This window comes from Agarivorans sp. QJM3NY_33 (assembly GCF_050870865.2).
Lineage (GTDB): Bacteria > Pseudomonadota > Gammaproteobacteria > Enterobacterales > Celerinatantimonadaceae > Agarivorans.
Genome location: NZ_CP194039.2, coordinates 4,814,360 through 4,872,030 on the forward strand (window position 1 = coordinate 4,814,360; position 57,671 = coordinate 4,872,030).

At 46.9% G+C, this 57,671-nt stretch carries 56 protein-coding genes (2 of these 56 running past the window's edge); 21 read left to right on the forward strand and 35 right to left on the reverse strand.

Features of this window, described 5'->3' with window-relative positions:
* The 3 genes from yihI to ACRRSY_RS21795 all read right to left on the reverse strand — a co-directional run.
* On the reverse strand, positions 1-435 hold the 5' portion of the coding sequence (yihI, locus tag ACRRSY_RS21785) for a Der GTPase-activating protein YihI (protein ID WP_432455472.1). Its footprint begins 93 nt before the window's first position; only the first 435 of its 528 coding nucleotides appear in the window; it begins with the start codon at positions 433-435; the stop codon falls past the left edge of the window.
* 12 nt (positions 436-447) lie between these two features.
* Complete coding sequence (locus ACRRSY_RS21790) at positions 448-1,080, reverse strand: class I SAM-dependent methyltransferase (RefSeq protein ID WP_432455471.1); 633 nt, start codon at positions 1,078-1,080, stop codon at positions 448-450.
* A gap of 108 nt (positions 1,081-1,188) precedes the next feature.
* Complete coding sequence (locus tag ACRRSY_RS21795; RefSeq protein ID WP_432464021.1) at positions 1,189-1,800, reverse strand: c-type cytochrome; 612 nt, start codon at positions 1,798-1,800, stop codon at positions 1,189-1,191.
* Positions 1,801-1,944: 144 nt separating this feature from the next.
* On the opposite strand from ACRRSY_RS21795, the gene yihA reads away from it, so the two are divergent.
* Positions 1,945-2,565, forward strand: coding sequence for a ribosome biogenesis GTP-binding protein YihA/YsxC (gene yihA / locus ACRRSY_RS21800; protein ID WP_432455469.1), 621 nt, complete (start codon positions 1,945-1,947; stop codon positions 2,563-2,565).
* Between the two features lie 788 nt (positions 2,566-3,353).
* On the opposite strand, the gene polA is transcribed toward yihA, so the two are convergent.
* From polA to recQ, 4 genes are all read right to left on the reverse strand, one after another.
* Positions 3,354-6,113 (reverse strand): DNA polymerase I, encoded by a 2,760-nt coding sequence (gene polA / locus ACRRSY_RS21805; RefSeq protein WP_432464022.1) that lies wholly within the window; start codon positions 6,111-6,113, stop codon positions 3,354-3,356.
* Positions 6,114-6,498: 385 nt separating this feature from the next.
* The gene (locus tag ACRRSY_RS21810) at positions 6,499-6,807 is read right to left on the reverse strand and encodes a DUF3630 family protein (protein ID WP_432460440.1); all 309 of its coding nucleotides are present in this window, start codon (positions 6,805-6,807) and stop codon (positions 6,499-6,501) included.
* A complete protein-coding gene (locus tag ACRRSY_RS21815) occupies positions 6,795-8,216 on the reverse strand; it encodes a protein adenylyltransferase SelO (protein WP_432464023.1) in 1,422 nt (473 codons plus the stop codon). Before ACRRSY_RS21815 ends, ACRRSY_RS21810 begins: the two co-directional genes overlap by 13 nt.
* Before the next feature lie 30 nt (positions 8,217-8,246).
* Positions 8,247-10,034: a DNA helicase RecQ gene (gene recQ, locus ACRRSY_RS21820; protein ID WP_432455465.1), complete on the reverse strand. Its 1,788-nt coding sequence runs from the start codon at positions 10,032-10,034 to the stop codon at positions 8,247-8,249.
* 142 nt (positions 10,035-10,176) lie between these two features.
* On the opposite strand from recQ, the gene ACRRSY_RS21825 reads away from it, so the two are divergent.
* The 3 genes from ACRRSY_RS21825 (at position 10,177) to rarD (ending at position 12,479) form a co-directional block, all read left to right on the forward strand.
* Entirely contained in the window at positions 10,177-10,641 is a 465-nt protein-coding gene (locus tag ACRRSY_RS21825; protein WP_432455464.1) for a thioesterase family protein, read from the forward strand.
* Between the two features lie 237 nt (positions 10,642-10,878).
* Positions 10,879-11,490 carry an AbiTii domain-containing protein gene (locus ACRRSY_RS21830; RefSeq protein ID WP_432455463.1) on the forward strand — a complete coding sequence of 204 codons (612 nt, stop codon included), beginning with the start codon at positions 10,879-10,881 and terminating at the stop codon, positions 11,488-11,490.
* Positions 11,491-11,612: 122 nt separating this feature from the next.
* The gene (gene rarD, locus ACRRSY_RS21835; RefSeq protein ID WP_432460443.1) at positions 11,613-12,479 is read left to right on the forward strand and encodes an EamA family transporter RarD; all 867 of its coding nucleotides are present in this window, start codon (positions 11,613-11,615) and stop codon (positions 12,477-12,479) included.
* A 19-nt stretch (positions 12,480-12,498) separates the two neighbouring features.
* On the opposite strand, the gene uvrD is transcribed toward rarD, so the two are convergent.
* From uvrD to lptM, 7 genes are read right to left on the reverse strand one after another with little or no spacing between them, the layout of a single operon-like run.
* Entirely contained in the window at positions 12,499-14,673 is a 2,175-nt protein-coding gene (gene uvrD / locus ACRRSY_RS21840) for a DNA helicase II (RefSeq protein WP_432460444.1), read from the reverse strand.
* A gap of 33 nt (positions 14,674-14,706) precedes the next feature.
* Entirely contained in the window at positions 14,707-15,414 is a 708-nt protein-coding gene (locus tag ACRRSY_RS21845) for an HAD-IA family hydrolase (RefSeq protein ID WP_432464024.1), read from the reverse strand.
* A 14-nt stretch (positions 15,415-15,428) separates the two neighbouring features.
* On the reverse strand, positions 15,429-16,322 hold the full coding sequence (gene xerC, locus ACRRSY_RS21850) for a tyrosine recombinase XerC (RefSeq protein WP_432464025.1): 894 nt from the start codon (positions 16,320-16,322) through the stop codon (positions 15,429-15,431).
* A gap of 8 nt (positions 16,323-16,330) precedes the next feature.
* The gene (locus tag ACRRSY_RS21855) at positions 16,331-17,035 is read right to left on the reverse strand and encodes a DUF484 family protein (protein ID WP_432455458.1); all 705 of its coding nucleotides are present in this window, start codon (positions 17,033-17,035) and stop codon (positions 16,331-16,333) included.
* Complete coding sequence (gene dapF / locus ACRRSY_RS21860) at positions 17,032-17,862, reverse strand: diaminopimelate epimerase (protein ID WP_432455457.1); 831 nt, start codon at positions 17,860-17,862, stop codon at positions 17,032-17,034. Before dapF ends, ACRRSY_RS21855 begins: the two co-directional genes overlap by 4 nt.
* A gap of 4 nt (positions 17,863-17,866) precedes the next feature.
* The gene (gene lysA, locus ACRRSY_RS21865; RefSeq protein ID WP_432455456.1) at positions 17,867-19,120 is read right to left on the reverse strand and encodes a diaminopimelate decarboxylase; all 1,254 of its coding nucleotides are present in this window, start codon (positions 19,118-19,120) and stop codon (positions 17,867-17,869) included.
* Positions 19,121-19,147: 27 nt separating this feature from the next.
* Entirely contained in the window at positions 19,148-19,285 is a 138-nt protein-coding gene (lptM, locus tag ACRRSY_RS21870; protein WP_432455455.1) for an LPS translocon maturation chaperone LptM, read from the reverse strand.
* Between the two features lie 79 nt (positions 19,286-19,364).
* Between lptM and cyaY the strand changes: the two genes are divergently transcribed.
* Positions 19,365-19,682, forward strand: a complete 318-nt coding sequence (gene cyaY / locus ACRRSY_RS21875; RefSeq protein WP_432456128.1) for an iron donor protein CyaY — start codon at positions 19,365-19,367, stop codon at positions 19,680-19,682.
* A 49-nt stretch (positions 19,683-19,731) separates the two neighbouring features.
* Here the strand turns inward: cyaY and ACRRSY_RS21880 are convergent, their stop codons facing one another.
* Positions 19,732-22,206, reverse strand: a complete 2,475-nt coding sequence (locus ACRRSY_RS21880; RefSeq protein ID WP_432455454.1) for a class I adenylate cyclase — start codon at positions 22,204-22,206, stop codon at positions 19,732-19,734.
* A 298-nt stretch (positions 22,207-22,504) separates the two neighbouring features.
* Here ACRRSY_RS21880 and hemC point away from each other — a divergent pair, with 298 nt between their 5' ends.
* From hemC to ACRRSY_RS21900, 4 genes are read left to right on the forward strand one after another with little or no spacing between them, the layout of a single operon-like run.
* The gene (gene hemC / locus ACRRSY_RS21885) at positions 22,505-23,386 is read left to right on the forward strand and encodes a hydroxymethylbilane synthase (RefSeq protein ID WP_439033361.1); all 882 of its coding nucleotides are present in this window, start codon (positions 22,505-22,507) and stop codon (positions 23,384-23,386) included.
* A 6-nt stretch (positions 23,387-23,392) separates the two neighbouring features.
* Positions 23,393-24,163: a uroporphyrinogen-III synthase gene (locus ACRRSY_RS21890; RefSeq protein WP_432455453.1), complete on the forward strand. Its 771-nt coding sequence runs from the start codon at positions 23,393-23,395 to the stop codon at positions 24,161-24,163.
* On the forward strand, positions 24,150-25,313 hold the full coding sequence (locus ACRRSY_RS21895) for a uroporphyrinogen-III C-methyltransferase (protein WP_432464027.1): 1,164 nt from the start codon (positions 24,150-24,152) through the stop codon (positions 25,311-25,313). Before ACRRSY_RS21890 ends, ACRRSY_RS21895 begins: the two co-directional genes overlap by 14 nt.
* The gene (locus tag ACRRSY_RS21900) at positions 25,313-26,482 is read left to right on the forward strand and encodes a heme biosynthesis HemY N-terminal domain-containing protein (protein WP_432464028.1); all 1,170 of its coding nucleotides are present in this window, start codon (positions 25,313-25,315) and stop codon (positions 26,480-26,482) included. Before ACRRSY_RS21895 ends, ACRRSY_RS21900 begins: the two co-directional genes overlap by 1 nt.
* 54 nt (positions 26,483-26,536) lie before the next feature.
* Here ACRRSY_RS21900 and fre read toward each other — a convergent pair whose 3' ends face one another.
* The 5 genes from fre to trxA all read right to left on the reverse strand — a co-directional run bounded on the left by fre (position 26,537) and on the right by trxA (position 31,709).
* On the reverse strand, positions 26,537-27,232 hold the full coding sequence (gene fre, locus ACRRSY_RS21905; protein ID WP_432455450.1) for an NAD(P)H-flavin reductase: 696 nt from the start codon (positions 27,230-27,232) through the stop codon (positions 26,537-26,539).
* A gap of 240 nt (positions 27,233-27,472) precedes the next feature.
* Positions 27,473-28,939, reverse strand: coding sequence for a 4-hydroxy-3-polyprenylbenzoate decarboxylase (ubiD, locus tag ACRRSY_RS21910; protein WP_432455449.1), 1,467 nt, complete (start codon positions 28,937-28,939; stop codon positions 27,473-27,475).
* A 36-nt stretch (positions 28,940-28,975) separates the two neighbouring features.
* Positions 28,976-29,878: a hypothetical protein gene (locus tag ACRRSY_RS21915; RefSeq protein WP_432464029.1), complete on the reverse strand. Its 903-nt coding sequence runs from the start codon at positions 29,876-29,878 to the stop codon at positions 28,976-28,978.
* A gap of 38 nt (positions 29,879-29,916) precedes the next feature.
* Positions 29,917-31,182, reverse strand: coding sequence for a transcription termination factor Rho (rho, locus tag ACRRSY_RS21920; RefSeq protein WP_432455447.1), 1,266 nt, complete (start codon positions 31,180-31,182; stop codon positions 29,917-29,919).
* 200 nt (positions 31,183-31,382) lie between these two features.
* A complete protein-coding gene (trxA, locus tag ACRRSY_RS21925; protein ID WP_432455446.1) occupies positions 31,383-31,709 on the reverse strand; it encodes a thioredoxin TrxA in 327 nt (108 codons plus the stop codon).
* Positions 31,710-31,903: 194 nt separating this feature from the next.
* Between trxA and rhlB the strand changes: the two genes are divergently transcribed.
* The 5 genes from rhlB (at position 31,904) to ACRRSY_RS21950 (ending at position 37,674) form a co-directional block, all read left to right on the forward strand.
* Positions 31,904-33,199 (forward strand): ATP-dependent RNA helicase RhlB, encoded by a 1,296-nt coding sequence (gene rhlB, locus ACRRSY_RS21930; RefSeq protein WP_432455445.1) that lies wholly within the window; start codon positions 31,904-31,906, stop codon positions 33,197-33,199.
* A 14-nt stretch (positions 33,200-33,213) separates the two neighbouring features.
* Complete coding sequence (gppA, locus tag ACRRSY_RS21935) at positions 33,214-34,707, forward strand: guanosine-5'-triphosphate,3'-diphosphate diphosphatase (protein WP_432455444.1); 1,494 nt, start codon at positions 33,214-33,216, stop codon at positions 34,705-34,707.
* A 391-nt stretch (positions 34,708-35,098) separates the two neighbouring features.
* The gene (purE, locus tag ACRRSY_RS21940) at positions 35,099-35,596 is read left to right on the forward strand and encodes a 5-(carboxyamino)imidazole ribonucleotide mutase (protein ID WP_432460454.1); all 498 of its coding nucleotides are present in this window, start codon (positions 35,099-35,101) and stop codon (positions 35,594-35,596) included.
* A 13-nt stretch (positions 35,597-35,609) separates the two neighbouring features.
* Positions 35,610-36,686 carry a 5-(carboxyamino)imidazole ribonucleotide synthase gene (gene purK / locus ACRRSY_RS21945; protein WP_432460455.1) on the forward strand — a complete coding sequence of 359 codons (1,077 nt, stop codon included), beginning with the start codon at positions 35,610-35,612 and terminating at the stop codon, positions 36,684-36,686.
* An 88-nt stretch (positions 36,687-36,774) separates the two neighbouring features.
* A complete protein-coding gene (locus tag ACRRSY_RS21950; protein ID WP_432455441.1) occupies positions 36,775-37,674 on the forward strand; it encodes an EamA family transporter in 900 nt (299 codons plus the stop codon).
* Here the strand turns inward: ACRRSY_RS21950 and ACRRSY_RS21955 are convergent.
* Entirely contained in the window at positions 37,671-38,981 is a 1,311-nt protein-coding gene (locus ACRRSY_RS21955; protein ID WP_432464030.1) for a hypothetical protein, read from the reverse strand. The two genes, ACRRSY_RS21950 and ACRRSY_RS21955, sit on opposite strands and share 4 nt — an antisense overlap.
* 46 nt (positions 38,982-39,027) lie before the next feature.
* Positions 39,028-39,996, reverse strand: coding sequence for a porphobilinogen synthase (hemB, locus tag ACRRSY_RS21960; RefSeq protein ID WP_439033362.1), 969 nt, complete (start codon positions 39,994-39,996; stop codon positions 39,028-39,030).
* Between the two features lie 451 nt (positions 39,997-40,447).
* Between hemB and ACRRSY_RS21965 the strand changes: the two genes are divergently transcribed.
* Positions 40,448-41,458 carry a substrate-binding domain-containing protein gene (locus ACRRSY_RS21965; RefSeq protein WP_432464032.1) on the forward strand — a complete coding sequence of 337 codons (1,011 nt, stop codon included), beginning with the start codon at positions 40,448-40,450 and terminating at the stop codon, positions 41,456-41,458.
* Positions 41,459-41,601: 143 nt separating this feature from the next.
* On the opposite strand, the gene ACRRSY_RS21970 is transcribed toward ACRRSY_RS21965, so the two are convergent.
* From ACRRSY_RS21970 to ACRRSY_RS21980, 3 genes are all read right to left on the reverse strand, one after another.
* On the reverse strand, positions 41,602-42,879 hold the full coding sequence (locus tag ACRRSY_RS21970) for an NAD(P)/FAD-dependent oxidoreductase (RefSeq protein WP_432464033.1): 1,278 nt from the start codon (positions 42,877-42,879) through the stop codon (positions 41,602-41,604).
* A 14-nt stretch (positions 42,880-42,893) separates the two neighbouring features.
* Entirely contained in the window at positions 42,894-43,640 is a 747-nt protein-coding gene (locus ACRRSY_RS21975; protein ID WP_432464034.1) for a gamma-glutamyl-gamma-aminobutyrate hydrolase family protein, read from the reverse strand.
* A 371-nt stretch (positions 43,641-44,011) separates the two neighbouring features.
* A complete protein-coding gene (locus ACRRSY_RS21980; protein WP_432455435.1) occupies positions 44,012-44,272 on the reverse strand; it encodes a hypothetical protein in 261 nt (86 codons plus the stop codon).
* Positions 44,273-44,638: 366 nt separating this feature from the next.
* Here ACRRSY_RS21980 and ACRRSY_RS21985 point away from each other — a divergent pair, with 366 nt between their 5' ends.
* Together ACRRSY_RS21985 and ACRRSY_RS21990 are read left to right on the forward strand one after the other, a co-directional pair.
* Positions 44,639-45,697 (forward strand): DUF2914 domain-containing protein, encoded by a 1,059-nt coding sequence (locus tag ACRRSY_RS21985; RefSeq protein ID WP_432464035.1) that lies wholly within the window; start codon positions 44,639-44,641, stop codon positions 45,695-45,697.
* A gap of 243 nt (positions 45,698-45,940) precedes the next feature.
* Positions 45,941-46,186, forward strand: coding sequence for a DUF6868 family protein (locus ACRRSY_RS21990; protein WP_432455433.1), 246 nt, complete (start codon positions 45,941-45,943; stop codon positions 46,184-46,186).
* Here the strand turns inward: ACRRSY_RS21990 and ACRRSY_RS21995 are convergent.
* From ACRRSY_RS21995 to ACRRSY_RS22035, 9 genes are all read right to left on the reverse strand, one after another.
* A complete protein-coding gene (locus ACRRSY_RS21995; RefSeq protein ID WP_432460464.1) occupies positions 46,183-46,662 on the reverse strand; it encodes a DUF3299 domain-containing protein in 480 nt (159 codons plus the stop codon). The two genes, ACRRSY_RS21990 and ACRRSY_RS21995, sit on opposite strands and share 4 nt — an antisense overlap.
* A gap of 14 nt (positions 46,663-46,676) precedes the next feature.
* A complete protein-coding gene (locus ACRRSY_RS22000) occupies positions 46,677-47,903 on the reverse strand; it encodes an ABC transporter permease (protein ID WP_432455431.1) in 1,227 nt (408 codons plus the stop codon).
* The gene (locus ACRRSY_RS22005; protein WP_432455430.1) at positions 47,890-48,606 is read right to left on the reverse strand and encodes an ABC transporter ATP-binding protein; all 717 of its coding nucleotides are present in this window, start codon (positions 48,604-48,606) and stop codon (positions 47,890-47,892) included. The genes ACRRSY_RS22000 and ACRRSY_RS22005 overlap by 14 nt, the downstream gene beginning before the upstream one ends.
* Position 48,607: 1 nt before the next feature.
* Positions 48,608-49,351, reverse strand: coding sequence for a ZrgA family zinc uptake protein (locus tag ACRRSY_RS22010; protein ID WP_432464036.1), 744 nt, complete (start codon positions 49,349-49,351; stop codon positions 48,608-48,610).
* 40 nt (positions 49,352-49,391) lie between these two features.
* Entirely contained in the window at positions 49,392-49,682 is a 291-nt protein-coding gene (locus ACRRSY_RS22015) for a hypothetical protein (protein WP_432455428.1), read from the reverse strand.
* Between the two features lie 35 nt (positions 49,683-49,717).
* Positions 49,718-50,539, reverse strand: a complete 822-nt coding sequence (locus ACRRSY_RS22020) for a DUF2797 domain-containing protein (RefSeq protein ID WP_432464037.1) — start codon at positions 50,537-50,539, stop codon at positions 49,718-49,720.
* A gap of 69 nt (positions 50,540-50,608) precedes the next feature.
* Positions 50,609-51,325, reverse strand: coding sequence for a substrate-binding periplasmic protein (locus ACRRSY_RS22025; RefSeq protein WP_432464038.1), 717 nt, complete (start codon positions 51,323-51,325; stop codon positions 50,609-50,611).
* 103 nt (positions 51,326-51,428) lie between these two features.
* Positions 51,429-52,376: a chemotaxis protein gene (locus ACRRSY_RS22030; RefSeq protein ID WP_432455425.1), complete on the reverse strand. Its 948-nt coding sequence runs from the start codon at positions 52,374-52,376 to the stop codon at positions 51,429-51,431.
* 59 nt (positions 52,377-52,435) lie between these two features.
* The gene (locus tag ACRRSY_RS22035) at positions 52,436-53,284 is read right to left on the reverse strand and encodes a LysR substrate-binding domain-containing protein (RefSeq protein WP_432460469.1); all 849 of its coding nucleotides are present in this window, start codon (positions 53,282-53,284) and stop codon (positions 52,436-52,438) included.
* A 104-nt stretch (positions 53,285-53,388) separates the two neighbouring features.
* Here ACRRSY_RS22035 and ACRRSY_RS22040 point away from each other — a divergent pair, with 104 nt between their 5' ends.
* The gene (locus tag ACRRSY_RS22040) at positions 53,389-54,009 is read left to right on the forward strand and encodes a glutathione S-transferase family protein (protein WP_432464039.1); all 621 of its coding nucleotides are present in this window, start codon (positions 53,389-53,391) and stop codon (positions 54,007-54,009) included.
* A gap of 39 nt (positions 54,010-54,048) precedes the next feature.
* Here the strand turns inward: ACRRSY_RS22040 and ACRRSY_RS22045 are convergent, their stop codons facing one another.
* Positions 54,049-55,044: an NADP-dependent oxidoreductase gene (locus tag ACRRSY_RS22045; RefSeq protein ID WP_432460471.1), complete on the reverse strand. Its 996-nt coding sequence runs from the start codon at positions 55,042-55,044 to the stop codon at positions 54,049-54,051.
* A 129-nt stretch (positions 55,045-55,173) separates the two neighbouring features.
* On the opposite strand from ACRRSY_RS22045, the gene ACRRSY_RS22050 reads away from it, so the two are divergent.
* From ACRRSY_RS22050 to ACRRSY_RS22060, 3 genes are all read left to right on the forward strand, one after another.
* Positions 55,174-56,073, forward strand: a complete 900-nt coding sequence (locus tag ACRRSY_RS22050) for a LysR family transcriptional regulator (RefSeq protein ID WP_432455421.1) — start codon at positions 55,174-55,176, stop codon at positions 56,071-56,073.
* Between the two features lie 446 nt (positions 56,074-56,519).
* The gene (locus ACRRSY_RS22055) at positions 56,520-57,629 is read left to right on the forward strand and encodes an ABC transporter ATP-binding protein (RefSeq protein WP_432455420.1); all 1,110 of its coding nucleotides are present in this window, start codon (positions 56,520-56,522) and stop codon (positions 57,627-57,629) included.
* 23 nt (positions 57,630-57,652) lie between these two features.
* Positions 57,653-57,671: the 5' end (the start) of an ABC transporter substrate-binding protein gene (locus tag ACRRSY_RS22060; RefSeq protein WP_432455419.1), read on the forward strand. It continues 1,028 nt past the right edge of the window; the window shows 19 of its 1,047 coding nt (coding positions 1-19); the start codon lies at positions 57,653-57,655; the stop codon falls past the right edge of the window.

Consider the following 57,671-nt stretch of genomic DNA (forward strand, 5'->3'; position numbering starts at 1 on the left):
CAGACCCAATTCGGCCAATAATTCAGCATGGCGAGCCAGCTGTAAATCAAGCCACTGCTGATCTTGTTTACTAATACTCCCCCCCTCATCCAAGATATCGATGAGGCTTTCTAAGCGGGGATCCGCTTCTAAGTTTGCCAATTCTTTTTCTGGGCTTAAAACCACTTTTTTCTTGGTAGGTTTCGCGGCCGGCTTACGCGCCTGAGGAGCCTCAACACCTAAGGCGACTGGCGTCTTACTGCCAAGCCGTGCGTCTTGCTTTTCGACCGCTTGACTTTGATGACTGCTCGCCTCAGCGATCTGCTGACGACTCCCAGAAGCCTTACCCTTACCAATGGTGACCCGATCGGGAACAGCCACACGCTTAGCTTTAAAGTCAGGATCTTTACGCATCCCAATTAAGCCGCCTTTACGATTTTTTTTACCTCTAGCCATCTTCTTTACCTTTTAAACGGTCTGAAATAGGGCCACATCTGGGCCGACTATTTGCAATTGAAACTGATAGTGTTCCGCCAACCAGCACAACGTATTATCACTATAAAACGCAAGGTGCGTGGGATCATTCTTGTAATGCCACTGCGGGAACACCTCGGTTCCCCAATGACGTTTTGTCATTACCGCTAACAATCCCGGTTTATCCACTAACGACAGCAGTTGTTTCCAAGCACTTGCTGGAAAATTGAAATGTTCAACAACTTCGGTACAGGTCACAAAGCGATAACGTTGCTGTAAATACTGTGCCTCTGGATAGTATATAGGATCATAGTTGAGTAAGTGATGACCCGCCTGCGCCAACAATAACGATAGAGCCGGACCCGGCCCACAGCCAAAATCTAGCCCGACGGCCGAGTCATCTAAGGCCGCAATGACTGGCTCACTCACTCGCCGCAAAAAAGATAAATATCCAGCATCCTGAGGATCGTTATGATGCAAGTCATACTGAGCTTTTTCCGCCAAAGGACTTAAGTGATCATTAGGATCGACAAAAATGAGATCACAACGTGAGCAATGCCAATATTGGCGGCGTTTATCACGATAAAAATCGTTCGCAGAAACAGCACTGCAGAGTGGACATTTCACCGCTTAACACCTCGCCTATTTTTTAGGGGCGCAAGTGTAACACTTAGAATTAAGATGGCGAATAATAAATCAGGAAGAACGGAGTAGCGCCAGCTACTCCTTGTGGGATTAGTGCAAACCACCCAGATATTGCGACAAAATTTCGATATCTTTATCCGTCAGTTTGGTTGCGATATCACGCATCATACCATTCGGGTCGTTATTACGCGTACCACTTCGGAAACTTTCTAACTGGGTCTTCAAGTAAGTCGCATATTGTGATGAGATACGCGGAAACTTAGCTAAGTCATGACCAACACCACGAGGACCGTGACAGGCCGTACAGGCTGTAATACCACGCTCCAAATCACCTCCCATATATAGCTTTTTACCAGCATCCACATATTCTGGAGCTGTGGTATTGGGGCTCATCGGCTGGCTCGAGAAATAAGCGGCCAAATCTTGCATATCTTGCTCGGAAAGCGGCATCGCCATACCACCCATCACCGGGTTACTACGCCCTTCTCCACCAGTTGCCGCAGCCTTAAAGTTTTCTAACTGCTTCACAATGTATCCAGCGTGCTGGCCTTCTAATTTGGGGTAGCCTAAGGCCTCGCCCTGATCATTATGACAAGCTTTACAGGTCGCAGCCTTTTGCTCCCCAGCCGTAGCATCTCCCTTTGCCCATACCGGACTGGCTACACCCGCCACTAACATTAACACTAAGGTAAGTTTTTTCATGACATTCCATTTATTAGTATTATTCCAAACCACACACACTGGCGCCCGTGATACACTTAGCTAGCCCAGTAACGGCATATTTTACACAATTTTACCAAAAACGTAATGTATTACCCCAAATTCCTGTGAGAGCTTAACTTAACCATGGCGCAATATCATTTTCAAAACACCCACTTCATTACCAGCGCTCCTAACATTCAGGCAATGCCTGAGGACAGCGGAATTGAAATCGCCTTTGCTGGCCGCTCCAATGCGGGAAAATCCAGTGCGCTGAATGCCCTCTCCCGACAAAAAAGCTTAGCCCGAACCAGTAAAACCCCAGGGCGAACCCAACTCATCAATGTATTTGAACTGAGTGAAGGCGTTCGTTTAATCGATTTACCTGGCTATGGATTTGCCCAAGTGCCCGAAGAAGTGAAGAGACAATGGCAAAAATCTTTGTCTGAGTATTTGCAAGAACGGCAAAGCCTGAAAGGGATCGTGGTATTAATGGATATTCGCCATCCCTTCAAAGATACCGACCGCAGCTTAATACAATGGGCAGTTGAGTCTAACATTCCGGTACTCGCACTCTTAACCAAATCGGACAAACTCAAACAAGGTGCACGCAAAACAGCGGTATTACAAGGCCGAGCACTCGCAGCAGAGTTTGGTGGAGAGGTGCGTGTGGAAGCTTTTTCTTCTCTGAAAAAACAGGGTCTAGATTTACTGCAAAACAGCCTAGTGACTTGGTTCGACCAACATAGCCAAGAACAAGCCGAATAAAAATACTCAGGCACCTTTATTGACGCTTCAGTAGGGTTCGTCTTATACCCAACAATCAGATACGAGATAGGCCAATAGCTCTAAGACTGGCGGCCTATCTTCATTTATTCGCGACGAACAAGCAGCCAGCAAAAATCTACAGCATCAAATTTCGCTCAAAAAAAAGCCCCATCATCTGATGAGGCATACTAAGAAAAGAATTCTTAAAAACTGAAAGCACTATTCCAATTGCATAAATTAAGACTGCGCCAAAAATAATAAGTTCACACTAATTCATAAAAACTTTCCATTTCTTTCTTTTTAACCCTCTGAGTAGCCAGAGATAAACATCCATTTGTCGCCAATACATCACAACGACCACTTAATTTTATAAATCAGCAGTTTCATGCCATCAGCAAAAACTCAAGCAAATATGTAATTTAGCAACGAATAATAAGGAATTTATAAACAAACAATGGGAATAAAAGAATAAATGGTAAAAATCTGAGGTCGGTTCACGTTTTAGATAAAAAAACGCCTCGACATAAACTGTCGAGGCGGCAAAATAGCCTTTTTCAACTACGTGAAATAAAGGTCTGAAAGATAGAACATCTTACCTCTGTACCCTACGACTCTTACTCTAGAGCAATACCGCCGAAAAATAAAGCACTTTTTGTAATGAAATTTCACATTTACACAAATAGAAGTGATTTAATTACCTGAAAACGTTTTCTGAATTACAAAAATCAATGCCGCCAAATTTCAAAAAAAAGGAGGCCTAGGCCTCCTTGATCAAATATTTCTATAATTTAGTGTGCTTCATCCCAATTATCCCCCACCCCCGCTTCGGCAATCAAAGGTAAGTCGAGGGTCACCGCCTGCTCCATTAACTGGGTTAACTTCGGAACGACCCGCTCCAATTCACTTTCTAGAACCTCGAATACCAATTCATCATGAACCTGCATCAACATTTTGCAATGTTCGCTCGCTTGAGTTGTTAACCACTGGGCGACCGCTATCATTGCCTTTTTAATAATGTCAGCGGCGGTGCCTTGCATCGGTGCATTCACAGCGGCTCGCTCAGCAGCCTTCTTACGCATACCGTTACGCGAGTTAATTTCAGGCAGGTATAAACGTCGACCAAATAGGGTTTCGACATAACCATGCGCTTGGCAGAAATCACGGGTGGTATCCATATAGACCAGTACTCCAGGATAACGCTCGAAATAGCGGTCCATATAGGCTTGCGCATCACCGCGAGCAATCCCGAGTTGCTTGGCGAGACCAAAAGCACTCATGCCATAAATCAACCCAAAATTAATTGCTTTAGCACTGCGTCGTTCATCGGCACTGACCGATTCCAAAGCCTTACCGAAAACTTCGGCCGCAGTCGCCCGGTGAATATCTTCGCCGGCAGCAAAGGCCTTGAGTAAACCTTTATCTTGAGAAAGATGGGCCATAATTCGCAGCTCAATTTGCGAATAATCGATAGCCACCAGCTTATAACCCTCGGCTGGGACAAAGGCCTGACGAACTTTACGCCCCTCTTCATGACGGATCGGAATATTCTGTAAATTAGGGTCGGTGGATGAGAAACGTCCAGTGGCCGTTACAGCTTGATGATAAGAAGTGTGCACACGACCGGTACTTGGTTCCACCATTTTTGGTAGTTTGTCGGTGTAAGTGGACTTCAATTTGGACAAGCTACGATATTCCAAAATAACCTTGGGTAGTGCATAGTCCAGCGCCAGTTCCTGCAATACCTCTTCGGCGGTTGAGGGCGCACCTTTGGGGGTTTTCTTCACCACCGGTAACTGCATCTTGTCGAATAAGATGGTTTGTAATTGCTTCGGAGACCCTAGATTAAACGCTTCCCCAGCCAAGTCATGAGCCTGCTTTTCGAGACTATCAATGCGCGCAGCCAGTGATAAACTGTGCTTGGCCAAAAGCGCGCTATCAATCCGCACCCCTTGCCGCTCGGTTTGTGAAAGAATCGACACCAGGGGAACTTCCACTTCCTCAAACAACTGCTTCAACTTTGGTAACTGCTCTAACTGGGGCCATAAAGCCTGATGCAGACGCAAGGTAATATCGGCATCTTCTGCGGCATAGGGAGCAGCCACATCTAATTCAATCTGGTTAAAGGTTAGTTGTTTGGCACCTTTACCAGCAATATCTTCAAACTTAATGGTTTTATGCTGCAAGTATTGCAACGATAAGGAGTCCATATCGTGGCGAGTAATGGTGCTGTTGAGCACATAGGATTCCAACATCGTGTCGAACCGGATCCCCTGTAAATTGATGTCGTAGCGGGCCAAAACACTGGCATCATATTTTAAATTTTGCCCAACTTTAGATTTATTGGGATCTTCCAATAAAGGTTTTAACTGGGCCAATACCCAGCCACGATCCAATTGCGCCGGTGCATCTAAGTAGTCGTGGGCCAAAGGTAAATATGCAGCACAGCCTGCTTCCACCGCAAACGATAAACCAACCAGTTCTGCCTGCATATAATTGAGTGAGGTAGTCTCGGTATCAAGCGAAATCAGCTCGGCCTGTTCCAGCTTGCTCAGCCAATCACTAAACTGCTGTTCACTGAGAATGGTTTGATAATCCCCAATAAGAGGCTTTACCACCGCTTGGTTTGCCACATCACTCGCTTGAGCCACCCCAGAGCCAGCACTGTCTTTATCTAAAACTTCACTAAGCCAACGTTTAAATTCTAGCTGGCCAAATAGAGCAATCAGCGCATCTTTATCTTCCGGGCTGCGACTCATATCATCCATGCTGAAGCCAACCTCAACATCGCACTTAATGGTTGCCAATAAATAAGATAAACGCGCCTCTTCAGCATGCTCGCGCAGTTTTTTGGGCATGCTTTTAGAGCCCCTAAAACCTAAGGGGGCCACCGCGTCTGGGTCAGCTAGCAAAGCTTCGACACCGCCAATGCCTTGTAACATGGCCAGCGCGGTTTTCTCGCCAACCCCAGGTAAACCGGGAATGTTATCGACTTTATCGCCCATCAGCGCCAAATAGTCGATAATGAGCTCTGGCGCGACCCCAAATTTTTCAATCACTCCCTCTCGATCCATCACAGTATCGGTCATGGTATTAATCAGAGTGATATTTTGATCGACCAGCTGAGCCATATCTTTATCACCGGTACTAATCAATACGGCTTTGTTTTCAGCGGAGGCCTGTTTGGCTAAGGTTCCAATGACATCGTCTGCTTCCACCCCAGAAATCGCCAAAAGAGGCAAACCCATAGCTTTAATCACCGCATGTAAAGGCTCAATTTGGCTACGTAAATCGTCAGGCATTGATGGGCGATTTGCTTTATAGTCGCTATAGATCTCATCGCGAAAAGTCTTACCCTTAGCGTCAAAAACCACCACGATGTGTTCAGGCTGAAACTGCCTCAGCAAGCTACGCAGCATATTAATCACACCATAGACCGCGCCGGTTGCTTCACCTTTAGAGTTCGTCAGATGAGGGGGTGAATAATATGCACGGTACAAATAAGAAGAGCCATCTACTAATACCAGAGGCTGCTCAGGGAGGGTCGCCATAAGCTTGATCCATAGTTCAATTTTTAATTGCGCACGATGATGCCACAGCCACCTAAAATGCACCAGAGCTAAGCCCTTAGCCAGAGAATAAATTGTGGATAAGTCTGTTGACAAACAGCAATAATTCTCTCGCAAAAATAGAAGCAAGATAAAGGTTATAAAAATAAACCACTATTAACAACAGGTTATGTAAAAACAAACAGGAAGATCTGGAGCGGTGAATACTTTTCCTAATGTGGAAAACATCATTCCATGACGCTGTTTTTGCAAACTAACTGAGCAATAATTAAACAAGCTAAGCTAGGCAGGTGGGTAAATATAGAAGATTACTCTCGGGCAAACCTTGGATTAGATCACAATTTGACCAGCTAAAAATATTATTTTTTTAAGTTAAGTTGGCATGCTCTAAGGCGACCAATAATGGTGCGCAACTTGCGGAAAATTGCGATAAATTGGCGCATTCAAACCAACAACTGTCACTCAAAAGATCATAGCGCCACCACCACAATTGCTGTTCAAGATAAAACCCTAGTACTTGCCAATCGGCACCCTGTTCGTTAAACGACTCAGCCCATCCCTGCTGTTCAATAAATTGACGAGCAAAAGCCATGAAGTTCTGCTCAGTTAGCTGATGTTGCAGATTAATCGCACCATGTTCACTCAGTATCTGGTATGCCTTGATCAACTGCTGCATGAGATTTCCAGACACTTCCCCCAATGTGGTGGCGGGGCTGCAAAACGCTCGGCGTTTTTCTGAGGATTAAAGGGTTGGCTTAAGATTTGATGCAGCGTTTGCAACTCCGAATAATCTCCAGCTTCGGCAGCTGTGATCGCTTGTTGCGCGAGATAATTACGCAATACATATAAAGGCACATGTTGTTGGATAGCCTCACAGCGCTGTGTTTCGTCTCGCTCCGCCTCGGCGCAGCGCGCCCGATAAGTCGCTAACCAAGCTTGCCAAGGTTCGCCCAGTAAAGCTGGCAACTCAGCCATCGGTTGGGCTAAACTGCGTAAACTGGAATGATAATCCAAACCTTGCTGCGCCATTAAACTGAGCACACCGGAAAGCAAAGATTCGTCTTGATCTTGCCACTGTGACAAACCCAACTTATTGAGCATAAACATCTGATAATGTTGATTAATCACTCGCTGATAACGTAACCACAGAGCCTCACTTTGGTGACTGGGAACATAATCCGACAAGGCTTGAGCTAAACGCTGCAAGTTCCACAAGCCTACCGCAGGCTGCTGATCGAAGGCATAACGGCCATGATGATCACTGTGATTACAAATATGCCGCGGATTAAAATCATCCAGAAAACCGTAAGGACCATAATCGATGGTTAAACCCAAGATCGACATGTTATCGGTATTCATCACGCCATGACAAAAACCTTCAGCCTGCCATTTAGCGATCATTAGAGCAGTGCTATCAACCACCTGCTGCAACATCGCCAACACTGGATTAGACTGCTTTAAACAATCACTAAAATAATGCTCTAAACAAAAGTCGATCAGCCGTTTGAGTAGGCCGGATTGCTGCTGATAATAAAGGTATTCGAAATGACCAAAGCGAATATGACTAGGCGCGAAGCGCAGCAACATAGCTTCTTTTTCCAAACGCTCTCGGCGCACTTCGCCTCCACCAACTCCGAGGCTTAGCGCTCGGGTGGTGGCGATCCCCAAGGCCGCCATGGCTTCACTGGCCAAAAACTCGCGGATACTGGAACGCAATACCGCTTTGCCATCACCTTGTCGTGAGAAAGGGGTTAAACCCGAGCCCTTCAGTTGCAGCTCCCAGTGCTCTCCCTGTGGCGTTTTCAGTTCACCCAATAATAAAGCGCGACCATCACCCAATTGTGGAGAATACCCCCCGAACTGATGGCCCGCATACACCGTAGAAACCGGGTCCATCCCGTCAACCAGTAATTGTCCTGCCGTTAATCCCAAACCCTGTTCACTAGCCATAAAGTTCGCATCCAAAGCTAACAACTGGCAACTCTGTTGACTAACGATCACCATCTCTGGCTCACTCAAAGCTGTTGGCTGTTGCTGATGGCATAGCTCGGGAAGCGCTTGGGCAAAGCGATTTACAAACTCCATATAGCTCCTTCTCTATGACTTTGCACGGACTTACCCCGGCTGGTATTGGCCAATCAGCGCTAAGAATTGATGGCCATAGCGCTCCAATTTTTTTAAGCCTACACCACTGATGCTTAACATCTCATGCTGTGTCTGCGGCAGACGCTGGGCCATTTCGATCAAAGTCGCATCATTAAACACCACAAACGGCGGTACCGATTCTTGATCGGCTAAACGCTTTCTTAAATTACGTAACAAAGCGAACAAACGTTTATCATAAACCCCATAGGCCGCATTTTTTTTACTTTGTTTGGTGGTATTTAGGCGCGGAACCGCCAAAGATAAGCCTTGCTCCCCCTTTAAAAAGGGTCGAGCGGCTTCGGTCAATTGCAGTACCGAACTACGAGCAATATTTTGCTGTAACAAACCGAGATGGATCAATTGGCGCAAAACACTCATCCAATGTTCATGCCCAGACTGTTTACCAATCCCATGAGTCGAAAGCTTATCATGACCCTGCTCTAAAACACGTTGGCTCATGCTACCACGTAACACTTCGATAACATAACCAATCCCAAAGCGCTGACCCAAACGATACACACAGGAAAGCGCCTTCTGCGCATCTTCTAAGCCATCATATTGTTTCGGCGGATCGAGACAAATATCGCAGTTACCACAAGGCTTGGCTAAGTACTCACCAAAATAATTGAGTAATACCTGGCGACGACAAGTTTGCGCCTCGGCAAAAGCCACAATAGCGTTAAACTTGTGACTCTCTACTCGGCGTTGCTGTTCATTGTCGTTTTCTTCAATCATCCGCCGCACCCAATTGGCATCAGCCGGATCGTATAAAAACACCGCTTCAGCTTCGGTACCATCACGCCCCGCACGACCAGTTTCCTGATAATAAGCTTCAATATTACGTGGGATGTCGTAATGAAATACATAACGTACATTGGGCTTATCAATCCCCATACCAAAGGCAACCGTGGCCACCACGACTTCTAATTCGTCACGTTGGAATTGCTCTTGCACCAGCTGACGCTGCTCGATTGGCAAACCGGCATGATAAGCCGCACAACGCAAACCCTCAGCGCCGAGTTTGAGAGCCAACTCTTCCACCCGTTTGCGGCTACTACAGTAGACAATGCCGCTGTCTTCTCGGCGACGTTTCACATAATCACTCAACTGCTGCCAGGGGCGATACTTTTCCTGCAAGGTATAACGAATATTCGGTCGGTCGAAGCTGGAAATATGCGTGAAAGCCTCAGTCAAATTCAAACGCTGCAAAATATCTAAACGAGTCGTATCGTCGGCGGTCGCGGTTAAAGCCACGACCGGCACATTTGGAAAACTTTCCTTTAAGCAACCCAGCGCACTGTATTCCGGCCTAAAATCATGCCCCCATTGGGAAATGCAATGGGCTTCATCGATGGCAAACATGGCTAAAGACCATTGCTGCAGGCGTTCGATGAAGTCACCATTAATCAAACGCTCGGGTGAAATATATAGTAGCTTCAACTCACCCTGTTGTAAGCGGCGATAAATCTCATATTGTTGCTCTCGGGCTAAACTGGAGTTTAGATAAGCCGCATTTACCCCATTGTGCAACAAGCTATCAACCTGATCCTTCATCAAGGAAATCAAAGGGGAAATCACCACGGTTAAACCCGGTTTCACTAAGGCAGGTATTTGATAACACAATGACTTACCACCACCGGTGGGCATAATAGCTAAGCAATCTCGATGATTCAGCAAACGCTCGATCACCGCCGCTTGTCCGGCTCTAAATTCGGCAAAACCAAACACATCTTGTAGAATTTTTTGAGCGCGTTGCATGAAAGGTAAGGATCCCTAAATTCAGTCGAGAAACAATCAGTCGGTCATTGTAATCAAGCCTAAGGGTCTTGTCTTGGTTTGCCTTTATTCTTTTAAAGCTTTACAGTATTCAAACGTGCGTTTAAATTCTCTAGGACGGATCATGAGCAGCTCTCGACAACATAAATGGCGACAAGCGATAGCCGACACTTTCATCAATCGGATGCCATTTAATCAACTGCTTGGAATTGAATTACTCGAATACAGCGCCACTGGCGTGAAACTTAAATTACCCATGTCCCCCAAATTGGTCGGTAATCCCATTCATGGCATTTTACATGGCGGGGTCACCGCGACTATTTTAGATGTTGCCGGAGGAATGACGGCTGCGGCTGCAGCACTGGAACGTCTCGCCGACTTAAGCAGTCAACAACTCTCGGAGCAACTAAGTAAAACCGGCACCATCGATCTGCGCATCGATTACCTACGTCCTGGTGTCGGCGAACTATTTTACGCCTCGGCAGAAGTGATCCGCTCAGGGAATAAAGTCACTGTCACCCGTATGGAATTACATAATCAACTCGGCACCCATATCGCCTTTGGTACTGGCACCTATATGGTTGGTTAAATAAAGAAAACACTCTAAGAAACTGATATTCCGATTTCGGTGAGCGGTAGTTGTTCTGTTCACCCTACGCGATAGTGTCACTGTGATTACACGGCTTTTATTTCCACCAAGATTAATCGATAAAAATTCACCGCCATTACAAAATATTGATAATTATTCAGTTCACTTCGCTGAATTTTCTCAGTTGGAGCTATACTGTAACTAAGGATAGACTTCATAAGGTGGGCTAGAATAGCGATGAGTGCGGTAAGTTGTTCTCCAAAGTTGATCACTTTACTGGAAGCTGTTTTACAAACAGCACTGCAGCAGGCCCGCACGCTCAATATTGATGACTTAGCACAATGGAGCGAGCATGAGCTAAATGGCTATGGTGATTTCGCTCATTTCCCTGATTACCGCATCGTAGAATGCAAACAATTTGGCATATTCGAAAAAGCGCAACAAAGCTTACAACACTTTGAACAGATCCATGACGACTGTCTGAATGAACGGGATCGCTGTCGATTACGCTATTTACACATTCAACCAGCACTCAGCCAGTGTTTAAACAATCAAGAAGAAACCCAGCGAGCTTGGCCAACTCTGATACTCGCGAATTATGCGGAAGGCATTATCCCTGGTTACCGTTGTGTAAGAGCTTGGCAAAGCTATCACAAGCCCTTACAGGAGCGGCTGATCAATGGTGTCCTCGGCCATTTGTTGCACCTAATCCAATTGAGCGACTGTCCTGAACAAAAACCACTGTTAAATGAGATTAAACAATTATGTGAACAAGAGAATAACTTACGAGATACATGGCAAAAATTGTATACCGACTGCCACGCACCTTCGACAATACAAGGCGATTAAATGACTGAATGCAAAAGCTACCATTGAAAATATGGTGACCAACCTAAGCCCCTGCTACACTAACTTGCCTTTTCTCTTGTTTACCTAATTTTATGCCAATTCAATCCACTAAACATGGTGTTATGTTTGCGCTTGGCGCTTACATCATGTGGGGCATTGCACCCGTCTATTTTAAGAGCCTTACCGAAGTACCCGCCTACGAAATCTTAGCTCATCGGATTATTTGGTCTTGCCTATTTGTCGCCTTATTGCTCACTTTTAGTAAGCAGTGGCGGGCAGTAAGAGCAGTACTCAAACATCCTAAACAGCTTTCGGTCTTAGCACTCACTTCGCTGTTAATTGGCGGAAACTGGCTAATTTTCATTTGGTCGATCAATAATAATCGGATGTTAGATGCAAGCTTGGGCTATTACATTAACCCGCTATTTAATGTGCTGCTGGGCATGCTATTTTTGGGCGAGCGTTTTCGCAGCGCTCAGTGGGTGGCGATCGTATTGGCACTCATTGGGGTGTTGATCCAGCTGCTGAGTTACGGCTCACTACCGTGGATAGCATTGAGCCTTGCCATAAGCTTTAGTATTTATGGCTTATTACGTAAACAAATTAACCTAGCAGCACTGCCGGGTCTGTTTGTCGAAACTTTGTGGTTAGTGCCGTTGGCACTGACTTACTTATTTATTCTTGCTGACTCCAGCACGAGCCATTTTACCAACAACAGCAGCACACTAAATGTGCTGTTACTCAGCGCAGGTGTGGTCACCACCCTACCACTACTGTGCTTTGTGGCAGCCGCGACTCGGCTGCGCTTATCCACCATCGGCTTCTTTCAGTATATCGGTCCCTCATTGATGTTTATCCTAGCGACCAGTATTTATGAGGAACCATTAGAACCGATGAAACTATTAACTTTTAGCTTTATTTGGCTAGGTTTAGCAATTTTCACTTGGGACGCATTGCGCCAACGCCGTAAACCCAAAACGGCCACTTAGCTTGTTTTTAAAGCAGCGACTAAATGGCCTCCAACCTTGCATAGGCTAATACTAACCACTTCGCCCCGGCTTCTTCAAACTGCACCTGAACCCGGCTCTGTTGCCCAGAACCTTCGTAATTTAGCACGATGCCAGCACCAAATTTAGGGTGGGAAACTCGCTGACCAAGGTTAAAGCCACTGTCATCAAACGCCGCTTGCTGTAACTGATGAGAAAAACGCCCTTGCGGCACGGGTCGACTCACGGCGGTATTTAAACGCACCTCATCAACACAATCACCCGGCAGCTCACGCAAGAATCGCGACGGTGGATGGAACACCTCTTTCCCCCATAGCCGACGACTTTCGGCATGACAAAGATAGAGTTTGACCATGGCCCGAGTCATCCCAACATAACAAAGCCGTCGTTCTTCTTCGAGACGCCCCGACTCTTCAGCCGATTGCTGGCTAGGAAACATGCCTTCTTCCATTCCCACTAAAAACACCATGGGAAACTCTAAGCCCTTAGCGCTATGCAGTGTCATTAGCTGCACCGCCGCTTCGTCGGCCTCGGCCTGATTATCACCAGCCTCTAGTGCTGCATGCGACAAAAATGCCACCAATGGAGAAAGATCTTGGTCAGCTTCCATCTGAGTAAATTGCTGAGTCGCGGTCACCAGTTCGTCTAAGTTTTCGACCCGTGCTTGGGCCTTTTCGCCTTTCTCCGCTTGATACATCGCCAACAAACCGGAGCCTTTGATCACATAGTTGGTTTGCTCGCTCAACAACATTTCTTGGGTTTGCAGCTTGAGTTGCTCCAACAATTGAACAAATTGTTTCACTGCATTCGCCGCTCTGCCCGACAGCGCGTTTTGTTGCAAACAATAATCCACCGCTTGCCATAAACTCAACTGCTGTTCCCGAGCAGCCTGACGCAATAACTCGATGGTACGCTGGCCAATGCCACGGGTCGGCGTATTTACGACCCGCTCAAAGGAGGCGTCATCATGAGGGTTACTGAGTAAACGTAAATAAGCCAGCGCATCCTTAATTTCCTGACGTTCGAAGAAGCGTAAACCACCATAAATCCGGTAAGCTAAGCGCTCCTGCATTAAGGCATCTTCAAGTACCCGAGACTGGGCATTATTACGATATAAAATCGCACAGTCAGATAAACTGACGCCATGTTCTTCGACGCGCTGCTGGATCCGAGCCACCACAAAACGAGCTTCATCAATATCGTTGAAGGCGGTATAGATAGAGATCAGTTCGCCTTCTTTATCTTCGGTCCACAGACTCTTGCCCATCCGTCCCTGATTGTTTTCAATCAGTTGATTCGAAGCTTTCAGAATATTGGCGCTACTACGATAGTTTTGTTCCAAACGTATGGTATTAACTTGCGGCACTTCCATTTCGAAACGCTGAATATTTTCAATCTTCGCTCCGCGCCAACCATAAATCGATTGATCATCATCCCCCACAATAGTGATGTGATTGGCATCGGTGACTAACAGCCGTAACCAAGCGTATTGTATGGTGTTGGTATCTTGGAATTCGTCCACCAAGATATGCCGGAAGCGCTGCTGATAGTGCTGTAAGATATGCGGTTGTTTCAACCATAACTCATGAGCACGCAACAAGAGCTCGGCAAAATCGACTAAACCCGAGCGATCACAGGCCTGCTGATAGGCCTTATAGATTTCAAGATATTGACGCTCAATGGGATTATGACTGTAATCCACATGCTCGGGGCGCTGCCCCTCATCTTTACGTCCGTTGATATACCATTGAATTTGCTTGGCTGGCCATTGTTTTTCATCTAAGTTCATCGCTTTAATCAAACGCCGCAATAAACGGTATTGATCATCAGAATCGATGATTTGAAAATCGTCAGGCAAATTTGCATCACGATAATGAGCACGTAACAAGCGGTGTGCCAAGGAATGAAAGGTTCCCAACCACATACCTTGGAAGCGACTGCCCACCAGACTCTCCACCCGCGAACGCATTTCAGCTGCCGCCTTATTGGTAAAAGTTACCGATAGAATAGACAAAGGAGATACATTCTCGACCTGCATCAGCCAGGCAATGCGATGCACCAATACACGAGTCTTACCGCTGCCAGCGCCTGCCAGAATTAGCATATTACTTGGGGCAGCAGCGACGGCTTCGCGCTGCTTATCATTGAGGCCGTCTAACAGCTCAGAAATATCCATGGTGCTCTCTTTAGGGGGAAAAACACCTGTATATTATAACAGGTGTTGCAGTTGTGCCAGTTGGCTTATCTCGATATCCGGTAAAGTACTCAATCGGCTTGATGCTTGACCCGCTTGATTGAGCCAAATCGAACGATAACCAGCCTGAACTGCGCCAGCGACATCGGTGACAGCATGATCACCCACATGGGCAATTTGGCTCGGCTTGAGTTGTAAAAGCTGACTCGCGCGCTGATACATATCCAATGCAGGTTTGGCTCGAAGGCCTGAGCCCGCTTTCAGAGTTACTTCAAATACCGCCGCTAAACCAATCCGCTCGATATCAACATTTCCATTGGTGATAGCCACTAAGCGGTAACGTTTAGCCAAACGCTGCAATAAAGCAAGATTGTCATGCGGTACCACAAAATCACTGCGCACCGCTAAAAACTGCTGAAAAATTTGTTCACTTAACAACTCGGCCTCTCTCAAACCGAGTCCGTGCTCCTGAAAAGCCAAGCATAACCAAGCTTTACGGCAAGCGCTGACATCTTCCATTAAGTGAGGCGCGTCCTTTAGCACCCGGCGCCTGTATTGCTGCCATTGGCCCGTCGTTAAATGAGCCGTGGCATGAACCTGCGCTTTAAGATAAGCCATCAACCATTGTTCAGCGCGCTGGATATGCGGCCCATTGAGATAAAGTGTATCGTCCAGATCGAAAGACAAGGCCTGAACAGGGGACCAACTACGGTAAAAAATCATCGCCTCTCTCTCACTTAAGATTTGCGTTTGGCGCGAGGGTGAGCGGCATCATAACTACTCGCTAAATGAGCAAAGTCCAAATGAGTATACACTTGGGTGGTGGACAAATTGGCATGACCCAGCAACTCTTGAACCACTCTTAAATCACCGCTGCTTTCTAATAAATGCGTCGCGAAGGAATGGCGTAACTTATGCGGATGGAGGGTACTGCTTAACTGCATTTGTTGCGCCCAATGCTGCAAACGCTTTTGTACTGTACGATGCCCAATCCGTTGTTGACGAACACTCACAAACAAAGCCGGCTCTTCTTCATCCATGACCAACAAGCGCCGTTGACGTAACCACTGTTTCAGTGCCTGCTCGGCCTTGCCACCAAAAGGCACTAAGCGCTGTTTATTGCCCTTGCCCGTCACTAATAGCTGGCGTTGCTTAAAATCAACGTCGCCAATGTTTAAATTAACTAATTCGGCCAAACGGATCCCGCTCGCATAGAGCAGTTCCATCATCGCCAAATCGCGACAACTGACCAAATCGTCGCCTTTCATCGATAATAGTTGAGTGAGCGAATCCACATCGAGGTTTTTCGGTAAGGGCTTCCCCTGTTTCGGCGCAGAGATACCAACCACCGGATTCAAATCGACTTTATGTTGCTGCAAGAGGTAGTGAAAGAAGCTACGCAAGGCCGATAGTTTATTGGCCATAGAGCGTGCGGAAAGACCAGAGGACTTCAACTTCAGTAAAACAGCACGAATAATTTTACCATCCACCGTTTGCCACGAGGGACAACCCAAATTTTGTATCAATTTAAGCTGCTGCAGTAGACTACGCTGATAACTACTAATAGTCGCAGGGCTATAGCGGCGCTCCACCTCAAGATGGCGAAGAAAAGCGCTGATATCATCCTGCATATCGATACTTACTCCACTTGCTGCAACGGAACTAAGCGCTGCAACAAACTGGCAATCACCTGGCATAATTGAGTTAGTAACAAACTATCCATACCCGCGATATAGTGGTCAGCATCGCGACTGGCAGCAATAAAGAACCCCAACTCAGCATTGTGACCCAATGGCATCAGCGCCACCGAGGCTATATCCTCGCTCTCATCAAACAATAACTGCAACTCTCCCTGCGTCAAACGACCAAAATAATGGGGATGTTGAGTCAGTCTAGTAACCCGGACTCGTTCAATCTGTTCCTGTTCAATGCCATATTCAGCGGGTAATTCATCCAAAGAGAAACGCTGTTGACTTAAACGTAGTGAAACACTTTCCACCCCAAGATCATCAACTAAAGCGCGACTTAAGCGATGCTGTAACTCAGCAAAGGAATCGCAAGCCATCAAGTCGGGCAACAGATCGACATAAACATGAAAAATCCGTTCGTTGAGACTCGCCACCGCCATTAAATCGGTGATTTCCTGCTCTAAATCCAAGACTTTATCGCGTAAGCGTTGTACCTGTAATTCGACCAGAGACACCGCCCCTTTTTCTTTATGCGGTAAGCGTAATTGTTTGACTAAGCTGGGATGACGGACGAAAAAATCGGGATTGTCGAGCAGGAATTCCACCACTAAACTTTCGTCAATCAATAGCGGTTGTGAAAGATCGAACTCACTCATATATGCACCTGACCATCAAACACCATCACTGCGGGCCCGGTCATCTTGACTGGTTTACCCTCTCCCTGCCAATGAATACGTAAACGCCCCCCAGGAAGATCGACATTCACCGTGTCGGCTAATTTCCCCTGTAAACGTCCCACAACCATCGCCGCACAGGCACCTGTACCGCAGGCTAGCGTTTCGCCAACGCCACGTTCAAAGACTCGCAGTTTAATGTTGTTCTCATCGATAATTTGACTAAAACCGACATTCACTTTCTGCGGGAAGCGCTCATGACTCTCCATGCGCCGACCCAGCGTGTCTAAGGGCGCTTGTTCAATGTCATCCACTTCAATCACGCAATGCGGATTACCCATAGACACCACGCCAGCAAATACGGTTTGCTGTTGATCACGTAAAATATAGGTTTTCTCGGCCTTCTTGGCTTTAAATGGCACTTGACTAGGTTCCAATATCGGCTCACCCATATTGACCGTCACCTGCCCATCAGCTTCCACATGAAGAATGATCTTACCCGACTTCGTGCTCACCCCAATACTACGTTTATTCGTCAGGCCTTTGCTCACCACAAAACGAGCAAAACAACGCGCCCCATTGCCACATTGTTCAACTTCACTGCCATCGGCATTAAAAATGCGATAATGAAAATCCAAGTCAGGATCATAGGGAGGCTCAACCACTAAGAACTGGTCAAAACCAATCCCAAAGTTACGGTCGGCCAAGCGACTAATAACATCTTGATTAAAAAAAACGTTTTGAGTGACATTGTCGATCACCACAAAATCATTCCCCAAACCTTGCATTTTAGTGAAGTTGACTAACATTCGCTTATCCTTCAGGCAACAGTGATTCACCAGCCCAAAGAGATACCAGAGCCTCACGCTCACGTATCAAATGGGATTGCTCACCATCAACCATCACCTCTGCAGCCCGACAACGCGAATTATAATTTGAACTCATGGTAAAGCCATAAGCTCCTGCAGAGCGCACCGCAATATAGTCACCCGCTTCAATGGCTAACTCTCTTTCTTTGCCAAGAAAATCACCGGTTTCACAAACGGGTCCAACCACATCATAACAAACGCTGCTTAGGCCCGGACGTTGCAGCACTGGCACTATCCGCTGCCAAGCACTATATAAAGATGGACGAATTAAGTCGTTCATTGCGGCATCAATAATCGCAAAATTTTTACTAGCCGACATTTTCAAGAATTCAACCTTCGACACCAAAATACCAGCATTGGCCATAATCGCACGACCCGGTTCAAATAGTAATTTTAGCTGACGTTCGCCAAGACGTTCAACCAAAGCACTGGCGTAAGCGGCTGGCTCAGGGGGCGTTTCATCATCATAATTGACACCTAAACCGCCACCAACATCGAGGTGCTCAATCACAATACCTTGCTCAGCCAAGCTGTCGATCAATGCCAACAACTTATCGATAGCTTCTACAAAAGGTGAGATTTCAGTTAACTGAGAACCAATATGGCAATCCACACCCACCACATTTAACGCAGGCAAGCTTGCCGCATAAGCATAGGCCTGAGGTGCTTGCTCAATGGCAATCCCAAATTTATTTTCTTTTAAACCGGTAGAAATATAAGGGTGAGTCCCAGCATCGATATCGGGATTAATCCGTAAAGAAATGGGTGCCACTTTACCCAAGCGCTGAGCAACCTTGCTGATCCGAGCTAACTCAGGCTCAGATTCAACATTAAAACAGTAAATACCATGTTCCAGCGCGTCCGTAATTTCTTGCTCGGTTTTTCCTACGCCAGAAAAGACTACCTTACTTGGGTCACCACCGGCTTCGATAACCCGAGCTAACTCGCCACCGGAAACGATATCAAAGCCAGACCCCATCCGAGCCATCAAGTTCAACACTGCTAAATTAGAATTAGCCTTTACTGCATAGCAAATCAAATGAGGCCGTTCACCAGCAGCCTTATCAAAGGCTTGCCAATGACGTTCAATCGTCGCCCGCGAATAAACATAAAGTGGCGTCCCATAATGTTCTGCTAAATCAGCTACCGAGCATTGTTCAGCTGTTAATTGCTCGTTTTGATAACTAAAAAAATCCAATGATCTGTCCTTATTGTGTTGCAGTGTTTAGTCTGCTGGTGTTGCTTGCTCGACGGTATTCGGCGTCGTCTCGTCTACCGTTTGCGGATGCGTTAACGGTCCTTTTTGACCGCAACCGCTAAGCCCAATGCTCAGCAAAATTACAGCAATTGCCAGTTTATTCATGATAAAGCCATGATTCTTTTTTGAATGCCCTCTATAATCCGCATTCGAAGCAAGAAAAGCAATAGGACAGACGATAGTGATGAATGATAGCCAGTATCACCAACGAGTCGATGAGGCCTTTGAGCGCATCGAGCAGACCATGGATAGCGATAACTTCGATATTGAATGTGATATTAACGGTGGAGTACTCAACCTAGAGTTTGAAAATCGCAGTAAAATGGTGATTAACAAACAAGAACCTCTACATCAACTATGGTTAGCCACCAAGTTTGGCGGTTACCATTTTGAATGGCGCGAAACAGAGCAACAGTGGATTTGTAATCGGAGTGGTGTGGAGTTTTGGTCGTTTTTAGTTGAGTCGATTGCCAAACAAAGTGGTGAGCAACTCAGCTTTTAAGGCTTAGCGGCCGCTGTCAAAAACGCGGCTAGCCATCCAAGCCGGAGAGTTAATTGCTCCGATAAGATGCAACTTGCCATTGTTCATTGACCATGACGATGTCGTAGAACTGTGGCAAGTTAAAATTGACAACCTCATGGCGAGTCCCGTATTGCTCGCGCGAAGAAGTATAGAAACGATTAATCCCTTGGATCAACTCTTCCTTGCTGCCTTCAAAGTCTTGGTACATTTCTATTTGGTTATGCTCATCAACAATATAGATATTAAAACCAACATCCAGATTTTCGAAAAAGTATTGCACTAAACCTTCACTGGCGTGGGCTTCTACGACGTTCGGTACTTTCTTAGTATTACCGGCATTTAACTGTAGCGGAAGACGTTGGAGCTTGTTATTCGACAGCTGACGATAAAACTCAACCCCGTTTTCCAATTTTTTAACCGAGACTCCGCGATCTTCAATAAATAAACCGTACTTTTCGTTTCCTAACACAATCGTTTTAACAATCCGTTTATCCTGCGGTTGCAAACGGCTCTTAATACTTTCTACTAATAGCTGTTTAAAATTACTACCAATTTGCTCTCGTAGGTTGGCGCTGTAACAAAATACGTCGATGTGCTCGGGGATATTTGCATCACGATGCATTTTACCTAACACGGTAGTCAAGGCATCGACCACGGCACTATCACCAACAAAGTGTAGGGTTCGGATTTCGTTCCAAGTATTGCGATAAACCAAATCAACCGAGCCCACCAAACAATCTGAGTCTCGGCCAAAACTGAACACATCGGTGGCGGTCGCATCAAACTCAATTACCTTGCCGCCCCAATTCGCAGTGGGGTCTTTCTCCAGATTAATAAACACCCCTAAGTGACGGATTTCACAGGGACGAGTCAGTGCTAAATTACTAGCAGCTTCAACATTCACCGGAAAAGCTCGGCGTAAGTCATAAGCAAAACTGGTTAATGTATCCAGCGTTAAATCGCCTTCAAGCTGATGTAAACTCAATTCCGTTTGATCAGTTTTCAGTTGGTTAAAATAACTCCACGCCACCAGTTTAGAAATATAGCTGGCATGCTCTAGCGACGGCTGACCGACAATAGCGAGTCCCTGCAGCGGCTGTTTATACAAATACCAACCTTCCGCACAACTATGCCCCTTGGGCACGTGGATAAAACTAAGGTTAGCTTCAGAGAGATCGGGAGAAATTTGCGGATTAATGAGAGTAACTTTGCCCGGTAAACTTTCAAAGGCAGCATACAGCTTACGTGACAGAATGCCGATATCTTCGGGGTTAATCGACTCACTAATGTCATTACGTCGCGCAAAACGAATCAAGTTACGATAACTCAGCATTAAAGCATCCAGCAACTCGCTGTGCGCCTGTCTTACATCTTGCACCTTCCAGGCACGACGTAAATTAAGATGTTCAATTTTTTGCTGAGACCAAGCCCATTGTTTGACCAGCTGGGCCATAAAACGCTGCTGCCAAGTCAACGAGCTCACATCCATAAGAGCGCTCGGTAAAGGATTACATTCACTGTTTTTTAGATAGAAACAGCGCCGTACTAAATCAAGACGGGCCTCATCTTCAATCGACTCTAAATAATTAGTCACCTTATTCAGCATCAAGTAATAAGCGTCATGTTCTAGAACAAATGCTTTGCAGTGTTGCATCAAGCATTTCGCTTCAACAGCCAACAAGCTTGGTCTTGGATAGTCTGCGGAATAAGCTTCCATCAATAAGGTTTTTAATACGGCTTTATAAGGAGAGTCGATCCCCTTGTATAACTGCCACAAGCCTGAACCAAAATACTCTTCGGCAGGAATGGTATCTAAGCCACCCAAATCCAACCATTGTTGATGGTTAAATACACCGCTCTCAAATTGCTGTTGTACGAAACTGTCGTAACTTTGCTCGATATCACATGGCACAGCAAACCAGACTAATTGCTTCCCCGCCAAGGGCAGAGCCGTGCGATAAAATTCGTCGAGTAATAACAAGTGCTGGGCGCTACCACAATTATCCTTGGATAACTCACTAATCGAACCAGTTTTAAACTGATTGTCCTTCACCATGAAAAAGTTAAGCTCAACCCCTTGATGCGCAGCCCAAGCCGATATTTGACTGCACTTCTCCGCCAATAAACGAACTCGCTCACTCGCCAACTGATGTGCATGGCACACCCAAATATCTAAATCACTGGATTCTGTTTGGCCCACCGTAGCGGTGCTACCCATGGAGTAAATACCCAAAATTTCATGTTGTTGGGGTTCTGCCGGTCGACAAAGGAAATGTTGCTGGAGATAAATAAAATGGCGAGCGCTCGACTCAAATTGACAGATACCACTCGGCACTTCACCTTCAATATAGCCCGGTATGCAAGGATCCGAGTAATGCAGCATTAACGGCAACAGTTCAAATATCTGCTGCGCGGCAGCAGGCATAGTCTGGAGTGCCAGCTGCTTACGATGCTGATTAGATCGGGTAACCTTCTCTAAGAGAGAGGCAATGGTGTCTTGCAAAGTAAAATTTACCTATCGATTAATGAATAATTATTAGATGAAATATAGGTACAATAAAGTGTGATCATCTTAACAGTTAGTATAATAGCGGTAAACATAAACGCACAATTTGTGTGCGTTTATCATGACATATATTACGCATTGCTAATTTTATGCTGAACCCTGCGGTTATTGGTAGATATTGATGCTAAAGGCGACTTGGGCAGATGCTTAAGTGGTGATACTATCGTCAGCTAAAATAATGAGGTAAGTGTTTGTGAAAATAGTCAGAATCGCGACTCGCAAGAGTCCTCTCGCGATGTGGCAAGCCCACTTTGTAAAAGCTGAGTTGGAACGCCATCACCCTACGCTGCAAGTAGAACTTGTACCCATGAGCACCCGAGGCGACAAGATCCTTGACACCCCTCTGGCTAAAATCGGTGGCAAAGGGCTGTTTATTAAAGAATTAGAAGTGGCTATGCTAGAAGGCCTTGCGGACATTGCGGTACATTCGATGAAAGATGTCCCCATGGAATTTCCTGAAGGCTTAGGTCTGCACTGTATTTGTCAACGAGAAGATCCTCGAGATGCCTTTGTTAGCAACCACTTTACCAATATCGATGCTTTACCTAAAAGCGCGATCGTCGGTACCTCCAGTCTACGCCGCCAATGTCAACTGAAGGCGCAACGTCCAGACCTCATCATTAAAGACTTACGTGGTAACGTGAATACTCGTTTAGCGAAATTAGATGCGGGTGAGTTTGACGCTATCATTCTTGCTAGCGCGGGACTATTACGACTCAAAATGGTAGAACGGATCCAGGCGTATATTGAACCAGAGCAAATACTCCCGGCTGGTGGGCAAGGGGCTGTAGGCATCGAATGTCGCAGTAATGATCGTGAATTGCTAGACTTGTTGGCTCCCCTCAATCATCCCGAAACGGCCCTCCGTGTCGAAGCAGAGCGAGCGATGAATCGACGCCTAGAAGGCGGTTGTCAAGTCCCTATTGGTTGCTACGCGGAGTTGGCAGATGGACAATTATATATCCGTGGTTTAGTTGGTGCTATTGACGGTTCTGAGATCATAGAAAAAGAACTTCGAGGCAAAGCTAGCGAAGCTGAGCAACTCGGTCTAGCCCTTGCCGAGCAATTACTCGATGCTGGTGCCGCTGCTATTTTAAGGGTCGTCTATCAACCATAAGGAACGATGGTGCCATTACTCATTACTCGGCCGCAGCCACATAATCAACGCTGTGTTGAAACCCTCAGCGAACATGGCTTTTCAGCCATCGCTGCACCGATGGTTGAAATTATTAGCAGCCCCGAGCTAGCGCGGCTAAAACAAGTACTGAGCTCTACAACGCCGAACGGGCTGATCGTGGCTGTCAGCCAATATGCGGTAGAAGCCTGTCAACAATGGTTAGAACAACAACAATTAAGCTGGCCAAGATCATTACAATACTTAGCCGTGGGCAAAGCCACTGCGGAATGCTGGCAACAATATGGGGTGAAGGCATCAGTGCCAAGTCGCCAAGACAGTGAAGGCATGCTACAACTCATCGAACAGCAATTTCCCGGATTAGATCAAGCGACCATTTTGCGCGGCCAGCAAGGACGAGATTGGCTCGCGCAACAGCTCCAAACCCGAGGTGTTAAAGTCACTTATTTGAGTTGTTATCAACGAAAATTAATCACTTATCCACAGCAACAACTTGAACAATGGCGCTTACAGATCAACACTATTGTTGCTACTAGTGGTGAAATATTGAAACATCTGACTACCCTTATGAGTAAAGCAGAGCAACTTGAGTGGCTGCGAGAGTGCCATTTATTAGTCCCAAGTCAACGCTTGCTTAAATACGCTCAAAGTTTGGGTTTTATGCACATTGTACTGTGCGACGGCGCATCGGATAAAGCATGTATCGAAGCTTTAAAGCAAATACTGCCATCTGCAAGGAATGAAAATGACCAAAGATAAACAATCAGAGAACCAAAATCAGGTTCCATCCCCTAGCGATACAGTGAAACACGCCAAGCAAACTGCGGCGGAAAAAATGCCTAAAACAACCAGCCAAGCAACGCCGAACAATAAATCAACCAAGCTATTGGCCATCGCGGCGATCCTGATCAGCATCGGCCTAAGCGCGGGTGTTTATTGGCAAACTCAACAACAGTTACAACACGCAGATAACCAAATACAACTCTTAAAAACTAGCCTCTCAGCCAAAGAGCAAAGTTTAGTCAGTGCCGTCGCAACCAACAGCAGTCAATTTGAAACATTGAAGCAACAATATGGCAGCCAGCAACAGTCTCTGGTGAGCCTAAAAACCCAGTTGGAACTCACTGAACAACATCGTAAAACCATTGAACATCAACTGGCCTTGCTCAACATTAAAGATGCCAATCATTGGCGACTCAACGAAGCGAATTATCTATTACAACTGGCGGCCTATAAACTATGGCTGGAACATGATCCCAGCACCGCCATCGCACTTCTTATCGAAGCTGATAGTAGTGTCAACCATGCCAACGATCCTCACCTGTTAGCTCTGCGCCGCGCGATAAACAATGATGTGCAAACGCTCAAAGCAATTCCATTGGTCGATAAAGAGGGCATTGCTTTTACCTTAGAAAGTCTACTGCAACAAACCGAGACCTTACAGTTGGCTGAAATCGAGTTACCCGCTGCGCTGCAAGAACAAAATAATCAGCTCAGCAGTGATAGTACTGACTGGCGTGACAATCTAGCTAAAAGTTGGCGTAAATTCAGCGAAAATTTCATCACTGTGCGTCGTCGCGATGGTCAAGTCGAAGCGCTCATCGAACCCAAACACGCATGGTACCTGAAAGAAAATCTTAAGTTACAATTACAGCAGGCCGAACAGGCCTTATTCCGAGGACAAGGAGAGTTGTTTAAGGCCAAGTTACAACGCACTGCACAATGGGTCGGCAACTACTTCATGCAAAACCAACAAGCCCAGGCCATGTTGGTTGATTTGAAGCGCTTACAAGGGCTGGAGATTGTGGATCAGTTACCGGAAAAATTATCCAGTTTAGATGCCGCAGAACAAGCCATTAAAGATCGCCAACAACGGCTACAGCCTTCTCTAGCAGAAGGAGCTGAATAATGTTTAAAGTTCTGATTTTATTGGCCTGCTTAGCGTTAGGTTTAGCTCTGGGGCCACAACTTGCGGGCAACAAAGGCTATGTACTAATCGCTTTTGATAGTTACACCGTTGAGATGTCGGTGACCAGTGCACTATTTGTCAGCTTTATCTGTTTCTGTATTTTATTATTCACAATTTGGCTACTTCGCTGGCTATGGCTAAGCTTTTCTCGCAGTACTAACTGGTGGGGCGATCGACGCAAACAAAAAGCGATTAGTCATACTCAGCAAGGCATGTTAGCAATGATGCGCGGCGACTATCAGCACGCCGAAAAATTGGTCAGTAAAGCGGCCACTTATAGCAGCGCTCCAGCGTTGAATTATCTAACAGCCGCAGAAGCGGCACAAGAACAAGGACAAGATAAGAAACGCGATAAGTACTTGGAGCAAGCCACCCGCATGACCAACAATGATAGCGCGGTCCTGATCACCCAAGCCCGTTTACAAATTAAACAACAGAACTTTAGCGCGGCGCTGAATAGCATTGAACAGCTCCCTGCCGAAAGTCGTAAACAGGCTCCAGTAAGACGCATGCTATTGCAGATTTTACCCGAATTAGGTCAGTGGCAGGCTTATGTTGAATTGCTTCCTATCGCATATAAGGCCCAGTTGCTTGAAGACTCGCATTACCAAGTTGAATTATCACGTAGTTACCAGGCTCTATTTCTAGAGCTCGCCAATACCCAAGGCGCCGATAAAGTGGCCGCATATTGGAATGCAATGCCACGTAAACAAAAAAAATCGATGACGATTGCTGCTGCTGCCTGCCAAGCTTTAGTCTTATCCGGCGATAGCGCTGCGGCTTACCAATTACTCGGTGACTTACTCAACAAACATCACGATCCCGAGCTACTCGCAGTCGCAGCAAAATTACAGCTCAGCGACCCTTATCCGCTATTACAGCAACTGAAAGGCTTATTACGTAAATCGCCAAATAACGCAGCCTTATTAAACTTGATCGCACAATTACATCTGCAGCAACAACAATGGCCTGAAGCGAAAGATTACTTTGAGCAAAGTATTAATATTGTCGCTAGTCGCGAATCTTACCAAGGCCTCGCCGAAACCTATCGACAACTGGAAGAGCCGCAACAAGCGATGGATTACTATCGTCAAGCCTTGACGATGTAGTTCCGTCAACCCAAAAAGGCGAGCATGTGCTCGCCGCTTATGCCCAACAAACCACTAAATAAATTCGTAGGCATCGCCATGCAATTGTGCCAAGGGTAAGCCTTGTTCAACAAAGGCGCTCCGGGCTACATCGGCCATTTCAAAACGGCCAGCAATATACACTTCTAAATTGCTCATATCCGAAAAGTCTTCTAAAACAGCTTGGTGCACCAGGCCTTTTTTTCCGGTCCATTGTGGCACAGCATGCTCTAATACCGGCACAAAGGTCACCTGATCTAATTCTGCCCACTGATAAGCCAACTCATGTAAGTACAGCCCCCCTAAATTGCGGCCGCCCCAATATAAGTAAATTTGCCGCTCTTGCTCACTGTCGATCAGATGCTCAATAATAGACTTCGCATAGGAGAAGCCCGTTCCGCCAACCATGATCAAGACCGGACGTTGGCAATTATCATCGAAACCAGCATGCCCAAAGGGCATTTCAATTTCTATTTCACCACTGCTTTTGAGCTTATCGATGACTTGTCGGGCGTAAGGGTTTCCTTCAGGCGCACCGATGTGTAGCTCATACACTTCACTCTGCTCTGGCGAACTGGCTAATGAAAAGGGTCGCTTATCATCTTCCGCCATCACAATTTGTAAGTACTGACCAGCGATAAAACTTTGCGATTCTTCTGGATGTAATTCGACATTAAAAATGTCATCTAAAATCGGTGCCACCGATGCAACCTTACAGCTAATGCGCTTCATATTTTCCCCTTTTAATCTTCTCGATCTCATGTATCGCCTACTTCACCAACGATACAACCGGTTAGCCTAACAGATATAAATCCCCTTCCCTGGGTACTAAACGGAAACGTTTAGTACGACAACCGAAGCTAAGCAAGTCAATGACGGGTTGGCTGCAAAATTTAAGCAGGCAGGAAATTAATTTGCAATGACTCAGTATAACCCTTTACGCCATCAATGTAGTGTCCGTATATTTAACAATTAGTCTATGCCTAATTGTTGCCAAATACTATCCACGCGCTGTTTCACTTCTGGCGTCATTTCAATTACTTCCCCCCACTCTCGAGTTGTTTCACCGGGCCATTTATTGGTCGCATCGAGACCCATTTTTGATCCTAAACCGGAGATGGGCGAAGCAAAATCTAAATAATCAATAGGCGTGTGATCGATCAAAGTGGTATCGCGACTCGGGTCCATGCGCGTGGTGATCGCCCAAATCACATCCTGCCAGCAGCGTGCGTTCACATCATCATCACAAACAATTACAAACTTGGTGTACATGAATTGACGCAAATAAGACCATACCCCTAACATCACTCGTTTGGCATGCCCCGGATACTGTTTCTTAATGGTAATCACTGCCATACGATAGGAGCAACCTTCTGGCGGAAGGTAGAAATCAACAATCTCTGGAAATTGCTTTTGTAAAATCGGCACAAACACTTCGTTCAAGGCGAGCCCAAGTACAGCGGGCTCATCTGGCGGGCGTCCAGTGTAGGTACTATGATAGATCGGCTCCTGACGCATGGTGATGTGGGTGATGGTGAACACCGGAAACTCATCCACTTCATTGTAATAACCAGTATGGTCACCATAGGGCCCTTCTAGTGCATTGTCCCCCGGCATCAGGTAGCCTTCTAAAACAATCTCTGCACTCGCGGGCACCTCTAAGTCATTACTAATACATTGCACTGTTTCGGTTCGACTACCACGTAATAAACCCGCAAAAGCATATTCTGAAAGCGTATCCGGTACCGGTGTCACAGCACCTAAAATCGTCGCCGGATCGGCTCCCAAAGCAACCGCCACCGGATAGGGCTTGCCCGGATTCAGTTCTTGAAACTCACGAAAATCGATAGCGCCTCCGCGATGAGAAAGCCAACGCATAATCAACTTATTTTTGGCTAACTTTTGCTGACGATAGATACCCAGATTTTGTCGTTTTTTATAGGGACCGCGGGTAATGGTTAAACCCCAGGTAACCAAAGGTGCCACATCGCCCGGCCAACAATGTTGGATCGGCAATTTATCTAAATCAACCTCATCGCCACTCCAGACCACTTCCTGACAAGGTGCGCTGCGTAGCTTCTTGGTGGGCATGTTGAGTACTTGCTTAAAAATCGGCAACTTTTCCCAAAGTTCTTTCAGCCCTTTAGGTGGCTCAGGTTCTTTCAAATAAGACAGCCAGGTTCCCACTTCACGCAAGGCTGATACCGACTCTTGCCCCATGCCTAAAGCAACCCGCTCCGGAGTACCAAATAGATTGCCTAATACCGGCATACTATGGCCCTTCACATTTTCAAATAACAACGCTGGACCGCCGGCTTTTAAGGTACGGTCACAAATTTCGGTCATTTCGAATTCAGTCGACACTTCAACGGTAATCCGTTTCAGCTCGCCGCGCTGCTCGAGCAAACCAATAAAATCTCGTAAATCTTTATATTTCATTCAATTAACCTAGTGATGCAAGCCAAAACTGGCCCACTACTGTGATTGCATTTCAATCATAACCATTGCCGCGAGTTCTTGATATTCAGGATCCCGATACTGAGTCAAAATGAACTGCGCAGCTGGAGGGTAATTCTGACCTAAGCGAGCTATCGCACTATAAGAGAAATACAATAATTCAGGATTCTCGGCAGCACCTTTCAACAGCTCAAAAGCCTGTTCCGCTGGCCATTGGGTGCGTAACTTTTCTAATAAAGACACACTGTATTGATCCATCGGTAAACCTAGCACCTCGCGAATCGCTTGACTAGAACCGGAACCAACGGCCAAAGCAACCACCACGTGATTATCCGGAAAATACAACTGGCTGGGCATCGTTTTGCGAACATGCAGTAATTGTGGAGCATCCAACTGGGATAAGGCACGGATCAAATCTAATTGCTGTTCCAGCAACAATGGATTGTTCTTACGGAATACCAAAGACCATTGAAATTGATCGTGTAATAACTCACTTAAGTAGAATTGTGAACGCTCAGCGGAGAGCTGATTCAAAATAAGACTACGCGCTAGCGCTGGGTAATCATAAGTCGGCCGAATCACCTCGTAACCATCAATCACCGCCGATTCTCGAGTCAACGGGCGCTCCGCAGCAAGCTTTAATAACCAATTTTTTAAGGTTTGATTGGGTACATGGTGGTTTTGATGTAAATAACGCAAGCTTTCATACAATAAAGCTTCACGATGTTCAGGAAGTAATTGAGGTAATAAATCAATCACCCAAGCGGGCTGATTTTGCATCAAAGCATCAACGCTTCGAAGTAAAATAGTTAACGGTACTTGAGGGTGAATAGCTGAAGAAGGAGGATTCGGACCTTGCTGTTCGGCATGGGCAAGTAGCGGGTAACTAAGGATTAAAACAAACAGTAAGCGTTTTATCATCGGAAATGAAACTGGCCGCGGTTGCGGCCAGTTTACGCCTATTTTTTCTGGGCTTTCATCGCATCGAAAAACTCATCATTAGTCTTAGACATTGAGAGCTTATCAATCAAGAACTCCATCGCGCCTGTTTCGTCCATTGGATGCACAATCTTCCGTAGGATCCACATCTTCTGCAGTTCATCACCACTGGCAAGTAACTCTTCACGACGAGTACCAGAACGATTGATATCAATCGCTGGATAAACACGTTTTTCGGCAATCTTACGGCTTAAGTGTAATTCCATATTACCGGTACCCTTAAACTCTTCGTAGATGACTTCATCCATTTTTGAGCCGGTATCAACCAGGGCGGTGGCAATAATAGTTAAGCTGCCACCTTCTTCAACGTTACGCGCAGCACCAAAGAAGCGCTTCGGACGATGGAGCGCGTTGGCATCCACACCACCAGTAAGTACCTTGCCTGAAGAAGGAATCACGGTATTGTAGGCTCGCGCTAAACGAGTGATAGAATCAAGCAGAATAATCACGTCTTTCTTGTGCTCAACCAAACGCTTGGCTTTCTCAATCACCATATCGGCAACCTGTACATGACGGCTTGCAGGTTCATCAAAGGTAGAAGCAATCACTTCTCCGCGAACCAAGCGTCGCATCTCGGTAACTTCTTCTGGACGCTCATCGATCAACAACACAATCAGCTCACACTCGGGATGATTAAAAGCCACATTTTGTGCAATATTTTGCAGCAACATAGTTTTACCCGCTTTAGGAGGCGCAACAATCAAACCACGTTGCCCTTTCCCTATCGGCGAGGCCAAATCTAAAACTCGTGCAGTAATATCTTCTGTGGAACCATTACCGCGTTCCATGCGCATCCGTTTAGTGGCATGTAAAGGCGTAAGGTTTTCAAAGAGGATTTTGTTACGAGAGTTTTCAGGTTTATCGTGGTTTACTTGACCAATCTTTAGCAAAGCAAAATAACGCTCACCTTCTTTCGGCGGTCGAATCTTACCTTCCACGGTATCACCAGTTCGCAGGTTAAAACGGCGAATTTGGCTAGGCGAAACGTAAATATCATCAGGGCCAGCCAGGTAAGAACTGTCTGCACTGCGCAAAAAGCCAAAGCCATCCTGCAGAATTTCGAGAACACCATGTCCAAAAATGGCTTCCCCGCTTTTCGCGTGAGCCTTGAGGATCGAGAAGATAATATCTTGCTTACGCAGACGGGCCAGATTTTCTAAGCCCATCGATTCGCCTAGCGTAATCAGTTCATGGACCGGGGTATTTTTTAGCTCAGTTAAATTCATAATGGTGAGTATTCAGTTTTGTCGAAATAGACTGACGGCAGAGTGAGTTAGATATAGTAGAGATGCTTACTCGACTGTTCAGTCGGCCAAGAGATAGCCTTAAATAACAGGCGTAGGAAAATTCGAAAGTAAAATTAGCACTATTGTGAAGAAAGATCCAGCAAAAGCAGGCAACGAATGTCGACCTGCTCACATAGTTACTACAGGTTTTCGTCTAAAAACGCTGTTAATTGTGCTTTAGACAGCGCACCAACTTTAGTCGCAGCCACTTTGCCATCTTTAAATAACAATAAAGTAGGGATCCCGCGAATACCAAACTTGGGCGGAGTCGCCGCATTTTGATCAATATTCAACTTACCTACGGTAACTTTGCCTGCGTATTCTTCAGCAACTTCATCGAGGATCGGTGCAATCATTTTGCACGGTCCACACCATTCAGCCCAAAAGTCTACTAATACAGGTGTGCTTGCATTTAGTACGTCTGCCTCGAAACTATCGTCACTCAGCTGAACTAATTTGTCGCTCATGTATTACTCCAAATATTCTCTGCTATCTATATAGATAATGTACCCGACTATTTGAAATGATCCGACTAATGAATGCAAGCCCAAGCTCATTCCAAGGCAATCTAAGCTACTACCAATTAACATAAGTAAATCACCAGCACAATAAAAGTAAATGTGGTGCTGGTAGTGCCAGATAGCTGTGATATGCTTACGCCATGAGCAAAGCACACTTAACTGAACTACGATTCGCCGACTTAGAGCTAGACGCTGGGGTATTAGAAGCCTTAGAACAGCACGGCTATCACAATTGCACCCCTATCCAAGCGCAAAGTCTACCGATCCTGCTGAAAGGCAAGGATATTGCGGGCCAAGCACAAACCGGTACGGGGAAAACCTTAGCCTTTTTAGTTGCCACCTTTAACCACTTGCTAACCACGCCAGTGCCTGAAGGTCGCCAACAAAATCAACCACGCGCCTTAATCTTAGCGCCCACCCGTGAATTAGCAATTCAAATTCACAACGATGCCCGTTTATTAGCCAAAGCAACTGGCTTAAAATTGGGTTTAGTGTATGGGGGTGAAGGTTATGCCAGCCAACGGGCAACCCTTGATGAAGGCGTTGATATCCTCATCGGCACCACCGGTCGGATGATTGACTATTTCAAACAGGGTGCCTTTAGCCTCAATAGTCTACAAGCCATGGTACTAGATGAAGCCGACCGCATGTTCGATCTCGGTTTCATTAAAGATATTCGTTATTTAATGCGCCGCATGCCAGAGCCCAAGCTGCGCCTGAACATGCTGTTTTCGGCAACCCTTTCATTTAAAGTGAAAGAGCTTGCCTTTGAACACATGAACGAACCGGAACACGTGATTGTAGAGCCAGAACAAATGACTGGCGTACGCATCCAGGAAGAGCTGTTTTACCCGTCCAATGACGACAAAATGGCATTACTACAAACCTTAATCGAAGAAGAATGGCCTGAACGGGCGATTATTTTCGCCAATACCAAACACCGCTGCGAAGACATTTGGGGACACTTGGTTGCCGACCAACACCGCGTTGGTTTGTTAACCGGAGATGTACCACAGCGTAAGCGGGTACAAATACTTGAACAATTTACCGATGGTAAATTAGACATCTTAGTTGCCACCGATGTCGCCGCACGAGGCCTACATATTCCCTCGGTAACCCACGTATTTAATTACGATCTTCCCGACGACGCAGAAGATTACGTTCACCGCATTGGTCGAACTGGGCGTGCCGGTTTAAGTGGTCACGCGATTAGCCTGGCCTGTGAAGAATATGTTTTCAACTTACCGGCGATCGAAGAGTACATCAAACATCCGGTGCCATTGAGTCAATATGACAGTGAAGCTTTACTACGCGATTTACCGCGAGCCCAGCGGGTTCATCGACCTAAAAGTGTCAATAGTCGCGGCGGTGCACGGGGAAGTAATCGAAGTAGCAGTAGCGGCCACTCCAAACCAAGACGCAGTCGCCACTCATAACTGAGCGCTCAAGGATGAACGAGTCAAAATCTTCGCCCCTCTATGCAGCCATTGATTTAGGTTCTAACAGCTTCCACATGTTAATCGTGCGGGAGCTCAGTGGCTGCGTACAGACCATTGCCAAGGTTAAGCGAAAGGTTCGACTCGCTGAAGGCTTAGATAAAAATAATCAACTCGATCAGGCAGCGATGGTCCGCGGTTGGCAATGCCTGAGTTTATTTTCTGAGCAATTACGCGATATCCCCGAACAACAGATCAAAATTGTGGCCACCGCAGCCCTGCGTAAGGCCGTCAACGCCCAAGTATTTTTAACTCAAGCAGAAAAAATACTCGCAAATAAAATCAATATCATTAGCGGTGAAACCGAAGCCAAAATCATTTACCGTGGAGTGGCTCACACCAGCGGCGGCCATGGTAAACGTTTGGTGATCGATATTGGGGGGGCAAGTACCGAATTAGTGATTGGTGAACAAAGCGAAACTCGGCTATTAAATAGCCTCGATATGGGCTGTGTCACCTGGCTGAAGCGTTATTTTTCAGACTCACTGAGTGAGGGTAACTTCGCCCAAGCCATTGAAGCAGCCAAAGCAGTGATTGAGCCGGTACTCAGTGATTATCGACGTCTCGGTTGGAAAAGCGCTTTAGGAGCCTCTGGCACCATTCAAGCCGTATTAGAAATTATCACCGCTCAAGGCCTCGATGAACGGATCACCTATCCCAAACTGAAAGCGATTCAACAACAAGTGATCGCTTGTGGCAAACTTGAAACACTCAATATCGAGGGGCTCAACGAAGAACGTAAACCAGTATTTGCATCTGGATTAGCAATTTTAATCGCCTTGTTCGAAAGCTTGCAAATTGAAGGACTCACCCTCGCGGGCGGCGCACTACGCGAGGGTTTAGTCTATGGTCTACTGAGTCAACAAGAAACCAGTAGCGTCCGCGCACGCACCGCTGAAAGCTTCATCAAACGCCATCACATCGATGTACAACAAGCAGAGCGAGTCGCTCATTGTGCGATTACGCTTTGCCAACAAGTTACTCCTCGTCTCAGCGATCGAGCTTTAAGCTTATTAAAGTGGGCGGCTATGTTTCATGAGGTTGGCTTGAATATCGAATTTAAAAAAGCCCCCGAGCATGCAGCTTATATTATCGATCATTCTGATTTACCCGGCTTTACTAGCGCTCAAAAGCATTTTGTCTCCAGCCTAATGCTCAATCAGCGAGGTCAGTGGCAAGCCCAGCTATTAAGCCAACAACATGCTTTAGAAAAACCAGAAGCCCTGATATTAACCCGTATGCTGCGGATCGCTATCATCGTCTGTATGCGTCGCACCGAAGGTAGCGTACCAAACATCAGCTTGTTACAGAATGAAAATGACTGGCAACTTTGTTTTCCTCCCACCTGGAGTGAGCAACACCCCTTACGCGCAGCAGAACTAGAACTAGAAGCCAAAGTACAAAGCGAAGTTGGTTATCCATTGCGGGTAATTGAGGCGCTCTGTTAAAATTCGTTACATGCTGTAGGTTAAGCTGAGTGTGCTTAAAAGGCAGCCAGCATTGATTTTAAGTAAGCCCCTTCTACTTGTTTGCCTACCGGCAAGATAGCACCGACTGAAGCGTGGCTTCCCTCGATGTACTCAGCACTATAGATAGCGGAATCATAAGACCGAATCCCGAGATCAACTCAAGCTTTAGTGCTCCGGCAATCCTATCAGATGGCCAGCAAAGCTAAGCTCACCTAAACATTCTTCTTTACCCAACGAATATCACTACAAGTACTGCGCTAATATTGACCTAAGCCGATGAGGCTGGCACTATGCGCCGCAAACCAGCAACATTTAGATCGTTGTCTCAAAAAACGTGTTACCACTGTGCTATTAAGTCGAGGAGAATACAATGCCACAACCACTCGTTGCCATCGTCATGGGATCCAAAAGTGATTGGCCAACCATGGAAAACGCCGCCGAAATACTGAGCCAACTAGGCGTAGAATTTGAAGTGGAAGTGGTTTCAGCGCACCGCACTCCCGACAAATTAATGAGTTTTTCAGCCAATGCAGCTGAACGGGGTATTCGCGTCATCATCGGTGGGGCAGGCGGAGCAGCGCACTTGCCCGGCATGATCGCTTCCAAAACCCGTCTTCCAGTACTTGGTGTGCCCGTACAAAGTAAGGCGCTTAGCGGTATGGATAGCCTGCTGTCAATCGCTCAAATGCCTAAGGGCGTCGCCGTTGGCACCTTAGCTATCGGTACCGCAGGAGCCTATAACGCAGGTCTCTTGGCGGCCCAAATTTTAGCAACCACCGATCCTCAACTAGCGCAACGCATCGAAGCATTCCGCACCGCGCAAACCGAATCGGTATTGGCGCACCCCGACCCACGTATCGCCGAGTAGTTAGGTTAACAGAATGAACAAAATTTGGATCCTCGGCGCAGGCCAACTTGGCGCCATGCTCAAACATGCCGCCCAACCACTTTGTCTGGAAGTTCGTCCGGTGGAGACCGACGAGCTTGAGCAATTTGCCATTGGCGATGACGACGTGGTCACCGTTGAGCGGGAACATTGGCCTGTCACGCCTGCCACCGAACAACTCACCCAACATCCACGATTTTTAAATGGCCCCGCTCTGGCGCAATTAGCCGACCGAGCCAGCCAGAAACGTCTACTCGATTCGCTCTCTTTGGCGACCGCGCCTTGGGTCGATGTGAAAACACAGCATAGTGCCGAGCAACTGTTCGCTGAATTAGGCGAACGAGTGTTACTCAAACAGCGCTCAGGTGGTTACGATGGAAAGGGCCAACATTGGTTAAAACAACAAGGCAACGCTGAGCAACGCGCGATTCCGCAAACTTGGTTAGATCATTGTATTGCCGAACAGGCAATCAATTTCGAAGAAGAAGTCTCATTAATCGGCATGCGTCATGCCAACGGCGAGACGGCCTTCTACCCACTAGCGATTAATCAGCATCATCAAGGCATTTTATTAGCCACCGTTTCACCTGTCGCCAGTAAAGCACCGCTGCAAAGCCAAGCCGAAGCGATGCTGGGCAAGCTCATGGAAGCCTTAAATTATGTTGGCGTAATGACCATGGAATGCTTCCAAGTGGGACAACAACTGTTAATCAACGAAATTGCGCCGCGGGTCCACAACAGCGGCCATTGGACCCAGGCAGGAGCAAGCTTAAGCCAGTTTGAAGCGCATTTGCGTGCTGTCGCCAACTTACCCTTAGTGCAGCCGTTGGTGAAAACTCAAAGCGTGATGCTTAACCTAATCGGTGTCGACTATGACCAACGCTGGCTCAGCGTACCGGGCGTAGAAATATTCTGGTATGGCAAAGAGGTTCGTCCCGGACGAAAAGTCGGCCATATCAACATCAGTATCGCCGAGCGCCAGCAGCTACTCAACAGCCTCGCCCAACTACAACCGCTGATGAGCCCGGTCTATAGTGATGCCATCGCCTGGTTAATCGGTCACCTCGACTAAAGCACGAACTAAGCCTTGTGGCTGCGCTAGCAGCTTCGCCACAAGGCTTGGGTTCATTGAATATTACAAGATTTCTGGAGTAAGCTCCTTGAGCTACGAATGGCTCGCGCTATTAGCAGCGGCCCTATGGGCCCTCACCAGCTTAATTTCGGTCACTCCCAGCCGTCAACTTGGCGCCTTCGCCTATAGTCGCTGGCGGATGGGTTTAGTCAGCCTAATGTTGGCCACTGCAACTTTAGTTAATAACAACTGGCAGAACATCAGCTTCGAACAAGCAGCCTTGTTTGCCCTCTCGGGATTTATTGGGGTATTTGTTGGTGACACCGCCCTGTTTGCCTGTATGAATCGACTCGGGCCGCGTCGGGCCAGCCTATTATTTGCCTGCCATGCCGCTTTTTCCGCTTTCTTAGGAGTTTACTTATTTAACGAACAGCTATCGGGTTGGCCCTTAGTGGGGGCTGCAAGTTTATTTCTCGGGGTTATTCTGGCGGTAAGCTTCGGCCGTAAAGCCAATCAACATAGCTGGGAAAAGATCAATGGTCCGGTGAGTATCGCGCTATTGCTGGGTTTGAGTGCGGCGCTTTGTCAAAGCATCGGCACCGTGATGCTAAAGCCGCTATTAAGCGCCAGCGCGGCCCATCCGGTCGATCCCATCGCCGCCTCAACGCTACGGATGCTCAGCGCTTTTACTGCGCATATGTTGTTATACTTTGCAGCCCATAAACTGGCGCGCGCCCATAAGCCACTCACCCCAAGATTATTTATGATGATTGCCAGCAATGGTTTTCTCGCCATGGCGGTAGGCATGACCCTGATGCTGTTTGCGCTACGCAATGGCGATGTTTCTGTGGTGGCGCTCTTGTCCTCCAGCTCGCCAATCTTAGTCTTGCCGCTACTCTGGATCTACACCAAACAAGCCCCCACCTATTCGGCATGGGCGAGCGCCGCACTGTGTGTGGTAGGTAGTAGTTTACTGATTTTTGGCTAGTGATTGGCTACCGAAAACACCGGCAAATGGGCGATCCGCTGCCGAATAAAAAATACCTGCTGCTGATATAGTGCAGAATCACTCGACTGATAAATTTTCAGGAATTGTTGTTCGCTGAGTCCCTCGCTTAAGTCATCGACCCGAGGAAATAAATCTTGCTCGGCGCTGGCTTGGCGCATTGCCTGCAAAAATGCTTGAGTCTTGGCTAAGCTAGTAGCCGTTTGCGCAAACTGAATGCCGGTAAAATCGGCCGCCAAATCAGCAAAACTAAAGCCACTGCCACCAGCCACAGAATCAAATAGCTCTTTAAATTCCCCTATCGAGGCACTAAAACCTTGCTCTGCCGCCATCCGCAGGCCTGCCGAATAGCTAAAGTGCAATAGCAAATCACGGCGTCCCGCTAAACGAACATTACTGGGCGCAGGCACAAACGGCAGCTCAAGCGAAAAACGTTTCAGCAATAAACTTCGCAAGCTTCCTTCACTAAAAAACAGGCTTACCGCCCAAATCATCGCTTGTTGCTCGACTAACAGCGAACCTCTCTGCCCGCGCAAGGCGACGTCAAAGCTTAAAGGATAGAGATAATCAAACAATGAAACCTCCATCTGCCCCGCATACTGCTGACCTAACAAGGCCAACTTATGATAGTAGTAGGCAATTGGCAGGCCAATGGTTTGTGGTTGTTGCCATTGACTGAATGATTGATAGGCCTTGATGAGCGTTTGGCGAACATTCGCCTGTGCAGTCACCTGTAAGCGCAATGCATGCTGATCAATCTGCGGGACACTCATGTGACTGACTAGCACCTTCAAAGGCAGCTCAGGAAAGTAGCGCTCACTTAGCCACAATAAAGCCACAAACACTGGCTGTGCAGGCAAGCTTAAGTCCCCTAGAGTTAGCTCAGCCAATTGCAAACCTTGGCTGGATTGGAGCAGACTAACTTGAAGATTCAAATAACGGCCAAACCACTGTGCGGGTAGAGTAATCGTTGCCCGCAGTCGCAATTGTTCTGCTTGAAGTTGTGTCTCAACATTGATCTGGCTAAAAGCACGTGAGCTTAATCGGCTTAGCGCCTGCAGTTGCTGTGAAGATAACAAAATATCAACTGGCTGGCTGGCATCGCCGAGTCGCTGCATATTCTCTTGCAATAAATGCTTAACATCCGCCACTTGCTGTGGGCTCGGCGCTGGTGGAGCAGGAATGCTAGCCAGTGTTGACAGGGCCAACTTCAAGCCAAGCAAACCACTCAACGCAACCAGCAGCAATAAGCTTAATCCCCAGGCCAGCAGCTTCGCCAAGACGGTCATTTAAGCTACCCAGCTTTGCCCAAGGTAAAAGCTGGGCTGCGGCAGCCTATTCGGCTAACCATTGGGCCACATCTTTGGCAAAATAAGTTAAAATACCATCGGCACCAGCGCGCTTAAAGGCCAGCAAAGATTCCAAAACCACTGGACGCTCCTCCAACCAGCCATTGGCAAAAGCAGCCTTATGCATGGCGTATTCACCACTCACCTGATAAGCAAAGGTGGGCAGCGAAAAAGTATCCTTCACCTGACGCACCACATCAAGATAGGGCATGCCCGGCTTCACCATCACCATGTCGGCACCTTCCTCGATATCCAGCGCTACTTCGTGCAAGGCTTCCTGAGTATTGGCGGGATCCATTTGATAGGTCTTCTTATTACCACCTTTTAAGTTGCTGGCGCTACCGAGTGCATCGCGGAACGGGCCATAGTAACCCGAGGCATATTTAGCAGAATAAGCCATGATCATGGTGTTGTGGTAACCCGCTTCTTCCAAGGCTTCGCGGATTGCCCCAATTCGTCCATCCATCATATCCGAAGGTGCCACCACATCAGCCCCCGCGGCGGCTTGGGAAAGCGCCTGCTTGACTAAAACTTCAGTGGTAATGTCATTTTGCACATAGCCCTGCGAATCAATGATCCCGTCTTGGCCATGAGTGGTGAACGGATCAAGCGCCACATCGATCATCACTCCCAGCTCGGGAAAGGCCGCCTTCAAGGCGACAATCGCTCGTTGCGCTATGCCATCTTCGGCATAAGCCTGCTCCGCCAGCAGCGACTTCTGCGCCAGTGGCGTCACCGGAAATAGTGCTACCATCGGCACCCCCAGAGCCACCAGCTGCTCGGCCTCTTTTAATAATAAATCAATCGTAAATCGCTGTACGCCGGGCATCGACGCCACCGCCTCGGTTTGATTTTCACCCTCGATAACAAACATCGGGTAAATCAAATCATCAACCGTTAGTTGATTTTCTGCCACTAAACGGCGGGAAAATTCATGGCGTCGAAGACGACGCATCCGGGTAGCGGGAAAGACTCTTGATACGCTCACTCAGCACTCCTATTTGCTCTGATGATCAAGCGTTACTTTAAGCCCAACTTAGCCGTTCGGCAAGTATGGATTGCATTTACAATCAGCAATGCTTAGCCAGCAATAGCAAACGTCTTCAAGAAAGATAAATCGACCATCCTGCGCAGTTTACTCGATAAATCTGAATCGAAGTTGTGCGGGTCACACATCCTACACCGACCTTAATTAAGATATGCAATAATAAAAATGGTTCACTAAATCGACACACCCGCGAGTGAATTGCAGATCCTGATCGCGAACTATTGGGAAAACGTTTCCACTAAAAAGAATAATTTGCTAAATTGACCGCAAATATGAGCAGCTACGACTTATATTTGGTATTTGGCGATGCTTTGTAACGAAGAGCAGCCTTCGTTATTCAGTTATTTTTGGAGTACAAATGGCCACTATTAAAGACGTCGCCGCCGCAGCCGGTGTTTCTGTTGCCACGGTTTCACGGGTGGTCAACAATGGACCCAAGGTGAGCGCCAAAAATCGTGAGTTAGTAAAAAAAGTGATGCTCGAATTAGGCTATCGACCCAATGCCAATGCCCGAGCGCTAGTCACCCAAACCAACCCCACACTAGGTTTGGTCTTTAGTGAATTAACCGATCCATTTTTTGCTACCTTGGCTGGTGGCGTAGAAAAAATCACCCGTAACCATAACATCCAGCTGTTGATCAGCAATGGTTTAGTCAGTGCCGAGACCGAGAAGCAGGCCATCGAAACGCTTTTAGAACAGCGTTGCCAAGCATTGGTGGTTCATGCCAAGGCCTTGAGTAACCAAACGCTCATCGACTACGCCAACGCTATTCCCGCAATGGTACTGATTAACCGATTCATTCCAGAAATTGCCCATCGCTGTGTCTGGTTAGACAATCAGGCTGGCGGTGAAGCTGCGGCACGTCATTTATTGTCTTTGGGTCATCGCAATATCGCCTGTATCAGCAGTAACTACGATATTGAAGATCCTCGACTTCGTCTTGAAGGGGTAAAAAGTATTCTTGCCGAAAGCAACACGCCCTTAGCAGAGCATGCAATTGCCACGGCAGAACCCAATGAAATCGGCGGTGAAATCGCCGCTCAGAACCTGTTAGCTCGTGGTTTAGATTTGAGCGCCGTGATCGTCTATAACGATGCGATGGCTTCGGGCGTGATCAGCGTATTATGCGATAACGGCTATCGAGTCCCCGAGGATATATCGGTGATTGGTTTCGATGATGTCTTACTGTCCCGCTATCTACGCCCCAAGCTTACTACCATGCGCTATCCGATCGAGATGATGGCAATGGAAGCGGCCGAAATGTCGCTAGCGTTGGCCAATGACGAGAATGTCGCAGACTTACACAAGTACGTACCAACCCTCGTCAAACGAGACTCGGTTGCGCCACCCCGGACAAACCAAACTTAGCTCGAACTCGGCAACTAACGTGGCTAACCACGCTTAAATCCCTAATTTTCTCGCAGATGATAGTAAACCCTGGCGAAGGCAGTAAACGGCAGCCTTCACCAATAAGTGACGACTGCCAAGAAAACAGTGCAGGCTAACCACGCTTAGATCCCTAATTTGTCACGCAGATTATAGTAAACCGCGCCCAAGGCAGTAAACGGTACCTGTAAATGACGACCGCCAGGAAAACGGTAGTGGCTCAGCGAGGCAAACACATCAAAACGCTGCGCTTGTTCGCTCAGCACTTCTGCCAATAGTTTACCCGCTAAGTGGGTACAACTCAGGCCATGGCCACTGTAACCCTGTAGATAATAAATATTGCTGTCTAAGCGACCGAATTGTGGCATCCGTGAATAGGTCAGTAAGAAGTTACCGGTCCACGCATAGTCAATTTTAAGCCCACGCAACTGCGGAAATAAAGCTTCAAACTTGGGGCGTATTTGCCGCTCAATAGAAGCCAAAGGCTTGGCGCCATATACCACACCGCCACCAAACAATAAGCGTCGATCGGCGGTCAGCCGATAATAATCCAACAAATAATTGCAGTCTTCCACGCAGTAATTTTGCGGTAGTAATTGCTGACACTGCGCTTCACTCAGCGGTTCAGTCGCCACCACCTGAGTGCCACACCGAATCGCCTTATCACTGAGTTTAGGCTCTAATTCCCCGAGGTAAGCATTGCCCGCAAATAACAGATAATTGGCACTCACGCTGCCATGTGTGGTCAACACCTTAGTAACGTCACCCCTTTGATAAGATATTACTGGCGACTGCTCGTATATTTCACCGCCCAAACTTAATAGGGCTTCAGCCTCACCTAAAGCAAGATTCAAAGGATGAATATGCCCGCCCTTCCTGTCTAATAAACCGCCCACATAGGCCTCGGTCCCCACCACCTGAGCTAACTGCGCTTTATCCAGAAGTTCCAGTTGATGGTTACCAAAGCGTTCCCAATTGGCTTTTTGTTCAATTAAGCCTCTCAATTGCTTGGCGTTATAGGCCGCGAATACCCCACCTTGTTGATAATCACAGGCAATTTGGTAGTCCTGAATACGGGAACGAATAATTTCGCCGCCTTCAAAAATCATCTCATTCAGGGCCTGAGCGGTTTTTTGATCATAGCGCTGTTCAATGACATCCACATCGCGGCTATAGCTATTCACAATTTGTCCGCCATTACGGCCAGTCGCGCCAAAGCCGACCCGAGCAGCTTCTAGCACCACCACATGGAAGCCTTTCTCGGCAAGATGCAGGGCCGAAGACAAGCCACTAAATCCTGCGCCAATGATGCAAACGTCACAGCGAATATCCCGTTGTAACTGAGCAAACTGGCGCGAATGATTAGCCGTTGCTGCATAGTAAGAATCGGTATGTTGTTGCATAGGATCTCCTTAAATCAGGCTTGCTGATGCCGTTCTGCTGCCGCCACGAACTGACTAAATAGGACCTGCGACAAGGGATTTTGCGCCGCTTGCCACTCGGGATGCCATTGCACCGCATAAAAAAACGGGTGCTCAGCTAAGCAATAGGCTTCGATCAGACCGTCTTCGGCAATTGCCTCCAGCTGTAAACCCTCGGCCAACTGGTCAATGCCTTGATTATGTAAAGAATTCACCTCAATTTGCTCAGTGTCGAGCCATTGCGCCAGCTTACCTTGTGGATTTAATTTGAGGGGATGCTGGCTGGCATACTTCACTGCGAAGTCTTTAGTTTCTGGCTCACGATGCTCAATTGCTCCTTCCCGCAGGTAGACCTGGTGATGCAAACTCCCCCCCAGCGCAACATTCATTTCCTGGAAGCCACGACAAATACCAAACACTGGCAAGCCCTGCTGCCGAGAGTAGTCAACAATAGCAAAGGCTAAACGATCGCGCCCCGGGTCGAGCCTTGGTTCATGATGGCTGGCCGCATAAAGTTGCGGATCAACATTAGAGTGACTACCAGTCAGCAAGACCCCATCCAGTTGACTCAGCACGCGATTTAAGGCCGACGCACCTAAATGATGGGGCAGTAAAATTGCACCCGCGCCATACGCGGCTAAGGCATTTAGATAAAACTCATTGACGCTTTGTATTTGATAGGCGTCCTGTTGTTTATGGCAACAAATCACTCCGATTAAAGCTTGTTTTTGATTCGCTTCCACTGCGCACTCCGTTCAGTATTCATTCAATATTTAGCTACAAACTGCCACGAAATAGATTAAATGTAAATTATATTTAACAAATGATAATTTGGCGTGCGAAGTTCCATGCTCCGACTGAGACGAAATTGAGCCCTCAGCCATTCAAAACAAACACCAGCATCTAGGCTTATGGCGTCAACGAGACTTGCTGCTTATGTGCCTCAATAACCGAGTGGCTTAAACCCAGTACGACTTTTTTAACCGCATACGCGCGCATCCCAGCCAACACAAGTGTCGCCACCATCGGGACATTCAGGAAAAGCGAGCATGCGCTGTGAAAAACTGACACCGTCAATATTCCCCTTAAGCGTTTGGATAATAATCGGCTGTCACTATGGGTTCTCGGCTTGCGTATAGTTGATAAATTCATCGGTATGCTGATCACATTCCACCAACTCCCAAATCGGGCCTCGAAATATGTTTCCTGCTCGAAGCCAATATTGCATATTCAGATAAGTGACAAAATGAGTAACGGTTAACTGTTTGCTATCAGGCAATTGTTGGCTAATGCTGCGCGCCAAGTAATCAACTTTATTGGGCGTCACCCATTCATCGCCTAAACGGTCAATACCATACTGGCAACTCGTCACCAAGTACAAGAGTCCTCGGTTTCACTCTCACTTGCATCCCGCAAATTTTGAGTTGCTAAGTGCCCGCTACTGGTTGCCAGTAAGAGAAGTTGAGCAGGGTTTAAACTTGCACTGGCGTTCAGGCCTAAGCCCATCAGTCAGCTGAATATTTTTTCATGGTACATTTGGTCCTTCAATGCATATCTCCGTCATCCCTAATGGCTGGGCCTTAGCGCTATAGTTCTGCGGCCAAGCATCCATAAGCCCTGCACTTAAGGCCACAAATCATGCTATTAATCACACAGTCCGCGAGCCAATCAATAGCGGCCTAAAGCATTACAAGGTAGAATTAGCTGGCGAAATACCACGAGCAAGAGGCTCTTCTCAACGATGACAGAACAAGTCAGTATCACCATCAGTATTGGCGCTTCGGCTACGCCAGCTCAAAATCAAGCTCACAAGGTCCTGACCCCCAAACCGCCCTTCGATTTACGTAAGATATTCGCCGCCTTCGTGGTACTGGTGGCACTGCTGTTACTGATATGCACGCTGATTTATCGATATTGGCCTCGTGCGGCCGAGCCGCATGCCGGAGCGGCGAGCACGGCACTCATTCAAAGGCCAAACCAAGAAGGTAGCCAGCAAGATCTCAAGTCAGCGGCCACACCACCATCTTCTGCCAATAGTCAGCAGGTTAGCGCAGCAGCAAGCCTCACTGAGCGAACATCCGAATCCGCGCCACAAGCGTCGGTTCAGCTCGAAAGCGTCTCACCACAACTCAAATTAAATCCAGATAACCCAGCCAGCCTTGCCGAGCTAAATCATCAGCATGCCGCAGCTCCGCCAGTCGTTGTAACACCAGCGCCAAGCACCAGCCAGCGAGCAACCGGCAAACCGTCTGCTGCAACAGGACAAATGCCACCCCAGCCAGAGGCCCCAGCGAGCGAGACAGCAGATTTAGCACTGCGAGCAAAGCAAGCGCCAAGCGACGAGCCGACAACCCCACCGCTGACCCACGCTGAGCACCCACCAGCTACGGCTGGCACACCGCCACGGCCGCAGCAAGACAAACGGCTTAGCGCAAACCTGAGTCCAAGCCAGATACCAATGCCCGGCCCTCAGATTGTCGATCTACGAGTCAAACGCGGCCAACTCACCAACGGCATCCGCGCTCGCGAGCCCATCGATCAAATGCGAGGCGTCTCGCTGGCCCAGCAGCAACAAATTTTCTTATTTCTGGAGCTCTTGAATATGCAAGGGCAAACGCTTGAGGTACGCTGGTATCATCAGCAGCAATTGCAAGCCACGGTAAACTTGGCCATTGGCGGACAGCGTTGGCGCACCAAGGCCAGTAAACGCTTTGACTCATTCAGTCTGGGACAATGGCAAGTAGTGGTATTTGCACAACAGAAAGTGCTCTATGAGCAAGACTTCATGGTAGAACCATAATCACACCAGCTATCGGCCACATTCATTCGATGGTTTAATGCATCCTTCGATTGAAACCAAAAGTGAATCAATGAAGGCCAATGCTTATCATATTAACTCTTTGTTAATAATGAAAAATAACTAAAAATCAGGTCTTCCTTTAAAGCGAGCTAAAGCAACTGTTCATAAAAGGATTTGTTATAAGCTTGCACTTCCTGAAAGTGCTGATTAAATTAATAACAGGATCAATGGACAGGACGAACAATGGAACTAGCGCTCATACGTAGTGCCCTCGGCTGGGGTGCAGTGATCAACATCGCAGTACTTATTTATTGGTTTGCTTTTTTAACCCTCGCCCACGATTGGACTTATCAGCTGCATGCCAAGTGGTTTAAGCTTAGTGTCGAAAAATTTGACCGTTTTCACTACCTAGGCTTGGCACTCTATAAAGTCGCCATCATCGCCTTTTATATCGTGCCTTACATCGCCTTAGGTATCGTTTTAGATTAGTCGCTATACAGCACTATCGATTGCGGCTCACTGATCGAATAACCGACCGTGGCCACCCCTTCTACATCCTGAATTTTGGTATGAATGGTACCTTCGACCCACACCGGATCCCAGATATCTTCCAGCTGCACTCCTTGCTTGTAAGTGACATAAACAATCTGGTTCGGTGGTGGTGGTGGATAATGTAAACAAGCGCCGAAATAAGGCACCAATAAGAATGCCTTGATCAACTCACCATCACTCTCTAAAGGCACAATAAATCCTGGAATACGCAGCGTTTTGCCATCCAAGGCCTTATTCACACTCACGTTTAAGTTCTGCTGAATCGGCTGATCTAAAGGCGCATTATGATCAATCGCTGCGGGAGCAGCTTGTCGCTCACTCTCGGGGATTAATTGCTCCCAGACATCAATGTCTTCGCCATACGCAGCGCTACTCAATAACAGGCCAGCAATAAGCCAATGGTATATTCTCATGTTGTTGCTCCTGACTAAATTTTAATACTCATGCCATCGCTGAGTGAATAACGATAAGCGCGCCATGCCGGTAACAGCCCAGCGATAAAACCAACTCCCATCACTAGCAGCAACAAGTAAGCTTGTTGTAAAGTCGGCCAGCTGAGTACCATATAAAAGCCAAACTGATTGAGTAAAATCGGCTTCGCCAGCGCTAATAATCCATACATACTTACCAAACCCAGCAAGGACCCCAGCACACTCAGTAACAGCGCTTCGATCAATAATAAGGTGAAAATATGCCTTGGCTTCGCGCCCACCGAGCGTAAGATCGCCATTTCACGGCGGCGCTCTTTTAGACTAACCATCAAGGTGGTTAACATGCTCATTAAGCCAGTGATCACCACACAAATCGAGACCGCAAGTAAGGCCGTCTCGGCGATGCTTAAAATACCCCATAACTCTTGCAAAGCCACACCGGGCAAGATCGCGAGTAAAGCCTCTTGTTTCGACTGATTAATTTGCCGTTGCAGACTAAATATTTGCAACTTGGATTTGGTGCCGAGCATCATCGCAGTAATACTGGAAGGCGTTAGTTGTTGCTTGGTAAAAGGCTGTTTTTGCGCGGGCAAATGGATCGCTTCGATGCCAGCCAAAGAAGTAATCACGGTGCGATCGACTGGCGTCCCCGTGGCTTGTAAAATGCCACTCACCACAAAAGGAAATTGCTCGTGATTCACAAAACTCACCGCGGCAATGCCATGCGCGACGACAATTTTATCCCCCAGCCGATACCCCAGCTTTCTAGCAACCTCGGCCCCTAATACCACATCATAAGTATTGCTCAATTCACCGCCTTGCTTAAATTTCAAGGCTTGCTTATTGGCATATTGATAGTGTTCAAAAAAACTATTACTGGTGCCCATCACGCGATAGCCCCGGTGGGAATCCCCCAGGGAGATGGGGATCGCCCACTTGACTGAGGCATTTTGTTGGATATCTAAGTAACTTTGCCAAGATATATTATTGGTAGCATTACCAATACGAAATACCGAATACAACAACAATTGGGTGGGGCCACTGCGAGCACCCACGATCAAGTCGGTGCCAGAGATGGTCGATGCAAAGCTGGACTTGGCCTGAGTTCGTAAATTCTCGACCCCCAGCAACAGGGCCACACTTAAGGCAATGGTGAGCAAGCTCAGCAATACCGTCCCACGCCTCGCCCAAAGGCTATGCCAAGCTAAATTAAGCAGACTCATGTCGACCTCCTAAATTAACCGCAGGCAAGTCAACGACTTGAGTAAAACGCTGCGCTAAATCATGATCATGACTCACCAATAACAGGCTGCTATCACAGTGCTCTAACTCAGCCATCAACAAGTTCATGAAATGTTCTCGATTCACTTTATCAAGCGCCGAAGTGGGTTCATCGGCAATGATTAAGGCTGGTGAACCAATCATCGCTCGTGCCGCTGCCACCCGTTGCTGCTGACCGATACTCAATTGCCCCACCGCTTGATGTAATTGTTTGTCGGGCAATTGCAGATGGGACAATAAGCGTCGTGCTTCTTCGATAACGCTGGAAGAACGGCTTAAAGCGCGCTGTTTGCGCAACTTCGAAAACTGGCAGGCTAAGGCTACGTTTTCCAAAACTGATAAGTAAGGCAACAAATTGAACTGCTGAAACACATAACCGATATGATCAGCTCGTAATTGATCTCGACCCGCAGAACTGAGGCTATCGCAGTCTTGACCCATAAATCGCAACTGGCCTTGTTGAGGGCTAATCACTCCAGCAATCAAACTCAGCAAGGTCGATTTCCCACAGCCGCTAGGCCCATGAATAAAGGTATGACTCGCAGGCGCAATGCTTAAATGGGGAATATGGATAGCCGGGTGAGTCTCACCCGGCCAAGCAAATACCACCTCATCTAAACACAATAGAGAAGCAGATTCAGGCATCTTATAGGGCTACCTTGTGTTGCTCTGCAGTCACCTCAATCGCAATTTGACCGCGATCGCTAGCGCCTTGAACCAGGATTTTTTGCATCCGAGGGAAGCGCTCAAACCAGTGCAAATTAAAGCTTTGCAACTCCGATAACTGGTGACAGTGAAAATGATAACTGAAAGTCACATCCTGATGACCACTGTGTTCGTGGTCATGGTCATGATCCGCCGCTTCATGTTCATGGTCATGCTCATGATCCGCCGCTTCATGTTCGTGCTCATGCTCGTGATCCGCCGCTTCATGTTCGTGCTCGTGCTCATGATCCGCCGCGTCATGTTCGTGCTCATGCTCGTGATCCGCCGCTTCATGTTCGTGCTCATGCTCGTGATCCGCCGCTTCATGTTCGTGCTCATGCTCATGATCCGCCGCTTCATGTTCGTGCTCGTGGTCACTTTGCTGCAAAGCCCCCCACTCTTGACTCAAGCTTTCTAATTCGCAATCGCCGCCATTAAAACTGAACAGCTGCGGAGCATTTTCAATTTGCAGCTTAGCCGCAGCTAAAGCCTGTTGTTCCGCCGCTGTGACAGGGGCGTGCTCAAAACCTAATAAATTATCCGCAGGCGAATGAATTTCAATCGCCAATTCTTCATCACCGGCAGCAAAAAATAATTCAGCAACACCGTGCTGGTGGGCAGATTGCGCATACGTCACGCCACTCAACAGGCCAAAGCCTGCTAACAAAACAGATCTTAATTTCATTGTATATATCCATGGTTAACTAAAAATAAATGTTATTAAATTAGTACCATAGAACAGGTGGCGCGCGCGCAATTGCGCGTAGGGTATGCAGCCAAGTATAACGATAGTTTACCGTTTGATAAGTAATACCAACCACCGCAAAGGCGATAAATAGAGCACTACTACAAATCGCTGTCGATAATTGGCCAAGGTGAAAACATAGCGGGCAGTGATGCTCGGAATGATGCGGGTTGAGTTTCTCGACTTGGTGTTCGCCCCAGACGAAGGCAAAGGCAAAAACTGACAGGATCAGTAGCCAAGAAACCCTTTGCTGCCAACGACGAATACGCATCACTCTACCTTGTATTCCTTCGCTTCTCGACAAGCTTAAATGCCATCGAGAAGCTTAATTTCATAAGAACTATACTTTCTTATATTTATCACGCCATTGTTAAAGATTAAATACTGACCTTTAATTCCTTGTAATATTCCTGTAACTAATGGATTTTTATCTAAGTTAAAACTGCTTATTTTACTCGGGAATTGTTCAACCGGATAACTTAACTCCGTCATCGGCTGGTCATTCAAGGCGGTGATTGAATCGAGTCCATAACGCTCGGCCAAGTCGCTAAGAACGTTGCTAATCTGCGATAATAAACGCTCTCGTTCGGCAAACAAGTCTAATCGACTCGCGTTTCCTTTCAACATCGTACGCCAATTGGTTTTATCGGCCACTAATTTGGCTAATTCAACTTCCACTAAACCTGATAACTGGCGAGTCGCCACTTGGAAAATAGCCAAAGCCTGAGTCGCACCTTGATCGATCCAACGTGTGGGAATTTGATTATGCCGAGTAATTCCCACCTTCAGCCCAGAGGTATTGGCTAAATAAACATAGTGCGGGATCATACAATTATTTTCGCCCCACTCCGGCTCACGGCAAGTCCCTGCAGCATAGTGACAAGTTTCCGGCTTCATAATGCACATGTCACAGCTGGCCAATTTACGCATACATACAAAACAGTGGCCTTGCGAGTAACTCTTCTTAGTGCCCTTACCGCAATTTCGACACTGAATTTTCCCAGTGAATTCAAACGCGAGAGGCTTACCAATCAGGGGATTTAGGTGTAATTCTTGTTCGCCTAACGGCAAATAATATTGTATCTGCTCGGCCAATACGCCGCGCATTTTTGATAAGTGGCCCTGCATTTCAGAAGTACTCAGATTGGCTCAAAGGTTGAGCAGTGTAATGCAAAGTGAAGGCTTTGTGTAGCGAGCTTAGTAAGGGTAGTTCTCATCACTGCCGAGCAGCTCTATCATCAATTGTCGTAATTCTCCATTGGCGATCAACTGACTCATGCCTAAATCAAAAAGTTTTAGTAAGTCACGCCCTTTTTCATTCGCGACAAAACAAAACTGAGAATTATTCTCTAACACACTATCAATAAAAATAAAATTTGAAGGCTTTGGCATTTTGGTCAATAGCAGTTCTATGTCTTCTCGATACTCGATCACGGCATCCACTCGGCCCAAATTAAGTAAATTTAGCATCTGAACTAAATTAGAATACTCTCGATAAATAACCCCGCGAGGTAATAGCTCCCCCCAATTGTAACCCAAACGAGAGATCACTTTTTTACCCACTAAGTCCTGATTGCTTTGATAAGAGCCTGCAAATTGTGATGTTGTCAGCATATCAACTCGATCGACTTCAACCGCATACAGAGAACAATAGGCCGATGAAAAATCATCACTGGAACCACCGAGAGCAATATCAACAAGCTGATGATCTAATAAAGCAATGCTACGAGGGAAAGGCACAAAATGAGGGGATATCGATGTATCCGGAAAAATTCGTTGTAATAAGCTAAAATAATAGCCCGTGCCGTCACGATGGGCGTAATTAGTCCATTCACCAGTCGCAATATTAATTGAATGCACCGCCCCCAGCGACACCGACCACCAGCAACATAACAGAATCAATAAGATCCGCACCACATCCTCGCTAAGCTAAGCTCTCTCATTTAGCTTAGCAAAGGAACCGCAAACCGCCCTTTAATATGAAGGTTATGATTAAGTCTGTCTAGTAAGCTTTGGTTTAGAATCCCATGCCTTCAAGGAGCCCATTCTTTTTCGCCAAAGAACTTGGTGTATCATCGTCGGAGACCCGATCAGCACCGCGTAACATCGCATCAATAAGCTCGCCAGCATCAAACTTAGTTAAGGCCTCATCGGCACCGACTTGGTGGGCACGATCAACACTAATCTCGCTGGACAACGAAGTATGCAAAATAATATAGGCATCGGCAACTTGTGGGTCACTGCGAACTTCAAAGGTTAATTCATAGCCATCTAAACCCGGCATTTCAATATCACTCACTAGGATATCAATCGCTTGTTTGCTTACCGCTGCCTGTTGCATCATCTTCAGCGCGGTCGCGCCATCACTGGCCATTTGGTAGTCAATTTCGATACTATCCAAAGCGCTCGACAGCTGCTTACGCGCAGTTGCAGAATCGTCCACTAATAAGATCCGCAACTGACTCAAGATGGCTTGATCAGGTAAGCTCACAGAAACTCGGATCCGATCTTCATCATCAGGGAACACCGTAGCAATCAGCTTTTCAATGTCGAGCAACTGAACCAATTTATCATCGACCCGAGTGACCCCTGTTACAAATGCATCTTTACCTAAAGAGCTAGGCGGTGGATCAATGTCACGCCAGCGACATTCGGTAATACGTTCAATCCCGCGCACTAAAAAGCCAATAGTTTGGCGGCTCACATCGGTAATAATAATTGAGCAGCTGGCTCGTTCTTCTTCGGTAATTGGCCGATACCCCACTGCAGCCGCCATATCTACCACCGAGATGGTTTGACCGCGCAATGAAGCAGATCCCAACACAAATGGATGAGACTGTGGCAGGGCGGTAAGACGTGTATAGGGAACGATCTCACGCACTTTCAAAGTACCAATTGCAAATAGTTGATTTAACGACAACCGAAAATGCAACAAACCTTGGGTTTGACTGGTGGCGCTGCTCATAAGACATCCTTCGTAATTTGATTCATGAACAATAAAATTTAAGCGCTGAGCCTAACCATTCAACCTTGGTCGGCCAGTCGAAACTGCTCACATACTTGTTTGATTATAGCGTTACTACAAACTAAGTGTGGTTGAGTAGCGCAAACGACTACAATATCAATTGCTGGTAATGACGGCATTGTTTTAGCGCACAATTCTAACAAATCTCCTTTGCTAGAACGAGCCATCGTTGCAACTGCCAACCCCTGCGCCACCAAACCATATAAACCACTGTGATTGGCGCTAGTTGCAATCAGTCGATAGGGTATCTCAGCCTTATCTAAACCGTCGATGGCACTACGATGAAACTTACAATCCGCTTCGTAAAGTGCTATCGCCAAGGGACTTTGAAGATGAGGGTTAATTTCAGCTGAACTCACCCAAACTCCTTGATCATGACGCAATAGATAACCTTCATCGCTATTTGGCGTACGAGTTAACACCGCTATATCCAGTTCACCCTGATCCAACTGCTGGCGTAAGCGATAACTTGGGGCAGAACTCAAACGTAAACATACATTAGGGATCTGTTGTTGTAATAGCTGAACCAGTAACGGCATCACCGATCGGCTGTAATCGTCTGGACAACCCAATCGTAATTCCACCTGCGTCTGCGGTTCTTTTAGCTCCTTCAGCGCCAAATCGTGCAAGCTGACAATACGTCGAGCATAACTGGCCAAGGCCTGCCCCGCGAGAGTCAAAACCAAGCCGCGGCCCTCTTTTTCAAACAAAGGACGATCACTCTCTTGCTGCAGCTTTTTCATTTGTGCACTAATCGCCGACTGCGTACGAAAAGTCTGGCTGGCCGCTCGCGTAAAACTGCCAGTGTCCATGATTGCCACTAAACTACGCAGCGCATCAATATCCATCTTCAACCCATCAACAGCATTTATCAGTGCCATCAAAAATAATCGTTATTCATTACACAAGCAACTTGCGACACTCATCCTAAGCCACACAACAAGGAAATAACATGATATTGCACGATTATTTGCCATCGGGAAATGGCTATAAAATTAGATTATTACTGAGCCTGCTCGGCCAAGATTATCAACTAAAGTGCTACGACATTGTACAGGGGGAGACCCACACCGAAGCATTTCTAAAACTTAACGCTAACGGTAAGATCCCAGTGTTAGAGTTCGACGATGGCCGCAGTTTAACCGAATCAAATGCCATCTTGTATTACCTTGCTCAAGGAACACCCTATTGGCCTGAGGAATTGTGGCAGCAAAGCCAAGTACTACGCTGGATGAACTTTGAACAATATAGCCATGAGCCAAATATCGCGACGTTGCGATTCTGGTTAGGCCATGCAGGGATGAATCAACAACGCCAAGCACAATGGGCCGATAAAAAAGCGGCAGGCTATGCCGCCTTAAAGGTCATGGAGCAACACTTAAGCGAGCATCGTTATTTTGTGGGCGAGCAATTCAGCATCGCCGACATCGCGCTATATGCTTATACCCATGTGGCCGAAGAAGCTGAATTTGACTTGTCCACCTTTCCTGCGATTCAAGCTTGGTGCTATGCCATTACACAAACCACAAACTATGTGGACATCACCGATGATTCTGCGCGACTCAAGCCGTAAGTAAAGCAAAGCCGAGATCACTCGGCTTTGCTTTCGCCCTCACAACTTCACAAGCAGCTTGCCCTGGTTTTCCCCATTAAACAGCAAATTAATTCCATCGATAGCTGAAACTAAACCTTCTAATACATGAACTCGGTATTGCAGTTGGCCCGCTTGTAAATATCCAGCCACCTGTTGCATCAGTTGCGGTGCACGATGTAAATGATCGGGCATGGTAAAACCTTGAATGGTTAAACGCTTCTTAATAATCGTCATCCAGTTAGGGCCAGCTGAAGGGGTTGTTGCGTTATAGTCCGAGATCATCCCACAAACCACGATTCTACCGAAGGCATTCATGTTATCCATTGCCGCTTGTTGGATCGCGCCACCGGTATTTTCAAAATAAATATCAACGCCGGCTGGCGTTAACGCAGCCACCCGTTGCGCAACATCTTCGATTTTATAGTTAATCGCGCCATCAAAGCCCAAATCTTCCACTAACCAACGACATTTTTCATCACTACCTGCAACACCTATCACTCGTAAACCCTCGGCTTTAGCAAGTTGCCCAACCAATGAACCCACTGAGCCCGCAGCACCGCTCACTAATAGGGTTTCTCCCGACTTGGGCTTAGCAATTTCTAATAGACCCTGCGCAGCGGTCATCCCTGGCAGCGCTAATACCGCTAATACTGCTTCTGCCGACAAACCTGAAGGAATAATATTCACCCCCTTGCCTTGACTAACCGTCTGTTCAGTCCAGCCAAACATGCCCATCACCATCGCCCCCACCGGAAAATCAGGGTGCAAGGACTCAAGCACTTCACCAATCCCACTGGCACGCATCACCTCACCCAAACCAACGGGTGGAATGTAACTCTCAGTATCGGCACTCATCCAACCACGCATCGCAGGATCTAAAGACATATGAGTTTGTTTGACTCGAAACTCGCCGGCTTGCAGCGGCTGAGCTTGATGTTCGCGAAGCTCAAAACAGTTTGCTTCTATCGTTGCAGAAGGACGTTTTACCAAATGAATCGACTGATAGTTAGTCATAAAAGCTCCTAAATGAATAAATGACGTTCATACTATATTGTTATCAAGAATGATTATAAATAATCCTTAGCATTGGAATAAACAGCTACTTAAGCTAAACTTTATTGTCTTTCCGACAACAATAAACCAATGAATAAGCTCAGAGCACTACAGTATTTCGCCCATATTGCCGAATCGACCAGTTTCACCAAAACAGCGGAGGCCTTCTCAGTCCCCCCTTCTTCGGTCTCTCGACGAATTAGCGATTTAGAAGCCATGCTTCAGCAACAGCTGTTACAGCGTAGCACCCGGCAAGTAAAGCTGACGGAATTGGGGGCGCTGTATTACCAACAAATAAAACCTGCCCTGCTGCAACTGAATGACGCCGAAGATCTGATCCAGCAACAGAATCAGCATCCCAGTGGCCTACTATCCATTAGTGCAATGCCGAGCTACGGTGAGCAGTGTTTAACACCAATATTAAGCAAGTTCTCGCAACTTTATCCCGACATTATTCTGGATCTACACTTTAGCGACCAATTAGCAAATTTAAGCCGCGACCAGATAGATATTGCTATCCGCAGTGGTCTCGCCCCCGACGAGCGGGTTGTCGCGAAAAAGCTGTCGAATAATGATTTTGTATTGTGCGCAGCACCACACTACCTCGCCACAAAAGGTCAACCCACCAGCCCGCAAGATCTCAACCAACATCCTAGTTTGCGTTATCGTAGCCCCGAGCGAGTTCTCCCTTGGATGTATATCGACGCCCAGCAAGCGTGGCAGACATTGCAGCCCCCCATCCGCTTAATTAGCAATCATGGCAAAAGCATCGTTAATGCGGCGATCCAAGGCGAAGGTATTGCACTATTGCCAGAATGGGGGATCAGCAAACAACTGGCTGAGGGTAGCTTGATGAGCTTCAGTGTTGGCCCCAAAATTTGTCTTACTCCGGCTAAATCCACCGGTATATATTTGTTATATCAAGGGCTTAAGTATCAAATACCTAAAATACGAGTTGCGGTGGATTTCCTACTTCATCATCTTCGCTAAAGAGGATTAATTTAGGGTGACTATATCGATGAAGCCAGCAAGGCCCATGAAGTATCCTCATTGACATGAATCATCAACAGTCCTGCAGCAATCAATCGCTGGCGCTGCCCAAAAATTTCCGCCGTCAACATTGATGACTAAAATTGGCTTTATTCAAGCCCGTTTACAGTTTTCTAACACCTCTCAAAGGTGTTCATTTCGAACAATTATTAGGCGCTAAAAATAAATCACGTCTGGACAAAAGTTTAGTATTGGCCTATCAATAGATAACACAAAGTAATTAACTGTCTTTTTACTCAAATGCAGATAAAAACTTCAACTTTGAGAGTCAAGTGACGAAAATTTGCACTTTTATTTAGGCGATTATTTGTTACGCTTGTGTTAAGGGTAAAGCTTGATTGATAGGTTTTATCTAAGCAATAAGCTCTTAGCAAAAGGATCTGTGTATGAGCGAGCCGGTCAACGACCAACAATATGTGCGCTTTGTCGATGTGAAAAAAAGCTACGATCAACGTAGTTTAGTGGTTAAAAACTTTAATTTAGATATCCGTAAAGGTGAGTTTGTCACCCTCCTAGGCCCCTCAGGCTCTGGTAAAACTACCTGCTTAATGATGCTCGCTGGCTTTGAAGATGTCACCAGTGGACAAATTTTAGTGAATGGTGAAGCCATCACCAACGTCGCCCCCTACAATCGCAATATAGGCATGGTGTTTCAACATTATGCGCTGTTCCCTCACATGACCGTTGCTGAAAATCTAGCCTATCCTTTGATGGTGCGAAAATTACCCAGTGAAGAAATCAAGCGCCGGGTGGCCGATTCTTTAGCGTTGGTTGAACTAGAAAGTTTTGGTAAGCGCTACCCAGGGCATCTTTCTGGAGGTCAAAAACAACGAGTAGCCTTGGCCCGCTCGCTAATTTTTGAACCGTCCATCGTTTTAATGGACGAACCTTTAGGAGCCTTAGATAAAAACCTACGAGAGCAGATGCAGTTTGAGATTAAACGTTTGCACGAATCCATTGGTTTTACTGCAATCTATGTCACCCATGATCAAACCGAAGCGCTCACCATGTCAGATCGCATTGCAGTATTCAACGATGGCGTGGTGCAACAATGTGCCTCTCCCGATATCCTTTATGAACGTCCTAGCAACGCCTTTGTTGCCGACTTCATTGGTGAAAATAACCACTTAGCAGGAACCGTGTTAGAACGCAGCCAAGACTTAGCCAAAGTAAAACTAAGTGATGGTACAGTGGTTTCAGGCAGAGCGATGGATTGCCCAGCAATTGGAGAAGATTGCATACTCGCGGTTCGCCCAGAAAACCTATTCATCCTCAGTGAGAAGCATCAATTCGACAATCTCATTGAAGCTGAATTTATCACCCTATTATACGTCGGTGACTTTATTCGTTACTTCTTCAAACTCAGCGATAAAACTGAGCTGATGGTAAAAGTATTGAATGATCACGACGCCCCCAAAATAGCGACTGGCAGCATGACCAAACTCACTTGGTCGGTCAATGACGGTTTAGCTTTTGATACACCCCCAAGCACTTAACGAATGGTAAAAGGATAGTACCTATGAAACGTTTACTCCCCG

Coding starts and splice junctions, on each gene's coding strand:
- ACRRSY_RS21795 (WP_432464021.1), bottom strand. CDS start 1,800: ATGAAAAAACTTACCTTAGTGTTAATGTTAGTGGCGGGTGTAGCCAGT.
- yihA (WP_432455469.1), top strand. CDS start 1,945: ATGGCGCAATATCATTTTCAAAACACCCACTTCATTACCAGCGCTCCT.
- polA (WP_432464022.1), bottom strand. CDS start 6,113: ATGGCGACCCTCCCTGAGCAGCCTCTGGTATTAGTAGATGGCTCTTCT.
- ACRRSY_RS21810 (WP_432460440.1), bottom strand. CDS start 6,807: ATGCAGCAGTTGATCAAGGCATACCAGATACTGAGTGAACATGGTGCG.
- ACRRSY_RS21815 (WP_432464023.1), bottom strand. CDS start 8,216: ATGGAGTTTGTAAATCGCTTTGCCCAAGCGCTTCCCGAGCTATGCCAT.
- recQ (WP_432455465.1), bottom strand. CDS start 10,034: ATGCAACGCGCTCAAAAAATTCTACAAGATGTGTTTGGTTTTGCCGAA.
- ACRRSY_RS21825 (WP_432455464.1), top strand. CDS start 10,177: ATGAGCAGCTCTCGACAACATAAATGGCGACAAGCGATAGCCGACACT.
- ACRRSY_RS21830 (WP_432455463.1), top strand. CDS start 10,879: ATGAGTGCGGTAAGTTGTTCTCCAAAGTTGATCACTTTACTGGAAGCT.
- rarD (WP_432460443.1), top strand. CDS start 11,613: ATGTTTGCGCTTGGCGCTTACATCATGTGGGGCATTGCACCCGTCTAT.
- uvrD (WP_432460444.1), bottom strand. CDS start 14,673: ATGGATATTTCTGAGCTGTTAGACGGCCTCAATGATAAGCAGCGCGAA.
- ACRRSY_RS21845 (WP_432464024.1), bottom strand. CDS start 15,414: ATGATTTTTTACCGTAGTTGGTCCCCTGTTCAGGCCTTGTCTTTCGAT.
- xerC (WP_432464025.1), bottom strand. CDS start 16,322: ATGCAGGATGATATCAGCGCTTTTCTTCGCCATCTTGAGGTGGAGCGC.
- ACRRSY_RS21855 (WP_432455458.1), bottom strand. CDS start 17,035: ATGAGTGAGTTCGATCTTTCACAACCGCTATTGATTGACGAAAGTTTA.
- dapF (WP_432455457.1), bottom strand. CDS start 17,862: ATGTTAGTCAACTTCACTAAAATGCAAGGTTTGGGGAATGATTTTGTG.
- lptM (WP_432455455.1), bottom strand. CDS start 19,285: ATGAATAAACTGGCAATTGCTGTAATTTTGCTGAGCATTGGGCTTAGC.
- cyaY (WP_432456128.1), top strand. CDS start 19,365: ATGAATGATAGCCAGTATCACCAACGAGTCGATGAGGCCTTTGAGCGC.
- hemC (WP_439033361.1), top strand. CDS start 22,505: ATGTGGCAAGCCCACTTTGTAAAAGCTGAGTTGGAACGCCATCACCCT.
- ACRRSY_RS21890 (WP_432455453.1), top strand. CDS start 23,393: ATGGTGCCATTACTCATTACTCGGCCGCAGCCACATAATCAACGCTGT.
- ACRRSY_RS21895 (WP_432464027.1), top strand. CDS start 24,150: ATGACCAAAGATAAACAATCAGAGAACCAAAATCAGGTTCCATCCCCT.
- ACRRSY_RS21900 (WP_432464028.1), top strand. CDS start 25,313: ATGTTTAAAGTTCTGATTTTATTGGCCTGCTTAGCGTTAGGTTTAGCT.
- fre (WP_432455450.1), bottom strand. CDS start 27,232: ATGAAGCGCATTAGCTGTAAGGTTGCATCGGTGGCACCGATTTTAGAT.
- ubiD (WP_432455449.1), bottom strand. CDS start 28,939: ATGAAATATAAAGATTTACGAGATTTTATTGGTTTGCTCGAGCAGCGC.
- ACRRSY_RS21915 (WP_432464029.1), bottom strand. CDS start 29,878: ATGATAAAACGCTTACTGTTTGTTTTAATCCTTAGTTACCCGCTACTT.
- rho (WP_432455447.1), bottom strand. CDS start 31,182: ATGAATTTAACTGAGCTAAAAAATACCCCGGTCCATGAACTGATTACG.
- trxA (WP_432455446.1), bottom strand. CDS start 31,709: ATGAGCGACAAATTAGTTCAGCTGAGTGACGATAGTTTCGAGGCAGAC.
- rhlB (WP_432455445.1), top strand. CDS start 31,904: ATGAGCAAAGCACACTTAACTGAACTACGATTCGCCGACTTAGAGCTA.
- gppA (WP_432455444.1), top strand. CDS start 33,214: ATGAACGAGTCAAAATCTTCGCCCCTCTATGCAGCCATTGATTTAGGT.
- purE (WP_432460454.1), top strand. CDS start 35,099: ATGCCACAACCACTCGTTGCCATCGTCATGGGATCCAAAAGTGATTGG.
- purK (WP_432460455.1), top strand. CDS start 35,610: ATGAACAAAATTTGGATCCTCGGCGCAGGCCAACTTGGCGCCATGCTC.
- ACRRSY_RS21955 (WP_432464030.1), bottom strand. CDS start 38,981: ATGACCGTCTTGGCGAAGCTGCTGGCCTGGGGATTAAGCTTATTGCTG.
- hemB (WP_439033362.1), bottom strand. CDS start 39,996: ATGCGTCGTCTTCGACGCCATGAATTTTCCCGCCGTTTAGTGGCAGAA.
- ACRRSY_RS21965 (WP_432464032.1), top strand. CDS start 40,448: ATGGCCACTATTAAAGACGTCGCCGCCGCAGCCGGTGTTTCTGTTGCC.
- ACRRSY_RS21970 (WP_432464033.1), bottom strand. CDS start 42,879: ATGCAACAACATACCGATTCTTACTATGCAGCAACGGCTAATCATTCG.
- ACRRSY_RS21985 (WP_432464035.1), top strand. CDS start 44,639: ATGACAGAACAAGTCAGTATCACCATCAGTATTGGCGCTTCGGCTACG.
- ACRRSY_RS21990 (WP_432455433.1), top strand. CDS start 45,941: ATGGAACTAGCGCTCATACGTAGTGCCCTCGGCTGGGGTGCAGTGATC.
- ACRRSY_RS21995 (WP_432460464.1), bottom strand. CDS start 46,662: ATGAGAATATACCATTGGCTTATTGCTGGCCTGTTATTGAGTAGCGCT.
- ACRRSY_RS22000 (WP_432455431.1), bottom strand. CDS start 47,903: ATGAGTCTGCTTAATTTAGCTTGGCATAGCCTTTGGGCGAGGCGTGGG.
- ACRRSY_RS22005 (WP_432455430.1), bottom strand. CDS start 48,606: ATGCCTGAATCTGCTTCTCTATTGTGTTTAGATGAGGTGGTATTTGCT.
- ACRRSY_RS22010 (WP_432464036.1), bottom strand. CDS start 49,351: ATGAAATTAAGATCTGTTTTGTTAGCAGGCTTTGGCCTGTTGAGTGGC.
- ACRRSY_RS22015 (WP_432455428.1), bottom strand. CDS start 49,682: ATGCGTATTCGTCGTTGGCAGCAAAGGGTTTCTTGGCTACTGATCCTG.
- ACRRSY_RS22020 (WP_432464037.1), bottom strand. CDS start 50,539: ATGCAGGGCCACTTATCAAAAATGCGCGGCGTATTGGCCGAGCAGATA.
- ACRRSY_RS22030 (WP_432455425.1), bottom strand. CDS start 52,376: ATGAGCAGCGCCACCAGTCAAACCCAAGGTTTGTTGCATTTTCGGTTG.
- ACRRSY_RS22035 (WP_432460469.1), bottom strand. CDS start 53,284: ATGGATATTGATGCGCTGCGTAGTTTAGTGGCAATCATGGACACTGGC.
- ACRRSY_RS22040 (WP_432464039.1), top strand. CDS start 53,389: ATGATATTGCACGATTATTTGCCATCGGGAAATGGCTATAAAATTAGA.
- ACRRSY_RS22045 (WP_432460471.1), bottom strand. CDS start 55,044: ATGACTAACTATCAGTCGATTCATTTGGTAAAACGTCCTTCTGCAACG.
- ACRRSY_RS22050 (WP_432455421.1), top strand. CDS start 55,174: ATGAATAAGCTCAGAGCACTACAGTATTTCGCCCATATTGCCGAATCG.
- ACRRSY_RS22055 (WP_432455420.1), top strand. CDS start 56,520: ATGAGCGAGCCGGTCAACGACCAACAATATGTGCGCTTTGTCGATGTG.